The organism is Mesorhizobium sp. Ca11 (assembly GCF_020165275.1).
Lineage (GTDB): Bacteria > Pseudomonadota > Alphaproteobacteria > Rhizobiales > Rhizobiaceae > Mesorhizobium.
The window spans coordinates 1-55,891 of the sequence record NZ_JAIUHU010000006.1; the positions used below are offsets into that span (position 1 = coordinate 1).

General features: G+C 63.7%; 57 protein-coding genes and 1 tRNA gene (1 of these 58 cut by a window edge). 36 read left to right on the top strand and 22 right to left on the bottom strand.

Annotation, left to right across the window (positions count from 1 at the left end; translation table 11 throughout):
• From LB538_RS12155 to LB538_RS12165, 3 genes are all read right to left on the bottom strand, one after another.
• Positions 1-1,660 (bottom strand): hypothetical protein (locus LB538_RS12155; RefSeq protein ID WP_224551670.1); only part of this gene is annotated, 1,660 nt, incomplete at its 3' end.
• Between the two features lie 602 nt (positions 1,661-2,262).
• Positions 2,263-2,336 (bottom strand) — tRNA-Gln (locus LB538_RS12160).
• Between the two features lie 199 nt (positions 2,337-2,535).
• A complete protein-coding gene (locus LB538_RS12165; RefSeq protein WP_224530777.1) occupies positions 2,536-3,468 on the bottom strand; it encodes a YbhN family protein in 933 nt (310 codons plus the stop codon).
• 262 nt (positions 3,469-3,730) lie between these two features.
• On the opposite strand from LB538_RS12165, the gene LB538_RS12170 reads away from it, so the two are divergent.
• Together LB538_RS12170 and LB538_RS12175 are read left to right on the top strand one after the other, a co-directional pair.
• Positions 3,731-5,080 carry a Ppx/GppA phosphatase family protein gene (locus tag LB538_RS12170; protein WP_224530774.1) on the top strand — a complete coding sequence of 450 codons (1,350 nt, stop codon included), beginning with the start codon at positions 3,731-3,733 and terminating at the stop codon, positions 5,078-5,080.
• Positions 5,080-5,775: an RlmE family RNA methyltransferase gene (locus tag LB538_RS12175; protein WP_095767720.1), complete on the top strand. Its 696-nt coding sequence runs from the start codon at positions 5,080-5,082 to the stop codon at positions 5,773-5,775. Before LB538_RS12170 ends, LB538_RS12175 begins: the two co-directional genes overlap by 1 nt.
• 42 nt (positions 5,776-5,817) lie before the next feature.
• On the opposite strand, the gene LB538_RS12180 is transcribed toward LB538_RS12175, so the two are convergent.
• Positions 5,818-7,239, bottom strand: coding sequence for an MFS transporter (locus LB538_RS12180; RefSeq protein WP_224530771.1), 1,422 nt, complete (start codon positions 7,237-7,239; stop codon positions 5,818-5,820).
• A gap of 211 nt (positions 7,240-7,450) precedes the next feature.
• Here LB538_RS12180 and LB538_RS12185 point away from each other — a divergent pair, with 211 nt between their 5' ends.
• The 5 genes from LB538_RS12185 to LB538_RS12205 all read left to right on the top strand — a co-directional run bounded on the left by LB538_RS12185 (position 7,451) and on the right by LB538_RS12205 (position 10,800).
• Positions 7,451-7,696 (top strand): type II toxin-antitoxin system Phd/YefM family antitoxin, encoded by a 246-nt coding sequence (locus LB538_RS12185; protein ID WP_095767718.1) that lies wholly within the window; start codon positions 7,451-7,453, stop codon positions 7,694-7,696.
• The gene (locus LB538_RS12190) at positions 7,693-8,142 is read left to right on the top strand and encodes a PIN domain-containing protein (protein WP_224530769.1); all 450 of its coding nucleotides are present in this window, start codon (positions 7,693-7,695) and stop codon (positions 8,140-8,142) included. Before LB538_RS12185 ends, LB538_RS12190 begins: the two co-directional genes overlap by 4 nt.
• Before the next feature lie 133 nt (positions 8,143-8,275).
• Positions 8,276-9,778 carry an IMP dehydrogenase gene (gene guaB / locus LB538_RS12195; protein ID WP_224530766.1) on the top strand — a complete coding sequence of 501 codons (1,503 nt, stop codon included), beginning with the start codon at positions 8,276-8,278 and terminating at the stop codon, positions 9,776-9,778.
• Between the two features lie 46 nt (positions 9,779-9,824).
• Positions 9,825-10,370 carry a hypothetical protein gene (locus LB538_RS12200; RefSeq protein WP_224530762.1) on the top strand — a complete coding sequence of 182 codons (546 nt, stop codon included), beginning with the start codon at positions 9,825-9,827 and terminating at the stop codon, positions 10,368-10,370.
• A 10-nt stretch (positions 10,371-10,380) separates the two neighbouring features.
• Positions 10,381-10,800 (top strand): MAPEG family protein, encoded by a 420-nt coding sequence (locus LB538_RS12205; protein WP_095767715.1) that lies wholly within the window; start codon positions 10,381-10,383, stop codon positions 10,798-10,800.
• A gap of 195 nt (positions 10,801-10,995) precedes the next feature.
• Here the strand turns inward: LB538_RS12205 and rnd are convergent, their stop codons facing one another.
• Both rnd and LB538_RS12215 read right to left on the bottom strand, forming a co-directional pair.
• The gene (gene rnd / locus LB538_RS12210) at positions 10,996-12,147 is read right to left on the bottom strand and encodes a ribonuclease D (RefSeq protein ID WP_140842635.1); all 1,152 of its coding nucleotides are present in this window, start codon (positions 12,145-12,147) and stop codon (positions 10,996-10,998) included.
• Positions 12,148-12,276: 129 nt separating this feature from the next.
• Positions 12,277-13,485, bottom strand: coding sequence for an MFS transporter (locus tag LB538_RS12215; protein ID WP_224530759.1), 1,209 nt, complete (start codon positions 13,483-13,485; stop codon positions 12,277-12,279).
• A 113-nt stretch (positions 13,486-13,598) separates the two neighbouring features.
• Here LB538_RS12215 and LB538_RS12220 point away from each other — a divergent pair, with 113 nt between their 5' ends.
• Together LB538_RS12220 and aspS are read left to right on the top strand one after the other, a co-directional pair.
• A complete protein-coding gene (locus LB538_RS12220) occupies positions 13,599-14,357 on the top strand; it encodes a DeoR/GlpR family DNA-binding transcription regulator (protein ID WP_140541251.1) in 759 nt (252 codons plus the stop codon).
• Positions 14,358-14,478: 121 nt separating this feature from the next.
• Positions 14,479-16,269 carry an aspartate--tRNA ligase gene (gene aspS / locus LB538_RS12225; RefSeq protein WP_224530804.1) on the top strand — a complete coding sequence of 597 codons (1,791 nt, stop codon included), beginning with the start codon at positions 14,479-14,481 and terminating at the stop codon, positions 16,267-16,269.
• A 97-nt stretch (positions 16,270-16,366) separates the two neighbouring features.
• On the opposite strand, the gene LB538_RS12230 is transcribed toward aspS, so the two are convergent.
• Both LB538_RS12230 and LB538_RS12235 read right to left on the bottom strand, forming a co-directional pair.
• Positions 16,367-17,557 (bottom strand): hypothetical protein, encoded by a 1,191-nt coding sequence (locus LB538_RS12230; protein ID WP_224530757.1) that lies wholly within the window; start codon positions 17,555-17,557, stop codon positions 16,367-16,369.
• A 23-nt stretch (positions 17,558-17,580) separates the two neighbouring features.
• Positions 17,581-17,811, bottom strand: a complete 231-nt coding sequence (locus tag LB538_RS12235) for a hypothetical protein (RefSeq protein WP_224530754.1) — start codon at positions 17,809-17,811, stop codon at positions 17,581-17,583.
• Positions 17,812-17,974: 163 nt separating this feature from the next.
• Between LB538_RS12235 and parC the strand changes: the two genes are divergently transcribed.
• Together parC and LB538_RS12245 are read left to right on the top strand one after the other, a co-directional pair.
• Positions 17,975-20,230 carry a DNA topoisomerase IV subunit A gene (gene parC, locus LB538_RS12240; RefSeq protein ID WP_224530750.1) on the top strand — a complete coding sequence of 752 codons (2,256 nt, stop codon included), beginning with the start codon at positions 17,975-17,977 and terminating at the stop codon, positions 20,228-20,230.
• A 271-nt stretch (positions 20,231-20,501) separates the two neighbouring features.
• On the top strand, positions 20,502-21,701 hold the full coding sequence (locus tag LB538_RS12245) for an AI-2E family transporter (protein ID WP_224685827.1): 1,200 nt from the start codon (positions 20,502-20,504) through the stop codon (positions 21,699-21,701).
• On the opposite strand, the gene LB538_RS12250 is transcribed toward LB538_RS12245, so the two are convergent.
• From LB538_RS12250 to LB538_RS12265, 4 genes are all read right to left on the bottom strand, one after another.
• A complete protein-coding gene (locus tag LB538_RS12250) occupies positions 21,689-22,582 on the bottom strand; it encodes a DMT family transporter (protein WP_224530801.1) in 894 nt (297 codons plus the stop codon). The genes LB538_RS12245 and LB538_RS12250 overlap by 13 nt on opposite strands.
• A 124-nt stretch (positions 22,583-22,706) precedes the next feature.
• Positions 22,707-23,471: an arginyltransferase gene (locus tag LB538_RS12255; RefSeq protein WP_095767708.1), complete on the bottom strand. Its 765-nt coding sequence runs from the start codon at positions 23,469-23,471 to the stop codon at positions 22,707-22,709.
• Between the two features lie 147 nt (positions 23,472-23,618).
• The gene (locus LB538_RS12260) at positions 23,619-24,089 is read right to left on the bottom strand and encodes an RDD family protein (protein WP_073989170.1); all 471 of its coding nucleotides are present in this window, start codon (positions 24,087-24,089) and stop codon (positions 23,619-23,621) included.
• 106 nt (positions 24,090-24,195) lie between these two features.
• Positions 24,196-24,879, bottom strand: coding sequence for a methyltransferase family protein (locus tag LB538_RS12265; RefSeq protein ID WP_224530746.1), 684 nt, complete (start codon positions 24,877-24,879; stop codon positions 24,196-24,198).
• A gap of 179 nt (positions 24,880-25,058) precedes the next feature.
• On the opposite strand from LB538_RS12265, the gene sthA reads away from it, so the two are divergent.
• Complete coding sequence (gene sthA, locus LB538_RS12270; RefSeq protein ID WP_224530739.1) at positions 25,059-26,447, top strand: Si-specific NAD(P)(+) transhydrogenase; 1,389 nt, start codon at positions 25,059-25,061, stop codon at positions 26,445-26,447.
• Between the two features lie 115 nt (positions 26,448-26,562).
• On the opposite strand, the gene LB538_RS12275 is transcribed toward sthA, so the two are convergent.
• Positions 26,563-27,228 (bottom strand): alpha/beta hydrolase, encoded by a 666-nt coding sequence (locus LB538_RS12275; protein ID WP_224530738.1) that lies wholly within the window; start codon positions 27,226-27,228, stop codon positions 26,563-26,565.
• A 200-nt stretch (positions 27,229-27,428) separates the two neighbouring features.
• On the opposite strand from LB538_RS12275, the gene LB538_RS12280 reads away from it, so the two are divergent.
• Entirely contained in the window at positions 27,429-28,664 is a 1,236-nt protein-coding gene (locus LB538_RS12280) for an OpgC family protein (protein WP_224530736.1), read from the top strand.
• A 49-nt stretch (positions 28,665-28,713) separates the two neighbouring features.
• Here LB538_RS12280 and LB538_RS12285 read toward each other — a convergent pair whose 3' ends face one another.
• Positions 28,714-29,793, bottom strand: coding sequence for a LacI family DNA-binding transcriptional regulator (locus LB538_RS12285; protein ID WP_224530735.1), 1,080 nt, complete (start codon positions 29,791-29,793; stop codon positions 28,714-28,716).
• Positions 29,794-29,969: 176 nt separating this feature from the next.
• Here LB538_RS12285 and LB538_RS12290 point away from each other — a divergent pair, with 176 nt between their 5' ends.
• Both LB538_RS12290 and LB538_RS29160 read left to right on the top strand, forming a co-directional pair.
• Entirely contained in the window at positions 29,970-30,113 is a 144-nt protein-coding gene (locus tag LB538_RS12290) for a hypothetical protein (RefSeq protein ID WP_181164970.1), read from the top strand.
• A 58-nt stretch (positions 30,114-30,171) separates the two neighbouring features.
• Positions 30,172-30,303, top strand: a complete 132-nt coding sequence (locus LB538_RS29160) for a hypothetical protein (protein WP_095767702.1) — start codon at positions 30,172-30,174, stop codon at positions 30,301-30,303.
• A gap of 19 nt (positions 30,304-30,322) precedes the next feature.
• Here LB538_RS29160 and LB538_RS12295 read toward each other — a convergent pair whose 3' ends face one another.
• Complete coding sequence (locus tag LB538_RS12295) at positions 30,323-30,697, bottom strand: DUF423 domain-containing protein (RefSeq protein WP_224530734.1); 375 nt, start codon at positions 30,695-30,697, stop codon at positions 30,323-30,325.
• Between the two features lie 39 nt (positions 30,698-30,736).
• Entirely contained in the window at positions 30,737-31,984 is a 1,248-nt protein-coding gene (locus tag LB538_RS12300) for an MFS transporter (RefSeq protein ID WP_224530798.1), read from the bottom strand.
• 108 nt (positions 31,985-32,092) lie between these two features.
• Between LB538_RS12300 and LB538_RS12305 the strand changes: the two genes are divergently transcribed.
• Together LB538_RS12305 and LB538_RS12310 are read left to right on the top strand one after the other, a co-directional pair.
• Complete coding sequence (locus LB538_RS12305) at positions 32,093-32,758, top strand: GntR family transcriptional regulator (protein WP_140842662.1); 666 nt, start codon at positions 32,093-32,095, stop codon at positions 32,756-32,758.
• 99 nt (positions 32,759-32,857) lie between these two features.
• Positions 32,858-33,829, top strand: coding sequence for a glycosyl transferase family 90 (locus LB538_RS12310; protein ID WP_140842664.1), 972 nt, complete (start codon positions 32,858-32,860; stop codon positions 33,827-33,829).
• Positions 33,830-33,834: 5 nt separating this feature from the next.
• Here LB538_RS12310 and LB538_RS12315 read toward each other — a convergent pair whose 3' ends face one another.
• A complete protein-coding gene (locus tag LB538_RS12315; RefSeq protein WP_224530732.1) occupies positions 33,835-34,878 on the bottom strand; it encodes an aldo/keto reductase in 1,044 nt (347 codons plus the stop codon).
• A gap of 251 nt (positions 34,879-35,129) precedes the next feature.
• On the opposite strand from LB538_RS12315, the gene ppk2 reads away from it, so the two are divergent.
• Positions 35,130-36,050 (top strand): polyphosphate kinase 2, encoded by a 921-nt coding sequence (gene ppk2 / locus LB538_RS12320; RefSeq protein WP_095767696.1) that lies wholly within the window; start codon positions 35,130-35,132, stop codon positions 36,048-36,050.
• Between the two features lie 181 nt (positions 36,051-36,231).
• Here ppk2 and LB538_RS12325 read toward each other — a convergent pair whose 3' ends face one another.
• Positions 36,232-36,876, bottom strand: a complete 645-nt coding sequence (locus LB538_RS12325; RefSeq protein WP_224530717.1) for a dihydrofolate reductase family protein — start codon at positions 36,874-36,876, stop codon at positions 36,232-36,234.
• Positions 36,877-37,060: 184 nt separating this feature from the next.
• Between LB538_RS12325 and LB538_RS12330 the strand changes: the two genes are divergently transcribed.
• Positions 37,061-37,696 (top strand): GNAT family N-acetyltransferase, encoded by a 636-nt coding sequence (locus tag LB538_RS12330; protein ID WP_224530715.1) that lies wholly within the window; start codon positions 37,061-37,063, stop codon positions 37,694-37,696.
• Here LB538_RS12330 and hemB read toward each other — a convergent pair.
• Positions 37,653-38,684 (bottom strand): porphobilinogen synthase, encoded by a 1,032-nt coding sequence (gene hemB / locus LB538_RS12335; RefSeq protein ID WP_224530712.1) that lies wholly within the window; start codon positions 38,682-38,684, stop codon positions 37,653-37,655. The two genes, LB538_RS12330 and hemB, sit on opposite strands and share 44 nt — an antisense overlap.
• A gap of 220 nt (positions 38,685-38,904) precedes the next feature.
• Positions 38,905-39,717 carry a DUF2066 domain-containing protein gene (locus LB538_RS12340; protein ID WP_224530709.1) on the bottom strand — a complete coding sequence of 271 codons (813 nt, stop codon included), beginning with the start codon at positions 39,715-39,717 and terminating at the stop codon, positions 38,905-38,907.
• Between the two features lie 176 nt (positions 39,718-39,893).
• Between LB538_RS12340 and LB538_RS12345 the strand changes: the two genes are divergently transcribed.
• The 4 genes from LB538_RS12345 to LB538_RS12360 all read left to right on the top strand — a co-directional run bounded on the left by LB538_RS12345 (position 39,894) and on the right by LB538_RS12360 (position 43,906).
• Positions 39,894-40,937: an enoyl-CoA hydratase/isomerase family protein gene (locus tag LB538_RS12345; protein ID WP_224530708.1), complete on the top strand. Its 1,044-nt coding sequence runs from the start codon at positions 39,894-39,896 to the stop codon at positions 40,935-40,937.
• Positions 40,934-41,356, top strand: a complete 423-nt coding sequence (locus tag LB538_RS12350) for a DUF6163 family protein (protein ID WP_224530706.1) — start codon at positions 40,934-40,936, stop codon at positions 41,354-41,356. The genes LB538_RS12345 and LB538_RS12350 overlap by 4 nt, the downstream gene beginning before the upstream one ends.
• A 301-nt stretch (positions 41,357-41,657) precedes the next feature.
• Positions 41,658-42,173 carry a transcriptional regulator LdtR gene (ldtR, locus tag LB538_RS12355; RefSeq protein WP_040983294.1) on the top strand — a complete coding sequence of 172 codons (516 nt, stop codon included), beginning with the start codon at positions 41,658-41,660 and terminating at the stop codon, positions 42,171-42,173.
• A gap of 479 nt (positions 42,174-42,652) precedes the next feature.
• Positions 42,653-43,906 carry a murein L,D-transpeptidase gene (locus LB538_RS12360; protein ID WP_224530705.1) on the top strand — a complete coding sequence of 418 codons (1,254 nt, stop codon included), beginning with the start codon at positions 42,653-42,655 and terminating at the stop codon, positions 43,904-43,906.
• A gap of 49 nt (positions 43,907-43,955) precedes the next feature.
• On the opposite strand, the gene LB538_RS12365 is transcribed toward LB538_RS12360, so the two are convergent.
• A complete protein-coding gene (locus LB538_RS12365) occupies positions 43,956-44,192 on the bottom strand; it encodes a hypothetical protein (RefSeq protein WP_224530703.1) in 237 nt (78 codons plus the stop codon).
• Between the two features lie 74 nt (positions 44,193-44,266).
• Here LB538_RS12365 and glyA point away from each other — a divergent pair, with 74 nt between their 5' ends.
• From glyA to LB538_RS12410, 9 genes are all read left to right on the top strand, one after another.
• Complete coding sequence (glyA, locus tag LB538_RS12370) at positions 44,267-45,580, top strand: serine hydroxymethyltransferase (protein WP_224530700.1); 1,314 nt, start codon at positions 44,267-44,269, stop codon at positions 45,578-45,580.
• Positions 45,581-45,656: 76 nt separating this feature from the next.
• Entirely contained in the window at positions 45,657-46,244 is a 588-nt protein-coding gene (locus LB538_RS12375) for a hypothetical protein (protein ID WP_224530786.1), read from the top strand.
• A gap of 145 nt (positions 46,245-46,389) precedes the next feature.
• The gene (gene nrdR / locus LB538_RS12380; protein ID WP_112099748.1) at positions 46,390-46,869 is read left to right on the top strand and encodes a transcriptional regulator NrdR; all 480 of its coding nucleotides are present in this window, start codon (positions 46,390-46,392) and stop codon (positions 46,867-46,869) included.
• Between the two features lie 2 nt (positions 46,870-46,871).
• On the top strand, positions 46,872-47,999 hold the full coding sequence (ribD, locus tag LB538_RS12385) for a bifunctional diaminohydroxyphosphoribosylaminopyrimidine deaminase/5-amino-6-(5-phosphoribosylamino)uracil reductase RibD (RefSeq protein ID WP_224530698.1): 1,128 nt from the start codon (positions 46,872-46,874) through the stop codon (positions 47,997-47,999).
• A 60-nt stretch (positions 48,000-48,059) separates the two neighbouring features.
• Positions 48,060-48,677: a riboflavin synthase gene (locus tag LB538_RS12390; protein ID WP_224530695.1), complete on the top strand. Its 618-nt coding sequence runs from the start codon at positions 48,060-48,062 to the stop codon at positions 48,675-48,677.
• The gene (locus tag LB538_RS12395) at positions 48,677-48,838 is read left to right on the top strand and encodes a hypothetical protein (protein ID WP_224530692.1); all 162 of its coding nucleotides are present in this window, start codon (positions 48,677-48,679) and stop codon (positions 48,836-48,838) included. Before LB538_RS12390 ends, LB538_RS12395 begins: the two co-directional genes overlap by 1 nt.
• A gap of 85 nt (positions 48,839-48,923) precedes the next feature.
• The gene (gene ribH, locus LB538_RS12400) at positions 48,924-49,418 is read left to right on the top strand and encodes a 6,7-dimethyl-8-ribityllumazine synthase (RefSeq protein ID WP_140641425.1); all 495 of its coding nucleotides are present in this window, start codon (positions 48,924-48,926) and stop codon (positions 49,416-49,418) included.
• On the top strand, positions 49,415-49,909 hold the full coding sequence (nusB, locus tag LB538_RS12405) for a transcription antitermination factor NusB (protein WP_095767684.1): 495 nt from the start codon (positions 49,415-49,417) through the stop codon (positions 49,907-49,909). The genes ribH and nusB overlap by 4 nt, the downstream gene beginning before the upstream one ends.
• On the top strand, positions 49,906-51,126 hold the full coding sequence (locus LB538_RS12410; RefSeq protein WP_224530689.1) for an MFS transporter: 1,221 nt from the start codon (positions 49,906-49,908) through the stop codon (positions 51,124-51,126). Before nusB ends, LB538_RS12410 begins: the two co-directional genes overlap by 4 nt.
• Before the next feature lie 57 nt (positions 51,127-51,183).
• On the opposite strand, the gene LB538_RS12415 is transcribed toward LB538_RS12410, so the two are convergent.
• Positions 51,184-51,756, bottom strand: coding sequence for an NADPH-dependent FMN reductase (locus tag LB538_RS12415; RefSeq protein WP_224530686.1), 573 nt, complete (start codon positions 51,754-51,756; stop codon positions 51,184-51,186).
• A 237-nt stretch (positions 51,757-51,993) separates the two neighbouring features.
• On the opposite strand from LB538_RS12415, the gene LB538_RS12420 reads away from it, so the two are divergent.
• From LB538_RS12420 to LB538_RS12435, 4 genes are all read left to right on the top strand, one after another.
• On the top strand, positions 51,994-52,905 hold the full coding sequence (locus LB538_RS12420; RefSeq protein WP_224530683.1) for an ABC transporter substrate-binding protein: 912 nt from the start codon (positions 51,994-51,996) through the stop codon (positions 52,903-52,905).
• 215 nt (positions 52,906-53,120) lie between these two features.
• Positions 53,121-54,284: an ABC transporter permease gene (locus LB538_RS12425; RefSeq protein ID WP_224530680.1), complete on the top strand. Its 1,164-nt coding sequence runs from the start codon at positions 53,121-53,123 to the stop codon at positions 54,282-54,284.
• Entirely contained in the window at positions 54,281-55,219 is a 939-nt protein-coding gene (locus tag LB538_RS12430; protein WP_224530677.1) for an ABC transporter ATP-binding protein, read from the top strand. Before LB538_RS12425 ends, LB538_RS12430 begins: the two co-directional genes overlap by 4 nt.
• On the top strand, positions 55,216-55,891 hold the 5' portion of the coding sequence (locus LB538_RS12435) for an ABC transporter permease (protein WP_224530674.1). It continues 74 nt past the right edge of the window; the window shows 676 of its 750 coding nt (coding positions 1-676); the start codon lies at positions 55,216-55,218; its stop codon lies off the right edge, out of view. The genes LB538_RS12430 and LB538_RS12435 overlap by 4 nt, the downstream gene beginning before the upstream one ends.

Below are 55,891 nucleotides of genomic sequence, written 5' to 3' on the forward strand. Positions count from 1 at the left end.
CTCGTTCCTGTTCAGCCGCGTCACGCTCGCGGCGGGCTTTATCGAGGTCCTCACGGGTCGATGCTGCGGAAGCGCGTACTCGTGTCAGAGCCTGCGCCGTCGCGGCTGCGGTCTGCTCGGCACGCTCTTTTGCTGAGACAGCCTTGGCTCGTTCCTGTTCAGCCGCGTCACGCTCGCGGCGGGCTTTATCGAGGTCCTCACGGGTCGATGCTGCGGAAGCGCGTTCTCGTGTCAGAGCCTGCGCCGTCTCGGCTGCGGTCTGCTCCGCACGCTCTTTTGCTTTGACAGCCTTGGCTCGTTCCTGTTCAGCCGCGTCGCGCTCGAGGCGGGCTTTATCGAGGTCCTCACGGGTCGATGCTGCGGAAGCGCGTTCTCGTGTCAGAGCCTGCGCCGTCTCGGATGCGGTCTGCTCCACCCGTTCTCTCGCTGTGGCTGCACCGGTTCGTTCCCGCTCGGCCTTATCCGCGATCGCGGCCTTGGACAGTTCCATTGCGGCGAGGTCGCCGCGAAGGTCCTTCGACTTCCGGCGCTCGTCGTCAAGCACTGCGTTCACTTGCGCAAGCGAGGCCTTGGCACTGGCGCGGTCCTCGGCGGCCCTGGCCTCAAGCTGCGAAATTTGCGCCCGCGCTTGGGATAGGTCGCGTGCCATCAATTCAGTTCGCTGACGCTCCAGATGAGCAGCCGGCATCTGCGTAACGACATAGTTGATGCTCTCGCCCAGCAGCCTGCGAGCATCTCCCGCAATGCGCTGCAATGCGTCGTACGTGCGGGCTGCCGTGAGTTCGTTGCGCAAACGCTCCCCGTATGCGTCGTCGGCTGCTGCCATGCTTGTCCTCAGCGCATCGACCTGCTTGCGCGATTCCAAGAGCGCACTCTGCAGAGAGGCGCTTCTGGCGCGCTCTTCTTCCACAGCTCGGTGCTCCTGGCCGGCCAGATTCCTCGCGGCGGATACCTGAGCACGAGCAGCCTCGACTTCAGCCTTGGCAGCCGCGAGATCCGGGCCAGGCGATGCGGCATTCGTACGCCCGTCGCCCTGGGCTGGTCCCTCCATATCCAATGCAGCACTCGCCGGAACCGCGAAGGATCGCGAAAGATCGGGCTGGGAGGGATTCTGGGCCTGCGAAATGGCGGGGGCGCTTTCGACCCAATTCTGTCTCGTCATCGTATAGCCAAGCGACACGGCCAGGCAGATCGTGGCGATGCCCAGGCCTGATACAAGACCAATAGGCCAGCGAACACGGGGAGGTGAGTCCGTAGCGCTGTTTGTCGGGGAAGCGAAGGGATTGGGCAGGTCGCCTGGCGAACTCTCATAAGCTTCGGAGATCATCTCGAAATGCTCGATTCGCACCCCGAACTGACGGTAGTTTGCATCCTGAGGCCGGGCATCCGCATCCGAGGATACGACAGCCTGAGAAGAACCAGGTCCGGTTGCAAGGTCGACCGGGCGTTCCCAGACCCAAGGAACCTCCTCGAGAGGAACAGGCTTGCATTCTTTCAGGTAGGCATTTGGTTTCGGGCGACTCCGCAGCACTGCGACAAGGGCATGCCGGAGCACAAGAAAGACGCCCGCCAGTACGAGTATCGCAATCCCGGCCAGGATGGCGAGATCTGTGTTATTCGTGTAAATTTCGGCAAGATGATTTGGCATCGTCGTGCCCATGTGGTCTTGGGTGCAATTTAAGTTCGCGAAGCGGTGTTTGGGTCTTCTCCCCGATGCTGGCTAAAGCTGCTGCTGCTCTCGAAGCTGTCACTGCTTCGGGCCTTCCAGTGCGGTGCGAATGTATTTGTTGCGTTGCGGAGCGCGGTCATGCGCCGGCAGAAGATGCCGGCGCAGAAGATGTGCGCTCGAACCGAAGCTCAAAGACACCGTGGCCGCCGGTTGTCGCCCGCCGCAAATGTCCCGAAAAGCCGACTCGCACCTCTCCATCGTCAATATCCCAAAAGTTCTCCCACGATGCTTTCCAATCCGCATTTTTGGGAGTCCGGACAGTCCATTCTGAACTCTAAGCTAGGTCATAGACCCTCACGGTCAACCACCTCGGCAGGACTTCCGGCCGTGCAGAACGGCCATGCTGATGCCCGCTCTTCGCGCGCGTCTGAGTCTCCGTTCAAACTCGATAGGCGCGTCGACAACGCCTTCTATGATCGAATCTGCGCATTGGTCGAACAGACGCGTCTCCTGCGTGAAATCGCGGCGGAGAATCGTACATGGGGACGGCGAAAGAAGCTTGTGGAACCAAGTCGTCCACAGGACATCCAGTTTGGCTGGGGAACCTGGATTCGAACCAGGACTAACGGAGTCAGAGTCCGTGGGTCTACCGTTAACCTATTCCCCAGCAGGCGCGTCTGGTATCGCGCGATGCGGACGGCTCATGTGCCGCGAGCGCTGCCTTGTAGCCGCCATCCGAAAATAGTCAAGCCCGCAGCTGAGATCAACGCAGGCTTTTTGAACCTTTGTCCGATGCATGTCGTTCTCCCAAAGCCGTTCCGCACTTTGGGCGACATGCATTGGCTCTGCCGCCAGGCGCCGAAGGCTCAGCTCTCGCCTTTGCTGTATTGGGAATGCTCGAAATAGAGCACCACGCCAAGGCCGATCAGCAGCGGAATAATGAGATAGAACAGGCGGAACACCAGAAGCGCGGCGAGCACGCCGACCGGATCCATGTCCGAAAGCCCGGTGAGGAAGACGAACTCGAACACGCCGAGCGCGCCAGGCGCGTGCGACAGGAGCCCGATCGAGAACGACACCATGAACACGCCGAGCACCACGAAATAGCCGGGATTGCCGATCTCGGGCAGGGCAAAATAGATGATCGCGGCGGCCCCGAGCAGTTCGACCGGCCCAATCAGCAATTGCCGCGCCACGATCGGCAGCGCCGGATAGTGCAGCTGGAAGCTGCCTATCTTCAGCGGTCTCAGCCGCAGCCAACTGCCGAAGGCGTAGGCGCAGGCAAGGATGAGCATGGCGAGCCCTGCGGCGAATGCGGCGCCGTGATGCGGCGCGCCCGTGAAACGATCGATGATCTGCGGTTCCAGCAACAGCACGAGGCCGCCGAGAAAAACGCTGGACAGGATGAAGGTGAACCAGCAGATCGCCACCAGCACGCCGACCTCCTGGCCGGTCAGTCCTCGCGTGCCGTAGGCGCGGTAACGGATGACCGCGCCGGAAAACACCGAGCCGCCGATATTGTGCGACACCGCGTAAGTGGTGAAGGAGCACAGCGTGACGAACAGCCACGATACTTTCTTGCCGATATGCAGCAGCGCGATGTGGTCGTAGCCGGCGAGCGAGGCATAGGCGACGACCGCGCTCAGTGCCGCGAGCACCCAGCCGCGCGGCGGGATGGCGGCAATGCCGGCCCAGACGTCGTCGAGCGAAACGCCGCGCAGTTCGTGGATGAGCAGCCAAAGCGAGAACGCCACGGCCGCGATGCCTATGACCGGCCAGAAATAGCGCCTCCAATTCATGGCGTCGTCATCATGCGTTGCAACTCATTGATTTTGATGTTGCCCAACCTTCGAACCTTCATTTCAGACATGCCTGATTGAAGCCGGCTATTCAACCGGCAAGACATTGCCCCAACGTGATCTGGCAAAATGCGACGTTTGCGAAATTCGGCCTCGCGCTCTTGGTGATTGTGAACTGCGCTGCTACTCTGTTGGCAACTTGAACAAATCGAGGTGCCTGCTGCGTCCGCTACCGGTTCGCGCGGCGCCGGAAGGAACTGAAGTGGAAGACCACGATACCGGCGCGGGCGCGTCGGCAGTGGGCATGTCCGGGGCATCGCCGACGCAATCGGCGGGCCCGCACACGGCGCGATTCAGCCGCCACGCGGGTGCGCACCAAAGACATGCCGGCCAGCGACAGATTGGCCTAAGCCAGGCCGACCAGCATGGCGATCAACCGAAAGGCAAGACGCGCAAGCGACGCAAGCGCAAGCGCGGCCGCAAGGTGTTCGCGCGTGACGAGAACGTCGCCGTGCCGCATGCCGCGCCTGCCGCCACGGCGACAAAACAGCCTCCGAGCGGGCTTTCGCCGGTTGAGCCAAGGCTGGCGGCCCCGCAGCGTCCGCCGCAACAGGAATTGCCTGTCTTCGCCGCGCTCGACCTCGGCACCAACAATTGCCGGCTGCTGGTCGCGGTGCCTGGCCGTCACGGCCAGTTCCGCGTCATTGACGCTTTCTCGCGCATCGTCAGGCTGGGCGAGGGGCTGACCGCCAGCGGCCGGCTCAGCCAAGCCGCGATGGATCGCGCGGTCGAGGCGCTGAAGGTCTGTGGCGAGAAGCTGCGCAACCGCAAGATCAGGAAAGCCAGGCTGATCGCCACCGAAGCCTGCCGTTCGGCCGCAAACGGTGTCGAGTTCCTGGATCGGGTCGAGCGCGAGGCCGGACTCAAGCTCGAGATCATCGACCGCCAGACCGAGGCCCGCCTTGCCGTTTCCGGTTGCGGCTCGCTGGTCGAGCGCGACACGCAAGGCGTGGTGCTGTTCGACATCGGCGGCGGCTCGTCGGAAATCGCGCTGATCGACCTGACCGGACGGCGCTCTCCGCGGCTCGCCAACCATATTGTCTCCTGGACCTCGCTGCCCGTCGGCGTGGTGTCGCTCGCCGAGCGCTTCGGCGGCCGCACGGTCACGCGCGAGACCTTTGCCGCCATGGTCGACGACGTGGCCGCGCGGTTGAAGGTCTTCGACGGCCGCGACCGGCTGGCACATGTGCTGGCAAGTCCCAATTTCCACCTGCTCGGCACCTCCGGCACGGTGACGACGCTGGCCGGCGTGCATCTCGATCTCGATCGCTACGACCGCCGCCGCGTCGATGGCCTCTGGATGGACCGCGACAGCGTCGACCGCATGATCGAGCGCCTGATCGGCTGGGATTTCCAGCAGCGCTGCGCCAACCCCTGCATCGGCGCCGACCGCGCCGACCTCGTGCTCGCCGGCTGCGCCATCCTGGAAGCGATCCGCGGTGTCTGGCCGTCCGAGCGCTTGCGCGTCGCCGACCGCGGCCTGCGCGAGGGGATACTGAGCGAATTGATGGCGGACGACGGTGTCTGGCGCGATGGCGGGCGAGGCCGTTGATGGCTAGGAAACCGGATAAGCCGGGTTCCGCCGGCATTCGCGTCCTCAAGACCAGGATCAAGAAGAAGAGCGGCTTGAAGGAATCCTCGCGCCGCTGGCTCGAGCGCCACATGAACGATCCCTATGTGCAGCGCTCCAAGGCCGACGGCTACCGCTCGCGCGCCGCCTACAAGCTGATCGAGATCGACGACAAGCATCATCTGCTGAAGCCCGGCATGAAGGTCATCGACCTCGGCGCTGCGCCCGGCGGCTGGTGCCAGGTAGCGGCCGCGCGGACGAAGTCGACGGCGGAAAACCCACATGTCGTCGGCATCGACTATCTCGAGATGGCCGCGGTTCCGGGCGCCGTCATCCTGCAGATGGATTTCCTCGATCCCGACGCGCCGCAAAAACTTGCCGAGGCGCTCGGCGGCCGGCCGGATGTGGTGCTGTCCGATATGGCGGCACCCACGACCGGGCATCGCCGCACCGACCATCTGCGCACCATGCATCTGTGCGAAGTCGCGGCCGATTTCGCGTTGCACGTCCTGGAGCCCGGCGGACATTTCCTCGCCAAGACTTTTCAGGGCGGCGCCGAGAACGAGCTTTTGTCATTGCTGAAGCAGAATTTCCGATCCGTCCATCATGTGAAACCGCCGGCCTCGCGCGATGAATCGGTGGAGCTGTATTTGCTGGCGAAGGAGTTCAAAGGCTAGCGCCTTCTCCTTCTCCCACAAGGGGAGAAGGAGAAGCGGCGCTCACTTCCCCGCGGTCCCCACCGTTTCCAGCGTCTTCGGCTTAGTCAGCCGGCCGTGGCCCGAGACCGCGTTGCCGGCCTCCGGCGCAAGCCGCATGAAGGTGATCGATGCCGCCGCCGAGACGGCTGCCACGATGAAGAAGGCGATGTGGAAATCCCGCAGGGTCAGCGGTCCGCCATGGATCGAGGTCGACACTTCGAGGACGCCGCCGGCCAGCGCCACGCCGAGCGCGATCGACAATTGCTGGAAAACCGCCGTGATCGGTGTCGCCTTGCTGGTGTCGGCGGGCGTGATCTCGGCATAGGAAAGCGCATTGACGCCGGTGAAGAACATCGAGCGGATGAAGCCGCCGACCAAAAGGATCGCCAGCATCAGGGCGTAAGGCGTCTGCGGCGTGAACAGGCCGTAGATGGCGATCGATGCGGCCGCGACAAGCGAGCCCCAGATCAGCACGCGGCGGAAGCCGGCGAGCCTGAAGATCAGCGCGGTCACGAACTTCATGCCGATGGCGCCGATCGCCGAGACGAAGGTGATCATGCCGGACTGGAAGGGCGTCAACCCGAAGCCGATCTGGAACATCAGCGGCAAAAGGAACGGCACCGCGCCGATGCCGATGCGAAACAGCGAGCCGCCGAGCACCGAGGACCGGAAAACCTGGTTGCGGAACAGCTCCAGCGCCAGCAGCGGATTCCTGGCGTGCCGCGCATGAAGGAGATAGAGCGCGCCCGAGACCACGCCGACTACAATGGTGATGAAGCCGGCCATCGGCGGCAGCGCCGGCAGGCTGACGACGGAAAGGCCGAAGACGATGCCGGAAGCGGCAAGGCCGGAGAGCACGAAGCCCGGGAAATCGAGCGGCGGCGTCTCGGCGGGCTCCGTCCTGGGCAGATAGCGGGTGGCGAGCCACATGCCGATAAAGCCGATTGGCACGTTGATCAAAAAAATCCAGTGCCAGGTGAAGTATGTGGTGATGAAGCCGCCGATCGGCGGGCCGACGAGCGGGCCGACCAGCGCCGGCACGGTCAGCCAGGACATCGCCGCGACCAGCTCGCTCTTGGGCGTGGCGCGCACCAGCACCAGGCGGCCGACCGGCGTCATCATCGCCCCGCCCATGCCTTGCAGGAAGCGCGACACAACGAAAGCCGGCAGTGAATTGGAAAACGCGCAGGCAACCGAGCCGGCGATGAAGACACCGATCGCAGCCCGAAAGACGTTCTTGGCGCCGAACCGGTCGGCCATCCAGCCGCTGATCGGAATGAAGATCGCCAGCGACACCAGATAAGCCGTCAGCGCCAGCTTCAGCGCGATCGGGCTCGTGTGGATGTCGACAGCGATCGCCGGCAGCGACGTCGCGATCACGGTCGAATCCATGTTCTCCATGAACAATGCGACCGCCAGTATGAGCGGGATGATGCGGTTCAAGGGAAACGCCCTGATCTGTCTTCGCGAATCTAGGCCCGGCTTGGGGGCGAACCGGTGCGACCGGGCGGTTATCACGCCTCGCCCCGGATGTCGCATTAAATTGCTGTCACTTTTGCGGGAGCGCAGTCCTGGTTGGCGTCACGGTACGCGGACTTGTCAAATGCAAGGCCGGCCGCTATGTAGTAATAATAACTACATTATAGGTGCAACCATGGACGAAACTGTTTCTGCAGCCGACGCCAATCGCAGATTCTCTCATATCCTGCGTGAAGTACGCGAGGGGCAGAGCTACGTCGTGACCAGCCATGGGCGGCCAGTGGCGCGGATCGTGCCTGCGGACAAGCACGAGGGCGTGGCCTCCCGGTCGCGCGCAGCTCTGCTGTCGCGACTCGAAAGGCAGCCGATCGTCAATGCAGGACGCTGGACTCGCGAGGATCTTTATGAGGATAACCCGTGAAGATCGCGCTGGATACCAACGTCCTTGCCTACGCGGAGGGCGTCAATGATCCTGAGAAGCGCGACCTCGCCCTCGAATTGCTACGGAACGTTCCGCAAGGCGCTGTGGTTGTTCCGGTCCAGGTGCTGGGTGAACTGTTCAATGTTCTGCTTCGCAAAGCTAGAAGATCGCCCCAGGAGGCTCGCGATACACTGCTTAGCTGGCGCGACGCCTTCCCGGTTATTGAAACAACGCCGGAAGTGATGATGACGGCTGTCGATCTTGCTGCGGACCATCGTTTCGGCGTCTGGGATGCCGTCATTCTTTCCGCCGCTTCGCAAGCGGGTTGCCGGCTCCTTTTGTCAGAAGATCTTCAAGACGGTTTTACCTGGGGCGGCGTAACTGTCGTCAATCCTTTTGAGTTGCCGCGCCACGCTTTGCTCGATGCTCTTCTCGGCATCGAATAGGCCGTCTCGCAACGATCGGCTTTTCAACCGCGACAGGACGTGGTACCAGCCAGCGCCAATCCTGAAAGGGAAGAAGAAGAGTCGGCGCTGGCCAATCGGCCCGGCGCCTTTTCCGCATTCAAAAGGACTGGCCATGGCAAAAATCATCGAAACGTCCACCGGCGCGCTGGCGCTGACTTTCGACGACGTGCTCTTGCAGCCCGGCCATTCCGAAGTCATGCCTGGCGAGACCGACATCCGCACCCGAATTGCAGGCGACATCGATCTCAACGTGCCGATCCTGTCGGCAGCCATGGACACCGTCACCGAAGCGCGGCTGGCGATCGCTATGGCGCAGGCCGGCGGCATCGGCGTCATCCACCGCAATTTCTCGCCGTCCGAACAGGCCGAGCAGGTCAGGCAGGTGAAGAAATTCGAATCCGGCATGGTGGTGAACCCAGTCACCATCGGCCCCGACGCCACGCTGGCCGATGCGCTGGCGCTGATGCGCACCTATTCGATTTCCGGCATCCCGGTGGTCGAAAATGGCGGCACCGGCGGCCACACGGTCGGCCGCCTCGTCGGCATCCTCACCAACCGCGACGTGCGCTTCGCCTCCGATCCGGCGCAGAAGGTCTACGAGCTGATGACGCGTGAGAACCTGATCACGGTCAAGGAGAATGTCGACCAGGACGAAGCCAAGCGTCTCCTTCACAAGCATCGCATCGAGAAGCTGGTAGTGGTCGACAGGAACGGCAATTGCGTCGGCCTGATCACCGTCAAGGACATCGAGAAGTCGCAGCTCAACCCGCACGCCACCAAGGACGCGCAGGGGCGCCTGCGCGCGGCGGCCGCCACCAGCGTCGGCGATGACGGGTTCGAGCGCGCCGAGCGCCTGATTGACGCCGGCGTGGACTTGCTCGTCATCGACACCGCGCATGGCCACTCGCAGCGCGTGCTGGATGCGGTGACGCGGGCGAAGAAGCTGTCGAACTCCGTGCGCATCCTGGCCGGCAATGTCGCCACGGCCGAGGGCACGCAGGCGCTGATCGATGCCGGCGCTGACGCCGTCAAGGTCGGCATCGGCCCGGGTTCGATCTGCACCACCCGAATCGTCGCCGGTGTCGGTGTTCCGCAGCTGTCGGCAATCATGTCGGCGGTCGAGACGGCCAGCAGGGCCGGCGTCAGCGTCATCGCCGATGGCGGCATCAAATATTCAGGCGATCTCGCCAAGGCGCTCGCCGCCGGCGCAAGCGCGGCCATGATCGGTTCGCTGCTTGCCGGCACCGACGAGAGCCCCGGCGAGGTCTATCTCCACCAGGGCCGCTCCTTCAAAGCGTATCGGGGCATGGGTTCGGTCGGCGCCATGGCGCGCGGCTCGGCCGACCGCTACTTCCAGGCTGAAGTTCGCGACACGCTGAAGCTGGTTCCGGAGGGCATTGAAGGGCAGGTTCCCTATAAAGGACCTGTGGCTGGCGTGCTGCACCAGCTTGCAGGCGGCCTGAAAGCCGCTATGGGTTATGTGGGTGGACGTGATCTTGCAGATTTCCGCGAGCGCGCCACTTTTGTGCGCATATCCAACGCCGGACTTCGTGAAAGCCATGCCCATGACGTCACGATCACCCGCGAAAGCCCCAATTACCCGGGCGGAATTTGATCGGCAGACCGATCGGCCTGACTGCCGGCGGGGACTGTGGCGTGACTTGAGCGTGGCGGTGCTGCGGCTGTCGCGTCACGCGGCAGCGCTCTCCATCGCCTCGATTGCGCTGTTCCTCCTCATGACGGCGCTGGAGTTTCTCTATTTCCAGCGCTTGAGCGGCGGCCTGGCCTCGCTCGACATGCGCGTCGCCGGCTTCACGCCCGACGAAGGCATGGCGTGGCTCACCGCGCTCGGCCGGCGCGGCGGCGAGATCATCATCGTCTGGCACTATTTGACCTTCGATCTTTTGTTCCCGGCGCTGCTGTCGCTGACGCTGGTCAGCCTTATCCTCGTCTTCGGGCGGCGACTCAGCACCTTCCGCGCCTTGCCGACGCAGCTGCAGGCCTTGTTCTCGCTGGTGCTAGTGGCTCCTTATGCGGTCGCCGACTACACCCAGAATTTTGCCATGGCGCGGCTGCTCTCCGATTTCCAGCTGGCAAATCCCGATTCGCTGGCCTTCGCCTCTTTGCTGACCGTCAGCAAATTCGCGCTGCTGGCGATTCCGGTCTTCGTCATCGCGGTCTTCGCGCTGGCCGGGCGGCGACGCTGAGGACAAGCAGATGCGCCAGACAGCCATCTTCTGGCCGATGCTGGCGCATGTTCTTCTCGTCTATGTCGTCTATCTGGTGATGTTCAAGCGGCGCTATCTCGCTGTTAAGTCCGGCGAAGCCAGGATCGGCCAGTACAAGGTCCGCTCAACCGAGCCGGCCTCGAGCGTCACCGTCGCCAACAACCTGATCAACCAGTTCGAGCTGCCGGTTCTCTTTCACGTGCTGTGCCTGGCGCTGTTCGTCACCAATGGCGTGAACTACTTGACGCTAGCGTTAATGTGGCTGTTCATAGTCACGCGCTATGTCCACGCCTGGGTGCATCTCGACAGAAACCATGTGCTGCACCGCAGCCGCGCCTTCTTCCTTGGCGCCGGCATACTTCTCATCGCCTGGATCTGGTTCGCGCTCCACCTGCTCGAGGTAGTGTGAGGCTCGCCTTTCCCTTCTCCCCTTGTGGACGAAGGTGGCCGCGCAGCGGCCGGATTCCAGTTTGACAGGGACTTAAGCCAGCGTTGGATGCCGCGATAGGAGATCGCCAGCGTTTCACTCCGCCGGAACACCCCTCATCCGTCTCGGCGCTGCGCGCCGATCCACCTTCTCCCGCAAGGGGAGAAGGAAGAGGCGCTACAGCTCGAACAACGCGATCCGGCGCTTGTCGAATTTGATGCCGATCTCGCCGCGTACCAGCCTTAGCGCCTGCTCGCCGAAAACGGCGCGCCGCCAGCCCTGCAATGCCGCCACGTCGGCTTCGTCGCCCTCGGCGGCGATGCGGTCGATATCGTCGCTGGAGGCAAGCACCTTGGTGGCCACGCCTTCCTTCTCTGCGACGATCCTGAGCAGCACCTTGAGCAGTTCCGCCGCCGCACTCGACCCCTCCGGCGGCTGCACGCTTTTCGGCAGTTTCGGCATCGCGTCCTTGGGCAGCGCCAGTGCCGCGTTGACCGCGCCGAGCAGCGCGGTTGCCGTGGCGGAGCGTTCCCAGCCTTTCGGCGTGGTGCGCAGCTTGCCGAGCGCGGCCGCATCGCGCGGCGCCTGCTGGGCGATCTCATAGATCGCGTCGTCCTTGAGCACGCGGCCGCGCGGCACGTCGCGCTCGCGCGCCTCGCGTTCGCGCCAGGCCGCCACCGCCTGCACGATCGCCAGCTCCTGCGGTTTGCGCAGCCGCATCTTCAGCCTTTTCCAGGCATCTTCGGGATGCGGATCGTAGGTCTCGCGCGAGGTGAGGACATCCATCTCCTCGTTCAGCCAGTGGCCGCGATTCTCGCGCTTCAGCTCGGCGCTGAGATGCTGGTAGACCTCGATCAGGTGGGTGACGTCGGCAAGCGCGTATTCGAGCTGCTTGTCGGAGAGCGGCCGGTGCCGCCAGTCGGTGAAGCGCGAGGACTTGTCCAGCCGGGCTCCGGTGACCTTCTGCACGAGCTGGTCGTAGGAAACGCTGTCGCCGAAGCCGCAGACCATCGCCGCCACCTGGGTGTCGAACACCGGATGCGGCACCAGATCGCCGAGATGGACGATGATTTCGATGTCCTGGCGCGCCGCGTGAAAAACCTTCAGCACCGCTTCGTTGGCCATGAGCCGGAAAAACGGTTTCAGGTCGATGCCGGGCGATAACGGATCGATAAGCGCCTCAATCCCAGGCGCGGCCATCTGGATCAGGCAAAGGATCGGCCAGAAGGTCGTCTCGCGAATGAATTCGGTATCGACGGTAACGAATTCCGACTTTTCGAACGCCGTGACAACGCTCTCGAGTTCTTCTTGTGTGGTGATGACCTGCATCAAATCGCTTTTGGCACAATATTAGGCCTCTTTCAATTTCAGCCGCGCGGGCATTCGTCAAGCGCCGCGACGTCGTCACGCACCGCTAGTTTCGCGCGATGGCGATATGCGCTGGCCCGGCGGGGCGGTTCAGGCCTCGCCGGCCTGCGCCTCCACGCTTTGCCTTGCGGTATCCGCGGCTTCGGCCGATGGCCGTCGGCCAAGCACGCCGGCTGTGGCCAGGCTGAGCAGGATGAAGGGTATACTGATGCCATAGGCCGAGCGGATGCCCCAGTGGTCCGACACGAAGCCGAGCAGCGGCGGGCCAAGCAGAAAGGCGACGAAGGAGATCTGCGACAGGGCCGCGACATTGATCGCCGCCGGACGGTCGGTACGCTGCGCCGCAGCCGAGATCGCCAGCGGAAAGATGGCGCTGCTGCCGATGCCCAGAAGCGCAAAGCCCAGCATCGAGATGAAGGGTAGGGGTGAGAAGAAGACGATGAACACGCCGACCGCCATTGTTGCCAGCAGCACGCGCGCTACGCCGCTCGGCGAGTGGCGGTCGACAAAGCTGTCGGCGAAGAAGCGTGTCGTCGCCTGCGAGAAGGCGAACAGCGCCACGGTGAAGCCGGCAACGAAGGGGCCCGAGTCGAACACCGTGCGCATATAGATGGCGGACCAGTCCATGCTGGCGCCTTCCATCAGCATTGCCGACAATGTCACCGCGACGAGGATCAGGATCGGCAGCGTCGGACGGGCGAATATCGGCGGCTTGTCGCCGGTCGCGGCGAAACGGGCAGGCGCGGGTTCGAAGCCGCCCAGGAACAGCGCCATCGCAACCGCCACCGTCGGCACCACCAGCGCCAGATGCAGTTGCGGCGACAGGCCGAGATGCGCCAGCGCGCCGCCGAACAGGCCTGCGCCGAAGAAGCCGATGCTCCAGAACGAATGCGCCCGGTTCATGATCCGGCGCTTGAGCAGGAACTCGGTCCTGTCCGCCTCGACATTCAAAATGATCTCGATGCTGCCGATCATCAATCCGACCGGGAGCAGCATCAGGAACAGGGCCGCGGGGCCCGACGCATGCACCGCGACGGCGTAGGCGAAGCCAAGCAGCGGCACCAGCCACAGCAGCGCCCGGCGGAAGCCGACGCGCTCCAGGATCGGCGTCGCCAGCGTCAGCGCGATCAGAGTGCCGATCGGCGTTCCGATCAGGGCGAGACCGAGCGTGCCGTCCTCGATCTGCATGGCCCGCTTGATATCGGGCAGCCGCGGAAAGATGTTGCCCATGGCAAAGGAATAGATCGCGAAGCCGGCATAGACGCGGTGCTGCGGGGCGAGTTTCAGGCCAAGGGTCATCAGGCAAATCCGCTAAGGAGATTTCGGCGGCGGCTCTCAGGCTGCCGGCGACTCTGTTTCTTGCATGAACAGGCAAAACATGCAACAACGTGCACAAATAAACAGGATCGCGCATGCTCACCGAAGAACGCCACCAACTCATTCGCGACCGGCTTGCGGCGGACGGAAAGGTGCTGGCCGGCGAGCTCGCCAGCCGTTTCGGCGTATCGGAGGACACTGTGCGCCGCGACCTGAGGGAACTGGCGAAGGCCGGGCAGCTGCGTCGCGTTTATGGCGGCGCTGTCCCATCGGGGCCCTTTGCAGCCGCGCCGCTCAGCCAGCGCAGCCGTCATGCGGTCGAGGAAAAAACCCGGCTCGCCAAGGCGGCTGTTGCGCTGCTCGGCGCGGGGCAGTCGCTGTTCATCGACGGCGGCACGACCAACGAGGCGATCGCCCGGGCGATCCCGCGCGATATGGAACTGACCGTCGCCACCAATTCGCTGGGCGTCGCCTCGGCTCTGACGGACCTTCCCCTGGTCGAGCTGATCGTGCTCGGCGGCCGCTATGTGCCCGATCTCGGCACCTGCGTCGGGACAGACACGCTGGCCGCTGTGGCGCAGCTCGGCGCCGATCTGTTCTTTCTGGGCTCCTGCGGGCTGGATGTCGCGCGCGGCGTCACCGCCTTCGATTCCGCCGAAGCCGAAGTGAAACGCGCCATGGCGAAAAACAGCGCCGGCATCGTCATTGCCGTCACCAACGACAAGCTCGCCACCGCCGCGCCCTATCGCGTGGCGGAAGCGGATGCGATCCGCCATCTCGTGGTGGAAAGGACCGCGCCTGCTGCCACGCTCGCCGATTTCCAAAGCCGGGGTGTGCAAGTCCACTTTGCCTGAACAGTCGCAGCGGCGCGCCTGTGTGACCGCTTGCCTTGACAAAGCCCGCCTCTCATGCGCTTTTCGCGCCAATTTTCGAGCCGGGCCGACGCCCGCAATTTCCGGACTTTACCCCATGACTATGCATCGTTACCGCAGCCACACCTGTGCCCAGTTGAGAAAGAACGACGTCGGCAATTCCGTCCGCCTGTCGGGCTGGGTGCATCGCGTGCGCGACCATGGCGGACTGCTCTTCATCGATCTTCGCGACCATTACGGCCTGACCCAGATCGTCGCCGATCCGGATTCGCCGGCCTTCAAGGTCGCTGAGACCTTGCGCGGCGAATGGGTGATCCGCGTCGACGGCGAGGTCAAGGCGCGGCTGCCGGAAACCGTCAATCCGAACCTGCCGACCGGCGAGATCGAGATTTTCGCGCGCGAGATCGAAGTGCTGTCGGCCGCCAAGGAGCTGCCGCTGCCTGTGTTCGGCGAGCCGGATTACCCCGAAGACATCCGCCTGAAATACCGCTTCCTCGATCTGCGCCGCGAGACGCTGCACAAGAACATCGTCGCGCGCACCAAGATCATCGCCGAGATGCGCAAGCGCATGGGGGAGGTCGGCTTCACCGAGTTTTCGACGCCGATCCTCACCGCGTCGTCGCCCGAAGGGGCGCGCGACTTCCTGGTGCCGTCGCGCATCCATCCCGGCACCTTCTACGCGTTGCCGCAGGCGCCGCAGCAGTACAAGCAGCTGATCATGGTCTCCGGCTTCGACCGCTATTTCCAAATCGCGCCCTGCTTCCGCGACGAGGACCCGCGCGCCGACCGCCTGCCTGGCGAATTCTATCAGCTCGACCTCGAGATGAGCTTCGTCGAGCAGGACGACGTGCTCTCCACCATGGAGCCGGTGCTGCGCGGCGTCTTCGAGACCTTTGCCGCCGGCAAGCCGGTGACCCAGGAATTCCGCCGCATTCCCTATGACGAGGCGATGCGCACCTACGGCACCGATAAGCCTGACCTGCGCAACCCGATCGAGATGCAGGCGGTCTCGGATCATTTCCGCGACTCCGGCTTCAAGGTCTTCGCCAACATCCTTGCCAACGATCCGAAAGCCGAGGTGTGGGCCATTCCGGCAAAGACCGGCGGCAGCCGCGCCTTTTGCGACCGCATGAATTCCTGGGCGCAGGGCGAGGGGCAGCCTGGCCTCGGCTACATCTTCTGGCGCAAGGAAGGCGAAAAACTCGAAGGCGCGGGTCCGATCGCCAAGAACATCGGCGAGGAGCGCACCGAGGCGATCCGCCAGCAGCTCGGCCTTGCCGATGGCGACGCCGCCTTCTTCGTCGCCGGCGACCCGAAGAAGTTCGTCACCTTCGCAGGCGCCGCGCGCACCCGCGCCGGCGAGGAGCTGAACCTCGTCGATCGCGAGCGTTTCGAGCTCTGCTGGATCGTCGATTTCCCGTTCTTCGAATGGAACGAGGACGAGAAGAAGATCGACTTCGCCCACAACCCGTTCTCGATGCCGCAGGGCGGCATCGATGCGCTGAACGGCCAGGAGCCCCTCAGCATCAAGGCGTTCCAGTACGACATGGTCTGCAACGGCTTCGAAATAGCGTCGGGCGGCATCCGCAACCATCTGCCGGAAACCATGGTCAAGGCTTTCGAGATGGTCGGTCTCGACCGCGCAACCGTGGAGGAGCGCTTCGGCGGCCTTTATCGCGCCTTCCAATATGGCGCGCCGCCGCATGGCGGCATGGCGGCCGGCGTTGACCGCATCGTCATGCTGCTCGTGGGGGCCAAGAACCTGCGCGAGATCACCATGTTCCCGATGAATCAGCAGGCCTACGACCTTTTGATGAACGCGCCTTCGGAAGCGACTCCGCAGCAGCTGCGCGAGCTGTCGCTGCGCGTCGCTGCGGCGAAGAAGGAAGGCTAAAAGCCGTAGCCAGGATCTTCTTTTTCCTACAAGAATCGCCTTCAACAAGAAAAGCCCGGCATCGCTGCCGGGCTTTTCTTTGCAGCTGACTGTCCGATCAGTCTTGGTTCGCCTTGACCTTGACGCCAAGCGTCTTCGGCAGGTCGAGAGGGTTGGACATGGCGCCGGCCATAATCAGCGCGAACGGCACCGACGACGGCGGCTCGGCCGAGATTTCCAGGCTCTTTGGATTGTCGAGGAAGGTATTGACTGCCGCCGAGACTTCCGCCGTCAGCTCGGGATTGTTGAGCTGCGCCATGCCGAACGGCACGATCGCCTTGGCCTGGTTGGCGACGTCCTTGGCCGACATGCCCTGCTGCTTGCCGACATAGTCGAGCACCTTGCCGGTGAGCGAATCGTCCTCGAAGCGCACCGATGCGCCGTTGAAGGAAAGCTGCTGCATCAGGCCGAGCATGGCCATGCCTTGCGCGGAATTGTCGGCGCCTTCCGGCTGGGCGGCGAGCTTCTTCTGCATTTCCTGCATCGACTTGATGAAGTCGAGCGTGTAGCCGCCGAGATTGAAGGTCATGCCGAGCGTGCCGGCATTCTCGACCGAGATGTCATATTTCGACAGCTCCATCTTGCCGTCGCTCGGCTGCCAGGTGCCGGCCATCGCGATGTTGCCCGAGATGTTCTGGTAGCCGAGCGCGTCGATCGCTTCCTTGGACTTCGGATCGTCGACCAGCGAGAGATCTGCGGTGAATTTTTCGGTGTTGGCGGTAAAGTCCATCGCCTTGCCGTCGGCCGGCGGGGTGATCTGGACGGCAAGCCCGTCCATCGCGAAAGCCGTCTTGTCGCCGACCTTGACCGTCATGTTGGAGAGTTCCGCCGACTTGTACATCATCAGCGAGCCGAGCGGATCGGTGCCGCCTTCGGCCGGGACCTTCATGCCGTGGACGACCACCGGGCTGAGATTGAGCGTCACGCCGTCCTTGCTGTGCTCGAAAGGCGAGGTCGAGAGGGTTGCGATCTCATAGCTGCCATTGGCCTCGCTGACCCCCTCCAGCTTCACGTCGCCGATCGGCAGCGCTTCCTTCTCGGCCGCCGGCTTGATGGAAACACCTTGCAGGACGGCGTTCGAATCGTCGCCGGAGACACCTGTCCAGGAAATCTCGACGCCCTGGGCGGCAAGGGCCGCCTTGATGCGCTCGGCCACCGCCGGATCGGCGGCGAAGGCCGAATTGAGCGGCAGCGTCAGCAGAAAGGTCGAAAAGGCCAGTTTCTTGAGTGTTGAGCGTTGGATTGTCATGGCGAGTTCCCTGTCCTGATTGGCTATTGTGAAATTATTTTTGACATCTGCTCCATCACCATTCCGTGACGAACGGGACGGGAAAAAGGCATTTCCGGGCCCATTTGTCGAAAACGGCGATGAAAAGCAAACGCCGGTCGGCAGCTATTGCCCGATGCGGTGAATTTGTCATGAAGACCGCGGCTTTCCTCCGCCAGCGCGTTGCATTGCCAGATAGCGGCCGCATGTAACGGATTGATGTTGGTCGGCGTCATGTTGCCGACCAAGCCTGTTGCAGATCGGCGGCAAATTGCAGCCGCCGTGGCGCCGCTTCCGTGAAATCCTTCACACCGCCGGCTGCGTGTCTGTAGCCGCGGCGAATGCGCCGACGTACACGCGGCGCTTGCCGCGAATCACCCGCTCGGCTAGTCCAAATCCATGGGAAAAAGGCTTTTGCCGCCTGATGACAATGGCGGCGGCGATAAAATCGAACCGGTCGATCTGAAGGAAGCGCTCGAGCGGCGCTATCTCGCTTACGCGCTGTCGACCATCATGCACCGGGCGCTGCCGGATGTGCGCGACGGACTGAAGCCGGTCCATCGCCGCATCATGCATGCCATGCGGCTGCTCAGGCTCAACCCCGATCAGGGTTTCGCCAAATGCGCCCGCATCGTCGGCGACGTGATGGGCAAGTTCCATCCGCATGGCGACCAATCGATCTACGATGCGCTGGTACGGCTGGCGCAGGATTTCTCGATGCGCTACCCGCTGGTCGACGGGCAGGGCAATTTCGGCAACATCGACGGCGATAACGCCGCGGCGATGCGCTACACCGAAGCGCGCATGACCGAGGTGGCGAGCGAGCTGCTTGCCGGCATCACCGAGGACGCGGTCGATTTTCGGCCGACCTACAATGAAGAGGACGAGGAGCCGTCCGTCCTGCCGGGCGCTTTCCCCAACCTGCTCGCCAACGGCTCGTCGGGCATTGCCGTCGGCATGGCTACCTCGATCCCGCCGCACAACGCCGCCGAGCTTTGCGACGCAGCGCTCCATCTGATCGAGCATCCCGAAGCGCCGGTGGCGAAGCTGATGGATTTCGTCCAGGGGCCGGATTTCCCGACGGGCGGCATCATCGTCGACAGCCGCGCCTCGATCCTCGAAGCCTATGAGACGGGCCGCGGCGGTTTCCGCGTGCGCTCCAAATGGGGCCAGGAGGACCAGGGCAGGGGCACCTGGAGCATCGTCGTCACCGAGATCCCCTACGGCGTGCAGAAGGCCAGGCTGATCGAGAAGATCGCCGAGCTGTTGATGGCACGCAAGCTGCCGCTGCTCGAGGACATCCGCGACGAGAGTGCGGAGGACATCCGCATCGTCCTGGTGCCGAAGAGCCGCACCGTCGATCCCGGCATCCTGATGGAATCGCTGTTCAAGCTTACCGAGCTCGAAAGCCGCTTCCCGCTCAACATGAACGTGCTGTCGCGCGGCAAGGTGCCGAACGTCCTGTCGTTGAAGGGCGTGCTCAAGGAGTGGCTCGACCACCGCCGCGAGGTTTTGATCCGTCGTTCGAAATACCGGCTCGGCGAGATCGAGAAGCGGCTGGAAATCCTCGCCGGTTATCTGATCGCCTATCTCAACATCGACGAGGTCATCAGGATCATCCGCGAGGAGGATGAGCCCAAGCAGGTGATGATGGCCCGCTGGTCGCTCACCGACAACCAGGCCGAAGCCATCCTCAACATGCGCCTGCGCGCTTTGCGCAAGCTAGAAGAGATCGAGATCCGCAAGGAATTCGACGGCCTCACCGCCGAGAAGAAGCAGATCGAGGCCCTGCTGGCTTCCGACGCCAAGCAATGGTCGACGATCAAGTGGGAAGTCGCCAAGGTCCGTGACACGTTCGGTCCGCAGACCGAGCTCGGCAAGCGTCGCACCCAGTTTGCCGATGCGCCCGAGCACGACTTGACCGACATCGCGCATGCGATGATCGAGCGCGAGCCGGTCACCGTCGTTGTGTCGGAAAAGGGCTGGCTGCGTGCCATGAAGGGCCACCTGACCGACCATTCGCAGCTCACCTTCAAGGAAGGCGACAGCCTGAAGCTCGCCTTCCATGCCCAGACCACGGACAAGATCCTGGTCTTCACCACCGGCGGCAAGTTCTACACCATCGGCGCCGATCGGCTGCCGGGCGGGCGCGGCCATGGCGAGCCGATCCGCATCATCGTCGACATGGAGAACGACCAGGACATCGTCACTGCCTTCGTCCATGATCCGAAGCGCAAGCTGCTGCTCGTCTCATACGACGCCAACGGTTTCGTCGTTTCGGAGGAAGAGGTCGTCGCCAACACCCGCAAGGGCAAGCAGGTGATGAACGTCAAGGCGCCGGACGAGGCCAAGCGCTGCATCCCGGTTTCGGGCGACCATCTCGCTATTGTCGGCGAGAACCGCAAGATGCTGGTCTTCCCGCTGGCCGAAATTCCGGAAATGGCGCGCGGCAAGGGTGTGCGCCTGCAGAAATACAAGGACGGCGGCGTGCTGGACCTGAAGACCTTCACCCTGGCGACGGGGCTCTCCTGGCAGGATTCGGCCGATCGCACCTTCACCAAGTCGCGCGAGGAGCTGTCCGAGTGGATCGGAGCCCGCGCCGCCGCCGGCCGCATGGTGCCGAAGGGTTTTCCCAGGACGGGGAAATTTGGGTGAAGCAGCACCTTTCCTTCTCCCCTTGCGGGAGAAGGTGTCGCCGAAGGCGACGGATGAGGGGTGTTCCAGCTTGACACGGACTTGAGCTGCGTTGGATGCCGCCAACGCCTCACCCCGCTGAAACACCCCTCATCCGTCTCGGCGCTGCGCGCCGATCCACCTTCTCCTACAAGGGGAGAAGGAAAGGCACTATTTGGACTATCGTCACGATTGCTGCACTATGATGGTGCATAAGCATCCATCGAACCATCAGGCAGGGAGCAACGCCGGGTTGAAGCGCGCCGAGATCCAGAAGCCGGGGCAGCGCCTGTTCGGCCTGTCGACGCCGCTGAGGGCGGCCGTCATCCCACCGCTGTCGGCGGCGCGCTGGCTCCTGGCGCTGATCGTCGCTGCCGGCGTCTATTTCTTCCACGGCTTCCTGTTCCCGGTGCTGGCGGCGCTCGTCATCGCCTTTGCCAGCTGGCCGCTGTACCGCCGGCTGCTCGTTGGTGTCGGCGGCAACCGCACGGTCGGCGCGACCTTGGCGATCCTTTTCATCCTCACCTTCCTGGTGGTGCCGATCGCGCTTGCCGGCACCTATGCCATCAACGAGCTGCGCGAGTGGGTCACCTGGGCGATCGAGACCAATCGCCACGGCGCGGCGACACCGGGTTGGATCGCCGCCATACCGGTCGTCGGCCAGTGGCTGAACGAGCAGTGGACGGCCTATCTCGGCCATCCCGGCGGCATCGGCGAGTTGATCCAGCTGATCAGCGGCTCCAACATCGGCAGCATCTATCGCGGCGCCTTGGCCGCCGGTGGCAGCGCCTTCAGCCTGATTCTGACGCTTCTGTTCATGATGATCGCGCTGTTCTTCGCCTATCGCGACGGCGAGTCTTTCGCGGCCCAGGTCGATCGCCTCGGCGAACGCATCCTGCCGACGCGCTGGGAACGTATCTCGCGCGTCGTGCCGGCAACCATTTCCTCGACCGTGACGGGCATGACCATCATCGCCATCGGCGAGGGCCTTGTGCTCGGCATCGCCTATTGGCTGGCCGGCGTGCCATCCCCGGTGACGCTTGGCGCGCTTACCGGCATCATGGCGCTGATCCCGGGCGGCGCGCCGCTCTCCTTCACCCTGGTGTCGATCTACCTCGCCGCCAGCGGCAAGCTTTTCGCCGGCGCGGCCCTGTTCATCTGGGGCGCGGTCGAGCTCTTCATCGTCGACAAGACGCTGCGGCCCAAGCTGGTCGGCGGCCCGATCAAGCTCCCCTTCCTGCCGACCTTTTTCGGCTTGATCGGCGGCGTCAAGACGATGGGTTTTCTTGGCCTGTTCATCGGCCCGGTGTTGATGGCGCTGCTCGTCGCCATCTGGCGCGAATGGCTGCGCGAGGTCGAGATCATGGACGAGCTTGCGCCTGTCGCCGACGAGGCCGGCGCGCCGCCACAGATCGAAGCTGCGGCCGAGCCGAGGAAAGTTCAGGCCGGGTGAACCACGGCAAGCGCGGCACGGCGCTTGCGGCCCTGCAACTGCCACAGCGAATGCGCGACCAGCGTCACGATCAGGATCGAGCCGCCGATCAGGCTGTTGCGTGTGGGCTCCTCGGCGAAGATCAGCCAGACCCAGACTGGCGCCAGCACCGTCTCCAGCAGATAGAACATCGCCACTTCCGGGCCTGAAATGTATTTCGGTCCGTTGGCAAGGCAGAAGAACGAGATCGGCATGATCACGGCGCCGTTGAAGACGATCCACCACGGTGCGTTCACGTGAACGCCTTCGCCTGAAACCATGAAGACGGCGAGCGCCAGCGGCAGGATGACGCCGACCAGCGCGGTGAAGCCCATGTCCTCGCCGCTGGCGCGCGAAATGGTGATGGCGAGGGCGACGAAGAAGGTCGAGCACAGCGCCATGAAATCGCCGAACAGATGCCCGGTGCCGACGGAGCCGCCGACGATGATCAGCACGCCGAAAATCATCGCCAGCATGGCGATGACGGTTGCAGGCCGCGGTCTTTCCTTGAGGAAGAGCCATGACAGCAGCGCCGCGAACACGGTGTTGAAGGCCAGGATGAAGACAAGGTCGGCCGTCGAGGTGTGATAGACCGCCGTGACGAAGCATATCCCGGTCATGCCGTAGCAAAAGGCCACGGCAAGTCCCGACCAACCCGGGATGAGCCGGGGCGCGTTCCGGTCGAACGACCGCCAGACGGCCCACACCACCAGCCCGGCCAGCAAGGTGGTGGCGGTGCGCAACATCATGATCGTCCAGGGTGTGCCGTCGGCGAGCCGGATCAGCGGTATGTCGACGGTCAGTGTGAGGCCGCCTATGGCGGTGATCAGGAGACCTTTTTGGTGGTCGGTGTGGGTGGACACTTGGGCATTCTCGCAAACTATCTTGAGCAGGCGCACAGCGGCCACGCCGCGCTCGTTCCAGCCTGAGGGCCGAAAGGCCGGTGTCCTCCTCCTTGAAACAGTTAAGGATGAAGCGTGGGGAGGTTCAGCGACTGACCGCTTCGTGGTCGTAGCGTTCCCAGCCTTTCGGGCCGAGATGCTCCTGCGGCATGAAGCGCATCTTATAATTCATCTTGCGCGAGCCGTTGACCCAGTAGCCGAGATAGACGTGGGGCAGTCCCATCGCCTTGGCGCGGGCGATGTGATCGAGGATCATGAAGGTGCCGAGCGAGCGGTCCTCGAAGTCGGGATTGAAATAGGAATAGACCATCGACAGGCCATCGGCCATCTTGTCGGTGAGCGCGACGGCTATCAGCTCGCCATGGCCCTTGCCGGTGATGAACGTGTCGGGGCCGCGACGCCGGTATTCAATGATCTTGGTGTCGACATGGGTGTCTTCCACCATCATCGCATAGTCGAGCACGGTCATGTCCGACATACCGCCGCGGCGATGCCGGGCGTCGAGATAGCTGCGGAAGAGCGAGTATTGCTCGGTCGAAGGCTGCGCGTCATGCATGGCGCCGACAAGGTCGGCATTGTGCTGGATGACGCGGCGCATGTTGCGGCTGGGACTGAATTCCTGTGCCAGGATGCGGACCGACACACAGGCGCGGCACGACTCGCAGGCCGGACGGTAGGCGATGTTCTGCGAGCGCCGGAAGCCGCCTTGCGTCAGCAGGTCATTCATCTCCGGCGCCTTGTCGCCGACAAGGTGCGTGAACACCTTGCGCTCGAACTGTCCCTCCAGGTAAGGGCACGGCGACGGCGCGGTCAGGAAGAACTGCGGCGACTGGGTCGGATGCTGCGTCATCTAATCTTGGAAACGCTCCTGCGAATCGCCCTACCTTTGGCCCGGTCGCCGAAAAATTCAACAGGATTATGCTGCCGCGATGGCCTTGGCCTGTTCATATTTAAGCACGGGCGACGCGGCGGCTTGATGCGCGCGGCCGTGAATCCGTCAGATATCGGTGCGGGTTACGACGGTGCCGAGCAGCAGGTCGTGCAGCGTGCGCTTGCGGTCGGAGAACAGCGTGACCAGGAGCACTAGCGGCGTCAGGATGACGTTGCCGGCCCAGAACAGCACCGAGTGAACCACAGCCGTCATGCCGTCGATGCGGCTGCCGTCAAGCTTCTCCAGGCGGATGCCCATGATCTTCATGCCGGTCGTCGCCTGGTCGCGGCTGCCCAGCGTGTTCCAGATGTAGAGGATGGCGACCATCGGCACCAGCACGGAAAACAGCGCCCAGCCGAGGCCAAAGGTCAACAGGCCGAGAATGGCGACCAGGATGGCGAAGGGAATGGTCAGCAGCGCGACGAAGAAATAGTCGAGCAGGAAGGCGAAAATGCGCCTTGTCCGCACCCCACGATATGCGCGGGTGTCCTCAAACCTCGTCGTGATGATCTCGCCGTCCAATACGCGTGCGTTCATATCCGTTCCTCGATCGCAGCACCCCCGTGGGAATGCCTGCCGCCTTTTCAAATGGTGAGGGCGGCCTGGAATTCAAGGAACGTGCCCGCCACCGCCGGGCGCGACGTCAGAAGATGCCGGGACAGAGCCTGTAGCGAACCCGCCCGAGATAGTCGCGATACTCCTCTGTCAGCGCCAGGATGCGCTCCTCGCGCAGGATGCGATGGACCTGGAACAGGGTAATGATCGCGTAGACGGCGAAATTGTAGAGCGAGAAGCTCGACAGCAGGAACAGGATGTGCCCTGCCAGATAGCCGGCATAGATTGGGTGCCGCACGAACCGATAGGCGCCGCCGGTGACGACGCCGCGGTTGGCCGGCAGGATGGCGAAGGAGCGGCCAAGCGACATCTTACCCCAGATCACCAGCCACAGCGCCAGGAATTGCAGCGGCGCCGCGATATAGAGCGGGATGACGGCGATTCCATCCTGGAACGATACGAAACCCGAACCGAAAGCGGCCGTCACCGAGATGAATACCGTGAAAGGGCTCCAGTCGCGGACAATCGGCCGACGCGCCAGCAGCAGCCAGGTAAAGGTCAGAACGTCGGAGATCATGAGCAGCAGGATGTTCAGCCGGCCCGGATCGATGACGAGGTGACGAGCACCGCGATAGACGAAGACCGCGGCGACCACCAGCGCGATGAAACGGAACAGGCCCTCGCGCAGGTCGGTGAGAACCACGCTGCTCTGAAGGCCGGACCAGAAACCGGTCTCTGCGCCAGGCAGCGCATCGCTTTTGGAAATCGCCAACTCTGTTACCCCGGTGGTCCCCTCGATATGGACCATTGCACGCAAGCCTTGCCGTCCGGTTAAGGTTTCTCGTGCTTTTGGTTGCATCGGCGGATTCGCCTGCCGAGGGAATGGTGTTGCCTGTTGAACATGACATTCTTCCCGGTCTAGCTTGCTGCGGCGCACAAAGGGGACGGGACATGGACTACGACATGCTGGTCATCGGCAGCGGCCCTTCGGGGCGCCGCGCCGCGGTGCAATCGGCCAAGCTTGGCAAGTCGGTGCTGGTGGTCGACAGGGGCCGGCGCCTTGGCGGCGTCTCGGTGCATACCGGAACCATCCCGTCGAAGACGCTGCGCGAGACGGTGCTCAACCTCTCGGGCTGGCGCGAACGTGGCTTCTACGGACGCGGCTACCGGGTCAAGCAGGACATTTCGATCTCGGATCTGGTCGACCGGCTGCACAAGACGCTCGACCATGAGGTCGAGGTGCTGCAGCACCAGTTCATGCGCAACACGGTGAAGAGCGTGCGCGCCGCGGTGAAGTTCCTCACGCCGAACAAGGTCAGCCTGACCGCCGACAATGGCGACTATAGCGAAGTCGGATTCGCCAACGCGCTGATCGCCGTCGGCACCAGGCCGCACCGCCCGGCCGACGTGCCCTTCGACAAGAAGCGCGTCTTCGACAGCGACGAGATGCTGGAGCTCCATCATCTGCCGCGCACGCTGACCGTGATCGGCGCCGGCGTCATCGGCGTCGAATACGCCACCATCTTTTCCGCCCTCGACGTGCCGGTGACACTGGTCGAGCCGCGCAACACCATCCTCGATTTCATCGATCGCGAGATCGTCGACGACTTCATCCACCAGATGCGCGACCGCGGCATGACCATCCGCCTCGGCAGCACGGTGAAGGAGATCGCCTCGAAACCCGACCACGCCGAAGTGACGCTGGCCGACGGCCGCACCATCCGCTCCGAGATGGTGCTCTACGCCGCCGGCCGCACCGGCAATGTCGCCAGCCTCGGCCTCGACACGGTCGGCATCGAGGCCGACGCCCGCGGCCGCATCAAGGTCGATCCGCAGACTTTCCAGACCAGCGTGCCGAACATCTACGCGTCCGGCGACGTTATCGGCTTCCCGAGCCTGGCTTCGACGTCGATGGAGCAGGGGCGGGTGGCGGCTTGCCACGCCTTCGGGGTTCACCTGCCGCCGCCGCCGGAGAGCTTTCCTTATGGCATCTACGCCGTGCCGGAGATTTCGACGGTCGGCCTGTCGGAAGAGCAGGTGCGCGACAGCGGCGCATCCTACGAGGTCGGCCTGGCGCGCTTCCGCGAGACCTCGCGCGGCCACATCATGGGGGTGAGCAGCGGTTTCCTGAAGCTGTTGTTCTCGGTCGAGACGCGCCGCCTGCTCGGCGCCCACATCGTCGGCGAGGGCGCCACCGAGCTCATCCATATCGGCCAAGCCGTGATCAATCTCGGTGGCACGGTCGACTTCTTCGTCAACAACACCTTCAACTACCCGACCCTGGCCGAGGCCTACAAGATCGCCGGCCTGGACGCCTGGAACCGGATGGGACATGGGTGAGGGGATCGGGCGAGGCCGGTCGAGCAGCCCCTCAACGCGTGTCTGGACGATGTTCCTATAACATGCCGGGATGGTCTCGATCGTTGATGGCCGCACCGGGCCCCGCCTGGCCCAGTCAGGCGACCGCGACAGGCGCTACCAGCCACTGCCGCAGGATCGCGGCGTCCGCATCGCCAAACTCGTGGCCCGAGGCGACGATGCGCGCGTCGACCTCGGCTTGGCGTTCGCTGAACAGTGTCACCATGGCAGGGGCGAAAGGGCCATAGGTCTGGTCGGCCGCCCCGGCAATGATCAACACGCGGCTGCCGCCGAGGTTGGCCATTGGCGAGATGTCGAGCACCGGCATCGCCCTCAACAGCGCTGCCTGTCTGACAATGCCGGGATGGAGCAGCATCAGGCTGGAGACGACATTGGCGCCGTTCGAATGGCCAAGGAAGGTCGCGCGTTGCAGGTCGAGCCGCTGCACCTCCGCGACCTCCGTCACGAACTGGGCATAGGCGGCCGTCTCGGCATGGATGGAGACCTGCTCGAAACTGGTCGGCGTGATTCGCTCGAACCAGCGAAATCCGTCCTCCTGTGGAATGCGGCCGCGCGCCGCGACGATCACCGAACGCGGCGCGATCTGCCTTGCCAGCGGCAGCATCGTCGTCTCGTCGACACCTGACCCGTGCAGCACGAACAGGCACTCGCCGCTTGCGTTCGCCGGCCTCAGCAGACGGTAAGGAAAGGCGAGGTCCCGGCGCAGGATACTGTTTTTATCGCTATATTCGGAAGCGCTCATATCCATTTGATTCCATAAGAGATTTATTGATTTGCCGGCTTCAAAACGGAATATTTTCGCGCTCCGCGAAAGTTGATTGAACCAGGCGCAATTCGGGCCGTTTTTCCGCCGATACACTCCCCCGTGGGAGGAATCGAAGCGGTGCGCCCCGGGGGTCGCATTTGCTGGCTATGAACAACCAGCTTTGAGGCCTTTTGTCGATGACCACCCCTGTTCCCAACGACCGCGATAAGCGTGTCGGAGAGCGCGATACGCGCATCAACGATCGTGACACACGTATCGATCGTGACACGCGTATCGACGTGCTGCGCGCGCTCGCGCTGCTCACCATTTTCGTCGACCATGTGCCTGGCACCGTTTTCGAGAACTGTACCTACAAAAATTTCGGCTTTTCCGACGCGGCGGAAGCCTTCGTGCTGATTTCCGGCATCTCGGTGGCGCTGGCTTATGGCACGAAGTTCAAGCCGGGCGGCCGGTTGCTCGCGACCTTGAAGATGTGGCGGCGCGCCGGGGTGCTCTACATCTCCCACATCGTCATCACGATGGTGGTGATCGCGCTGTTTAGCGCCGCCGCGCTGTTCGCGCACCGGCCGGAAATGCTGGCGATGATCAACATAGAACCCTTGATGCGCAACACGCCGCAGGCCCTGCTCGGCATCGTCACGCTCGGCCACCAGCTCGGCTACAACAACATCTTGCCGGTCTATGCGGCGCTGCTTCTGGCGGCGCCTGCTTTCGTGCTGTTCGTCAGCTATCGGCCCGTGCCGGCGCTGATCGCGTCCGGCCTGCTGTGGCTCGTCGCCGGCATCTGGCAGATCGCGCCGCCGAACTATCCGGAGCCCGGCCTCTGGTTCCTCAATCCGCTGTCCTGGCAGTTCCTGTTCAACATAGGCCTTGCCGCCATGCTGCATGTGAAGCGCGGCGGGCGCATCCCGGTCAATCCGTGGCTGCTTGGCGCCGCCGGCATCTATGTGGGCGGCGCGGCGATCTGGGTGCACACTCCGCTCTGGGGTCAGATCACCTGGTTCAACCTGCCGGTGGTGATCGGCGGCTTCGACAAGACCTTCCTGTCGCTGCCGCGGCTCTTGCACATTCTTGCGGTCAGCTACCTGATCGTCGCGCTGCCGGCGGTCTCCAACCTCTTCCGCGTCCGGCCCGACAATCCGCTCGCGATCCTGGGCAAGCGCTCGCTGCCGGTGTTCATCGCCGGCACGCTGCTCGCCATGGCGGCGCAGGTGCTGAAGCTGATCAACCCGGGCGGCCCGGCCTACGACACGCTGCTGATCGCGGCAGGCATCGCTATGCAGCTCGCGCTTGCGCTCTACCTCGAATGGCTTGCCAGCCTCGGCCCATCCCGCGCCAAGCCGGTGCGCGAGGAGCCTGCGCGTGCGACATTCGGCGTGCAGCCGCTGCCGGCGCGGGCGGGCGGCTACTGACCGCAGGGCAAAGAAATGCCTACGATCTATCCGAATTGCCTCAGCCCGCTCAGGCTTTCGGTGCCGGCCCGGTCGAACCTCTGACGACGAACTCGACGCCCATCGTCTCGCGCCGCACCGCGCCATCATGGTCGAGAATCATGCGCGCGGCGCGGCGGCCGATCTCGGTGATCGGCTGGGCGATGGTGGTCAGTGGCGGCGTGGACAGCGCGCCGTCCGGCACACCGTCGAAGCCGACAATGGAGACATCGCCGGGAACGTCGAGGCCGCGTGCTCTCAACCAGTCGATGGCGATCAGGGCCATGCGGTCCGACATCGCCAGGATGGCGGTCGGCGGTTCGCCGCTGGCGAAGATCGCCTCGAGGCCGGCCCTGGTGCTTTTTTCCTCGTTCTCGGTCTCATAGACCGGGATCTTCGCCGTATCGATGCCGAAGCGGGACAGCTCCTCGAAATAGCCCGCAAGGCGATCGCGCGTTCCGGTGTAGACCGCGGTGCGCACCGCTTCCGGCGTTACGAAGCCGGTTCGGTTGTCGGCAAAGCCCAGCGACAGGACGGCGAAACGGCGATGGCCAAGCTCGGCGAGATGGCGCGCGGCGAGCCTGGCGCCGGCGACATTGTCGACGCCGATGGCCGATACGGTCTCGTCCTGGAAGCCGAGCTCCAGCGCAACGAAGGGCAACCTGCGCTCGCGCGTCAGGTCGACAAGACGCGAGCCGCCTTCGATGCAGAACAGTACAAAACCATCGACAAGCGCGCTCTGAATGTTCCAGGCCAGCTTTTCCTGATTGGCGGCCGAGACCAGCGCGATGCCCGCGCCGGTGGCATCGCAGGCTTCGGAAATGCCGGCCATCATCACGCGGGCGAACGGATCGTCGAAGAAGTAGGAGAGCGGCTCGGTCGTGGCGACGCCGATGGCGTTGACCTTGCCGGCGCGTAGCAGGCGGCCTTTCGGGTCCGGACCGGCATAACCCATCTGCTCCGCCACCGCCTTGACCCGCTCGCGCACTTCGGCGCGCACGATCTCGGGGCGGCTGAAAACATTCGAGGCCGTGCCATGCGAGACGCCGGCGGCCTTGGCGATGTCGGCCAGCCTGATCGGTCTTGCCTGGCCTTCGAGGACTGATGCCATGTCGTTCCTCCGAATCCGGTCACGGGAAGAACATGACCGCTGAATTGCTGCTGGTCATCTAACATTTTTGTTGGATCGATTCAAAGCCTGCTTGACTTCGCGTGATTGAGGCCTATGATTTGAATCGATCCAAGTCCGCTCGCTTTTTGACGGAGCGGTTTCAACAGGAGGGTGCCATGCATCCGGTGAGTTACTTGTTCGAGGACATCTACGGCAACGACTGGGGCATCGCCTCGGCGGCCATTAGCCAGAAGCGGCGCGGCAGAGCGGGTCCCTGGCGCCGCGAACTGCGCTTCCTCGTGGAGCGCAAGCGCGGCTGAACCGTGGCCATTTTTCGTGTCCACGCATTGGATCGATTCAACTTGAGGAGAAGCAGTCATGCATCCGATTGGTCATCTGTTTCAGGACATCTACCGCAACTATTGGGGCATCACGCGCGGAACCGAGCAGCCCGAGCGGCGCCGCGCCAACGACCTGCCTGCGCGCAAGCGCAAGCGGCGCGCGAGTTAAAAACGCTCGCCGGAAATACCTACGGCCGAGGACGCCACAGCGCCGAGACGGCGATCGCTACCCAGCCGGCAATCAAAAGTGTACCGCCGATCGGCGCAGACATCGGGAACAGCCGCGAGCCGAGAAAGTCGCGGGCGAGCAGATCGCCGCAGAACAGAAGCAGGCCCGCGAGCAGGACGAGGCTGGCGATTCTGAGGCAGCGATTGCCGCCGGCAAGGCCGATGGCAAGGAATGCCGACGCATGCATCAGCAGGAAATTGGCCGCCGTGCCGGTGAAGGCGCCACCGCGATGCGCCGCCGTCGCCGACAGCACTACGCCGGCCGCGCCGACGAGGCCGGCTGCCAGCACGAGGATGCGGCTCCCGCCATCTGATGCCTGCCCGGCAATGCTCATCCTGGATCTCCATGCTGCGGTTGAGGTGGAGGCGCCGGTTTAGGATTCGCCAGCTTCGAGCAGCATATGCCGCGCCCGGCGCGACTGGACAATCCAGTTATAGGCAGCACCGAGCGCCATCAGCACCGCTGTGCCCAGAAACACCGAGCGCATACCGAAATGCCCGCCGACGAAGCCGCCGGACAGCGGTCCCGCGACCTGGCCGACATATTGCGCCGAGATCGCCAGGCCAAGCACATTGCCGCCGACCCCATCAGGGATATTGTGGCGGATGACGCTGGTGATGCAGGGCAACAGTCCGCCCAGCGCCAGGCCCATCAGGAAGCGCAGGCCGATCAATTGCCAGCCATTGGTGACGTAGGCTTGCGGAATGAGCAGCAATGCCGAGACCGCCAGCGCACCGACCACGACGTTCCAGTGGCCGACGCGGTCGGCGAGTTTTCCCAACCAGGACGAGGACAGGATGGTACCCAGCGCCGCCGCGGACATGACGACGCCTGCGACCATGGTCACCTTGCTCTGGTCCTCGACGAGCTGCTGCACATAGACGGTGATGATCGGCTCGATCGACATGGTGGCGAAGGCGAGCAGCATGCCGGTGGCCAGCATGGCGACGATCGGCCGCTTGTCGGGGATCTGCGACCAGCCGCTTTTCGGCTTCGTCGTCGAGGCGGGCTTGGGCGCCGGCGGGTTCTCCTTGATCAGGAAAGTCGTCGCCAGGAAGGCCAGGAAAATGACGGCGCCGGACAGCAGGAAGGTCGCGCGGATGCCGATCAGCGGCGGCAGCAGGCCGCCCAGCAGCGGTCCGACCAGCGAGCCCGCCGTGATGCCCGCCGCCAGCACGCCCAGCGCCCAGCCGGAGCGCTCCTTGGGCGTCTGCATCGCCACCAGGATCGTTGAACCCGATGAATAACCGCCGGCAAAACCGATCAGCAATCGAAGCAGCACCAGCTGCCAGACGCTCTCAACCATGCCGGTCAACGACATGCAGATCGCCATGCCGAACGAAGCGCGTACCAGCATCAGCTTGCGGCCGTAGCGGTCGCCCAGCCGTCCCCACAAAGGCGCGACCAGCGCGGCCGCGAAGAAGGTCGCGCCATAGGCGATGCCCGACCACTGCACGATCGCCGCGTGGCCCTCGGCGCCGAGCTGCTCGACGTACAGCGGCAGGAACGGAAGAAGCAGCGTCATGGCGACAAGCGTGCTGAACGAGCCGGCGAAGCAGACGGCGAGATTGCGTCGCCAATGGATGTTGAAGCCGCTCTGTTCGGGTTCCTTGGGCGTCATGTCATGCGTGCCAATGCTGGGGTTGTTGCGGATACCAATTTGGGATACCAAGCTGGTATCCGTCAAAATGCGAGCGCCGTCAACGCGGCTTGGAAAACGGGACGACAAATGTCGCAGATGCAAAATGTCGAAAGACAGCTTCGCGAGATGATCCTCGGTTTGGAGATCGGCCCGGGCGAGCGGCTGACCGAGCGCTGGATCGAGAGCCGCTTCGGCGCGTCGCGCACGCCGGTGCGGGCCGCATTGCTGCGCCTGGAGACGGAAGGGCTGATCGGCCGCGACGGCCGCGGCTGGACGGTGGCGCCAATCAACCTTGCCGAACTCGGGCAGATCGCCGTCTACCGCGAGGCGGTCGAAGTCGCGGCGGTTCGCCTCACGGCGGCGCTCGAAGACCGTGGCGGCATCGACGTGATCGCGGCGATGCTCGATTCCTGCGATGCTGAGACGCCGCGCGAGGAGTGGCATCGCGTCGGCCTGGATTTCCACATCGAACTGGCAAGGCTTTCCGGCAACGAGTTTCTGCTCAGGGCGGTGCGCGACGCGATGACCAGGCTGTCGCGTGCGCGCTGGCTGGAGGTGCGCGATGAGAAGGCGCTCGGCCGTGCCTGGGCCGAACATCATGCCATCCTCGCCGCCGTCAGGAGCGCCGATGCCGATGAAGCGGCGCGACTGCTTTCCGCTCACATCGCCGGCAGCCGAGATCGGCTGGTCACCTCATTGCATGACGACCGGCGCGGTTTGCGCGCACGCGGGTTTGCCGTGGTCGCGGCTTGAGGGAAAGCGTCGACACAACGCCGGTTGCATTAGCGGGCTTGCAACATGGCCGGGAGAATGCTGTAGGAGACGAGGGGAACTTGCTGAACTCGCGGACGTATGGCCACACTCTCTCGAACCGCCGCAAAGCTGTTCTATTACGCGCGCAATTTCGCGCGCGACCGCGCACCGCAGTCCCTGTTTCGCGACCGCCTCGCCAGCCGGCTTGAACAGGCCATGCTTTCGGGCAAGACGGTTCGCGAGCGGCTGAACTACTACAACAAGCTGGAACACCCGTTCGTGCCCAGTCCGGACGCCGTAGCCGTCGGCAAGCTGCCGTCCTCTTCCAGCATGTATTATTACGACCTCAAGGAATTCGCGCGCTATTTCGATCCCGGCCTGCTGATCGATTTCGAATTCGGCGACGTTGTCGGGGTTCCGGAGTTCCCGAGGATCGTCAAGGACCGGCCCATCGGCGACGACAATGCGAACGGCGTGCTGATGAAGCTGAACAAGTTCCGTCACTTCTACATGCCGCCCGACAACCTGTCTTTCGCCGCCAAGCGTCCGATGGTGGTCTGGCGCGGTCATCTCAACAATCCGATTCGCACCCGCTTCGTCGAAAAAGCCGCCGACCTGCCGATTTGCGATGCGGGTTCCCACAGGGCCGATGCGCCGGACGGATACCGCAAGCCGTTCCTGAACATCGAGCAGCAGCGACAGTATCGCTACATCGTCTCGCTCGAAGGCAATGATGTCGCGACGAACCTGAAATGGATCATGAGCTCCAATTCACTCTGCCTCATGCCGGAACCGACCTACGAAACCTGGTTCGCCGAAGCCCAGGTCGAGCCCAACGTCCACTATGTGCCCCTGCAGCCGGATTTCTCCGACCTGCTCGACAAGGTGGCCTATTTCGAAAAACATCCCGACGAGGCGGGACGGATAACCGCCGCCGCCAATGCCTATTGCCGCAGATTCGGCAATGAGCAGGACGAGCAGGCGATCTCGCTGCTCGTCCTCTACAAATATTTCGTGCTGAGCGGGCAGATTAAGCCCGACGCGGAAGTCTGGCGCTTTATCGCCGGCTGAGCGTTTTAAGCGTGAGAGCGGTCGAGCACCTCGTCGGCCGGCCCGAAACGATCCCTGGCCGTGAACTGCTGGTGCCAATAGGGATAAAGCACCGGCGGCCGGCTGACGATGTCGAGACGCTGCCGTTCGTCCTCGGTGAGCGACAGGCTTGCCGCGGCGAGGTTGTCCTTGAGCTGCGCCTCGTTGCGCGCGCCGATCACCAGCGAGCTTACTGCCGGTCGGCCGAGCAGCCAGGCAAGCGCCACCTGCGCGCCCGAAACGCCGCGTGCCTTGCCGATGAAGTTGAGCACGTCGACAATGCGCCACAGGCGATCCTCATCGCGGATCGGCGGTTCCGTCCAGCCGCCGATCTGGCGCGCGGTCGGGCTGTCGCGATGGTATTTGCCGGAGAGCAGTCCGCCGGCCAGCGGGCTCCAGACGAGCACGCCGAGGCCCTGGTCGACCGAGATCGGCAGCAATTCGTATTCGGCCTCCCGCGCTTCCAGCGTGTAGTGGATCTGCTGAGTGATGAAACGGGCCTGATGGCGGCTGTCGCTGACGGCAAGAGCCTTCATTACCTGCCAGCCCGACCAGTTGGAGCAGCCGATATAGCGGATCTTGCCCTGATTGACCAAGGTGTCGAGCGCCGCGATCGTTTCCTCGACCGGGGTGAGCCCATCCCATTGGTGGACGAAATAGACGTCGATGACGTCGGTCCTGAGCCGCTTCAGGCTCTTTTCGCACTCGCGGATCAGGTGATGGCGCGACAGGCCTTCGTCATTGGGGCCGGTGCCGATACGCATGCGCGCCTTCGAGGCGATCAGCACATCGTTCTTGCGCTTGCCGCCAAGCGCCTCGCCGATGATCTCTTCCGACAGCCCATTGGAATAGACGTTTGCGGTGTCGATGAGGTTGATGCCGGCATCGATGCAGGTGTCGATGATGCGTTGGGCTTCCGAAAGATCCGAATTGCCGACGGCGGCGAACGGACCGGTGCCGCCGAAGGTCATGGTGCCAAGCGTCAATGTCGAGACTTTCAAGCCGGATCGGCCGAGCGTGCGGTATTCCATGTCGGTCCTCGCAATTTGTTTTGAAGAAGCGCCGTGGCGAGCGCCGGAAAGAGCGAGGGATTTGTAGGACAATTCCCGCCGCTTGTCGCCCCGCTATCGATACGGGGTCGATCACATATCTTCCATGTCGATGCAGCTGCCGGGCGATTGCAATAAAACCGTCATTGCGCCTCTGTATCTCAGTCGGCTTACGGAGTGTCCGGCCGGGGCTTCCGAAGCGGTGATGGCTGACAGGCAGACGGAGCAGCGCGATGAATGAACTGAAACCGAATTCCGGAGCCAAGGACTGGCTGGAGGCCGAGCTCGAGGATACGCTCGACGAGGACTATGAGCTGGAGCTGTCCGAGCCGGCGCTCTCGCTCGAGATCGCCAAGATCTACAAGAAGTCGCATCCGCCCTCCATCGAGCGCATGACCTATTTTCGCGAGCTGCTCAGGCTGCAGTCGGAGCTGATCAAGCTGCAGTCCTGGGTCGCCTACCACAAGAAGAAGCTGGTGGTGGTCTTCGAAGGCCGCGATTCCGCCGGCAAGGGTGGCGTCATCAAGCGCATCACGCAGCGGCTCAATCCGCGCATCGCCCGTGTCGTGGCATTGCCGGCGCCGACCGAGCGCGAGAAGTCGCAATGGTATTTCCAGCGCTACGTGCCGCATCTGCCCGCGGGCGGCGAGATCGTGCTGTTCGACCGCTCCTGGTACAACCGCTCCGGCGTCGAGCGGGTGATGGGCTTTGCCAATGGGGACCAAGTCGAGGAGTTCTTCCGCGACGTGCCCGAATTCGAGCGCATGCTGGTCCGTTCCGGAATCACCCTGGTGAAATACTGGTTCTCGATCACCGACGAGGAGCAGCAGATGCGCTTCCTGATGCGCATCCACGATCCGATGAAGCAGTGGAAGCTCTCGCCCATGGACCTGCAGTCGCGTGTGCGCTGGGAGCAATACACCAAGGCCAAGGAAGAGACCTTCGCCCGCACCAACATTCCGGAAGCGCCCTGGTTCATCGTCGAGGGCAACGACAAGAAGCGGGCACGGCTGAACTGCATCGACCATCTGTTGCAGCAGATGCCCTATGAGGAGGTTCCACACGAGGAAATCACGCTGCCGGAGCGCGTCTTCAATCCAGAATATGAGCGCCAGGTCCTGCCGCGCGAACTCTACGTGCCGGAGAAGTATTGAGGCGCCCTCCTTCTCCCCTTGTGGGAGAAGGTGGATCGGCGCGCAGCGCCGAGACGGATGAGGGGTGTTGGAAGAAATGAGGCGGTGACGATTTCCAGCTCGTCGCCAAGCTGGAGCACCCCTCATCCGACCTCGCTTCGCGAGGCCACCTTCTCCCACAAGAGAGAAGGAGAAGCCTGGCCTACGCCCGCCCGATCATCACATGCGTGGCATCCGCCGTGGCAACCTGTTCCGTGCACTGATACCCCAGCTTCAGCATGTCGAGCCCGGCGAACAGATGCTCGCCCGAGCCGAGCAGGATAGGCGAGATGGCCAGATGCATCTCGTCGATCAGCCTCTCCTCGAGATACTGCCGTACGGTCGAAACGCCGCCGCCGACCCGCACATCCTTGCCGCCGGCCGCTGCCTTCGCCTGTTCGAGCGCCGAATGGATGCCGTCAGTAACGAAGTAAAAAGTCGTACCACCTTCCATCTCGATCGGTGCGCGTTTGTAGTGCGTCAGCACGAAAGTCGGTACATGATAGGGCGGGTTGTCGCCCCACCAGCCTTTCCATTTGTCGTCCGGCCATTCGCCGCGGCTCGGCGCGAACATGTTGCGACCGAGGATCCACGCGCCGACATTCTCGAAGCTGCGGACCGCAAAATCGTTGTCGGTATCCGTGGTCCCGCTATCTTTGCCGATCATCTGGTGGAAAGAGCGGGTCTTGATCATCCATTTGTGCAGCTTTTCGCCACCGACGCCCAGCGGCGTGTCGAGGCTTTGGTCGGGACCGGCGCCGTAACCGTCGAGCGACAAGGTGAAAGCGTTGACACGCAACTTGGACATGGCTGCCTCCTAAACCAGTTGTAATTCGAAATCAGTCTTTGGGATAGCTTAACTGATTGCGTATTGCAAGCAGTTTATTCCAGCGGGCTGACGACTTTCAGATGGGCCATCCTGCCGACCCGGTTGTTCCTCGAGGCGATCTGTGACAGCGTTTCTCCGGTCAGGGTAACGTTATGCCTGCGCGATGACCGCTCGACCCCAGGATCAGAAGTTTGCCATACGGGTGCTCACACCGCAGTTGTGGCCCGCGCTCGAGGACCTGTTCGGCGAAAAGGGCGCGGCGGCGGGATGCTGGTGCATGTACTGGCGCATCGGCGCCGGCTACCGCAAGCAACCGGCTGATCGCAACCGGTCGGCGTTCAAGACGGTGGTGGAAAGAGGACCGCCCCCAGGTTTGCTTGCATTCGAAAGGGAAAAGGCCGTCGGCTGGTGTCAGATAACGCCGCGCAGTGCCTTGCCGCATCTGGGCAGGGTCTGGCGGCTGAGGGCTGGCGACGATGTGCCGGTATGGTCGCTGTCTTGTCTCTATATTCGCATCGGCTATCGCAGGCGAGGGATCGCCACCGCATTGATCGAAGGCGCGGTGGCGCTTGCGTTCAAGAGCGGCGCGCCAGCCGTGGAGGCCTATCCGATAGACGCGGAGCTGTCGCCCAGTGCGTCAAGCAGCGGCTATGTCTCGACCTTCGAGCGCATGGGTTTCGTCCGCGTGCCGTCTCCAACGAGGGAACGGCCAATCATGCGGCTTACCCGCACGAAAACGGAGCGGGCGTTCGAGGCTAGCCCCTCAGCATCTCCGCCACCACCGGCGCGAAATAGGTGAGCACGCCGTCACAGCCCGCCCGCTTCAGCGCAAGCAGCGATTCCAGCATCGCCTTTTCGCCGTCGATCCAGCCATTGGCGGCCGCTGCCTTGATCATCGAATATTCGCCCGACACCTGATAGGCGAAGGTCGGCATCCGCAGCTCGTCCTTCAGCCGGCGGATGATGTCGAGATAGGGCAGGCCGGGCTTGACCATCAGCATGTCGGCGCCCTCGGCGAGGTCCTGCTCGGCCTCGCGCACGGCCTCGTCGGAATTGGCGTGGTCGATATAGTAGGTCTTCTTGTCGCCCTTGAGCAGGCCGGCCGTGCCGACCGCCTCGCGATAGGGTCCGTAGAAGGCCGAGGCGAACTTCGTCGCATAGGACATGATCGCCACGTCCTGGAAGCCGTTGGCGTCGAGCGCGTCTCGGATGGCGCCGATGCGGCCGTCCATCATGTCGGACGGAGCGATGATATCGGCGCCCGAGGCGGCCTGAATGACGGCAGCCGCGGCGACCTGCTCCACCGTCTCGTCATTGACGATGATGCCGTCGCGCAGGATGCCGTCATGGCCGTGGCTGGTGAACGGGTCGAGCGCGGCATCGGTGATGATGCCGATCTCCGGCACCGCGTCCTTGATGGCGCGCGTGGCGCGGTTGATGACATTGTCGGGGTCGAGGATGTGCGATCCGGTCTGGTCGCGCAGCGCAAGCTCGACATTGGGGAAGGTGGCGATGGCCGGGATGCCCAGCTTGGCCGCGCGCTCGGCTTCCTTCACCGCGAGGTCGAGGGACAGGCGATAGACGTCCGGCATCGCGGCGATCGGCTCGCGCGTGTTCTTGCCGTCGATGACGAAGATCGGCCAGATCAGGTCGTTCACCGAAAGCTGGTTCTCCTGCACCAGCCGTCGCGACCAGTCGGCCTTGCGCATGCGCCGCAGCCGCCGGCTGCCGGTGATCTCGTCGACGCTGCGCGCGCCGGCGGGCTTTGCGGGAGTGAATTTGTTCATCGCCGAAACTCTCTTTTGCGCCGGCTTTTACCACGCGTCTCCGCTGCTGACCAATGCGACACGATTGTGCCAGCGTCGAAGCGCGAGTTCCTCGCCCCTGCCAAAGGCGGGGGAGAGGTGGCCGCGAAGCGGACGGAGAGGGGGCCTTCGTAGGGCGCTCCCCTCTCCGTCTCGGCTTCGCCGAGCCACCTCTCTCCCCACTGCGTGGGGCGAGGAACCCTCACGGCTGCCCGTGCCCCGACAAAATCTGCGCCGCGCCCCTGATCGCCACACGGAACGCCTCGTCGAAGCTGACGCCGCGCGCCTGCCAGCGGTAGGTCCTGCCGCGATCGGCCAGCCGCCAGTCGGCGATCCAGCCAAGCTCTTTGTCGCTCCACACGATGCTGCCGGCGAGCGCCCGGGCCGCTCCCGCTTTCTTCGCGAGCTTGTCGAGCTTTGCCATATCGGCGGCCGCGAGCGCCTTTTCGTCAAGGCCGCCGAGCTGGCTGGCCTTTGGAAAGACAATGCGCATCAGCAGTGGACTCATGGCGTTGGCGAAGGATTCCCTCATGGTCTTGCCCAGGTCCTCATCCGCCGTCAGCACGAAATGCCGCGAGCCCTGCTCGGCAGTCATGAAGACGGCGATAGGCGGCCGCTCGCCGAGCCAGGGCCTGCTGCCGAGTTGCGCCAGCAGCTTGTCGATGACAGCTGGCTTGTAGAGGCAGGTGAGATCATGCGGCCTGTCATGCGTGCCTTGCTCGTCATGGATCGGGATGCCTTCGAGCCGGTCGTGATAGCGGAAGGACTGCACGAAGTCGGCCGCCTTGTCGCGCAGAGCCAGCATCTCCGTCTTCTGCGTCAGGCGCTGGTCGCCCGAGACCTTGACCAGCACCTTGTCGAGGCAATTCTTGAAGCCGATCTCGCGATTTGCCTCGCCGGTGCCGGTGACGATCGCCTGCGCCTGGTAGAGCTCGGCGATTGTCGCGGCGCGGACCGGCAGTCCCAGACATAGGAGACCGACCAATCCAACCGCAAAGCGGAAAATTTCAGGCATGTCGATCTGCTCGAAACCTGTCGGGCGCGGGCACAGTGCTTTGCCGGTTACCTAACATCTGGCGCTGCCGCCCGCCAGCGCAAGGAGCGCTGCCAGTAACCGCCGCCATTGACGCGTCTCCATGCCGCCTTTAGCACTTCTCTCCCCCGGCGGGCGGAGAGAGGGATTCTCTGGTGATGGATTTTGGCGGAGGCGACGAGATCCGCTTCGAGCGGCTGGGCAGAGCGGGTGTGGTCACTTTGACCCGCCCCAAGGCTCTCAACGCCGTCACGCACAACATGGTCAAGGCGCTCGGCAGGGCGCTCGACGCCTGGGAGCAGGACACGGGCGTCGGTGTCGTCGTCGTCAAGGCCGAGGGCAGGGCGTTTTCCGCCGGCGGCGACATCCTGCATATCTACGAGGCCGGCCGCGCCGGCGAACCTCCGGTCGATTTCTTCGCCGACGAGTACCGGCTCAACGCCCGCATCGCGCGCTTCAAAAAACCTTATATCGCTTTGATCGACGGCATCGTCATGGGCGGCGGGGTCGGCATTTCCTTCCATGGCTCGCATCGCGTGCTGACCGAAAACGCGCAGTTCGCCATGCCGGAGGTCGGCATCGGCTTCTTCCCCGATGTCGGCGCTAGTCATTTGCTGCCGGATCTCGACGGCTCCTTCGGCATGTATCTCGGGCTGACCGGAAATCGCATCCGCTACGGCGATGCGCTTTGGTCGGGGCTTGCCACGCACACCATCAAGGCGCAGGACCAGGCGGGGTTGCTCGACGCGCTGGCGACCAGCAACGATCCGGATGCCGAGCTGCGCAATTTCTCCGTCCCGGCAAAACGCGAGACGGAGCAGCAGGACCTGGATTCGATCGCACGCCATTTTTCGCAAAGCTCGCTTGCCGATATCATCGCCAGCCTCGAGGAGGCCGCCGCTGGCGATGCTTTCGCCGCCAGGACGCTTGCCACGATCAAGACCCGTTCGCCGACCAGCCTAAACGTCGCCTGGCGCGAGATCAGCGCCGGCTCGACACTGTCGATGGACGAATGCATGAAGATGGAGTTCCGCATCCTCAACCGCATGCTTGCCGGCCATGATTTCTATGAAGGCATCCGTGCCGCCATCATCGAAAAAGGCTCGAAGCCCGAGTGGCGGCCCGCACGCCTGGATGAGGTCCGGACGGCCGACATCGACGCCTATTTCGCGCCGCTCGGGGACAAGGAGCTTGTCCTGTGAGCGAGGTCACCTCCAGGCGCGTGGTGCTGCAGCCCTCGACCACCGAGGTCATCTTCGCCTGGTTCCAGCGCGTCATCGCCGGCTACTGCCTGTTGTTCGGCATCCTCTATTGGATCCGCCTCATCGGCATTTATCCGGGCGAGATGTGGCGCTTCGACCTGATGCCGGTGCATTGGCAGGTGGCGGCGGCCATGCTCGCGGTGTTCTTTCCCTTCGCCGCCGCCGGCCTCTGGATGCTGGCATCGTGGGGGCCGGTGATCTGGTTCATCTGCGCCGCGACCGAGACGGTGATGTATGCCGGTTTCCCCGATCTCTTCGGCCACCGGCTGCTGATCGTCGTATCGCACGCCTGCGTGGCCTTGCTCTACATCGTCTTTCGCGTCACCATCTGGCTGCACAAGCGCCGGCTCCGCCAATGAGCATGATGCCGAAAAGTGTGAAGCGGTTTTCGGACGACATCATGCTCCACCCATAAAGCCGGCCGAGGGCCGGCCTTCGGGGCCGATTTCGCGGCCCCGTTTCACTGGAAAATCAATTGGCTAAATCTTTAGGTTAATTGTTCTTGCTCGGGTGACCGATCGTTAAGCGTCTTCCGAAACCTCTTACCGGTAAGCTCTTGTTAGCCCTGGCGTTTAAGTCGAATTTTATGAGTATTCGATAGTGTCGCGATCAAGGTGAAAAACAAAAAATCACCAAGGCGACAAACGAGAGGCAAAGACAATGATCAATTCGCGTCCGGCGGCGAAGACCGCAAACGTATCCGACGATCGCCGCGAGGCTATCCGCTCGCTTTACATGGAATCGCTGCAGCTGGTGGAGCGTCTGCACCGCCGCCTGCTTGACGTGATCAAGGACGAGTTCGACCGCAACGGCCGTTCCGACATCAACGCCATACAGGCGTTGCTGCTCTTCAACATCGGCAATTCGGAACTGACCGCCGGCGAGCTGCGCTCGCGTGGCTATTATCTCGGCTCGAACGTCTCCTACAATCTGAAGAAGCTGGTCGACCTCGGCTTCATCAACCACCAGCGCTCGCGCATCGACCGCCGTTCGGTCCGCGTCTCGCTGACGCCGAAGGGCAACGAGGTGGCCGACGTCGTCGCCGGCCTATACGAGCGCCATGTCGGCTCGATCGAGGCGGTCGGCGGCATCAACACCGACGAGTTCAAGCAGATGAACCGCGCGCTGCAGCGGCTCGACCGCTTCTGGAACGATACGATCGCTTACCGGATGTGAGCGCTTCGCAATTGGGGACGGGAAAGCCGCGCCGAAGAAGCGCGACCGGGAGAAGAGTACGGGATCGGTGCTTGAAGCGCACCGGTCCTATCCTTTTGGCGAAGGCGGGCATCTGCGGGAGTTTGACCGTCGCTCTGCGCATTGAAGCTCCGCGCCTGAAGGGCAGGGTGCTTACTTCGCAAGGACGCGCCAGCTCGCGCGATGCAAAAAAGCATCGCCGCCCTTCCTTTCACCTTGCCGCCGCATGCAAATCGCGGGCCAAGGCCACGTTGCCGCCATAATCGCGGTCAATGCGGTTTGTGAGTGACGCTGCGGGCCTGTGCCTTGCGCTCCTTGGAATCTGCGTTGCGGCAGCGCGTTTCTGGCGGCCGACCGATGCGGGTCATGGTTGGCGAATTGTTAAGTTTGCCACCCCTAGAGTGCGGACAAGCCGCCCGGCAAGCGATTGAGCGAGAGCGATTAAGCAAAGAATGTCTGCCATGAGAACCAGCCGCCGTTTCTTCCTTACCGGAGCCTCCGCGCTCGCCGCCGCATTGGTCGCCGGCCAGGCGAGCGCCCAGGACGTGATCGGGGACATCCTGAAATCCTCGACACGCGGCAATTGGGACGATCAGTTTGACGCGCGCGGCACCGACACCAACAAGGTCGCTTCGACGCTGCCGATCTTCAGCCTGCAGACGGTGGCCTTCACCGAGCAGGCGGTGGCGCAGTACCAGAACATCGTCTCCCAGGGCGGCTGGGAGCAGGTTCCGGCCACCAAGAAATTGCAGCTTGGCGACGACGATCCGGATGTCGTGCCGTTGCGCAAGCGCCTGATGGTCTCGGGCGACCTGCCGCAGAGCGCCGGCATTTCGACGGCCTTCGATTCCTATGTCGACTCGGCGGTAAAGCGCTTCCAGCTCCGTCATGGCCTGCCGGCCGACGGCGCCATGGGCAAATACACCTACGCCGCCATGAACGTGTCGGCGCAGGTCCGGCTCGGCCAGTTGCAGACCAACCTGCAGCGCCTGAAGGAAAAGGCCGGCACGCTGGGCGACCGTTACGTGCTGGTCGACATTCCGGGCGCCCAGGTCGAAGCGGTCGAGAACGACCGCGTCGTGCTGCGCCACACCGCGATCGTCGGCAAGATCGACCGCCAGACGCCGATCGTGAACTCGAAGATCAACGAGATCATCGTCAACCCATACTGGAATGCGCCGGTCTCGATCGTGCGCAAGGACATCATTCCGCTGATGCGGAAGGACCCGAACTACCTCAAGGACAGCCACATCCGCCTGTTCGCGCCGGATGGCAGCGAGGTCGATCCGATGACCATCGACTGGTCGACGGACGACGCCGCGAAATACCGTTTCCGCCAGGATCCCGGCGCCGGCAACGCCATGGCCTCGGTCAAGATCAACTTCCCGAGCCCGGACGGCGTCTACATGCACGACACGCCGCAGCAGAGCCTGTTCGGCAAGCTGATGCGCTTCGATTCCTCCGGCTGTGTGCGTGTCCAGAACGTGCGCGACCTCGTCACCTGGATCCTGCGCGACACGCCCGGCTGGGACCGCCAGCATTTCGAGGCAGCGATCAAGACCGGCGAGAACACCCCGATAAATGTGGTCAACCCGGTGCCGGTTCACTTCCTCTATCTGTCGGCGTGGTCGACCGCCCCGGGCGTCGTGCAATTCCGCGACGACATCTACGGCCTCGACGGCGCCAGCGAGCTGCAGATCAGCTCCGCGCTTTAAGCATTCGATCTAAGAAGAAAAAGGCCGCTCTCGTAGCGGTCTTTTTTGTTCAGGCCAGCCGCAGGGTTTGATCAGCGATCGAACCGGCTTCAGGCTTGCCGGCATCGAGGCCGAGCGCGCCGAACTGCGGGACGACGCTTCGCCGTGGCGACATCAACGACCATGCGGCGCGCAAGCTGTTCACCGAAATCACCTTCTCAGAGGCGATGCTGAAGCCGCGAACCGCGCGATTAGCATCCGCCAGGCTTGGCTTGACGCAAACCGGCCAGCAAATTTCGCGCCGCAAACGTGGCAGGCCGAAAACAACTGTGTTAATGCGCGGCGACCTCGCAGACCTCCGGCCCCAAGGGAAAGCAAGCCATGTCAAATGCCGCGGCAGCCTCCACCAAATTCGAATCCTTCTTCGAGACCACGCTTGCCGATGCCGATCCGGAAATCTCCGGCGCCATCCGCAACGAACTCGGTCGCCAGCGCCATGAGATCGAGTTGATCGCTTCCGAAAACATCGTGTCGCGCGCCGTGCTCGAGGCGCAGGGCTCGATCATGACCAACAAATATGCCGAGGGCTACCCGGGCAAGCGCTACTATGGCGGCTGCCAGTTCGTCGACGTGGCCGAGGAACTGGCCATCGAGCGCGCCAAAAAGCTGTTCGGCTGCAACTTCGCTAACGTCCAGCCGAACTCGGGCAGCCAGATGAACCAGGCGGTGTTTCTGGCGCTGCTGCAGCCCGGCGACACGTTCATGGGTCTCGACCTGAATTCGGGCGGCCATCTCACTCACGGCTCGCCGGTCAATATGAGCGGCAAGTGGTTCAAGGTCGTCTCCTACGGCGTGCGCAAGGACGATCACCTGCTCGACATGGACGCGATCGAGAAGACCGCGCATGAGACGAAACCGAAGCTGATCCTGGCCGGCGGCACCGCCTATTCGCGCATCTGGGACTGGAAGCGTTTCCGCGAGATCGCCGATTCGATCGGCGCTTACCTCATGGTCGACATGGCGCATATCGCCGGTCTCGTCGCCGGCGGCATGCATCCGTCGCCGCTGCCCCACGCCCATGTCGTGACCACGACGACCCACAAGTCGCTGCGCGGCCCGCGCGGCGGCATGATCCTGTGCAATGACGAGGAAATCGCCAAGAAGATGAACTCGGCGGTGTTCCCGGGCCTGCAGGGCGGGCCGCTGATGCATGTCATCGCCGCCAAGGCGGTGGCGCTCGGCGAAGCGCTGAAGCCGAGCTTCAAGGCCTATGCCGAAAGCATCGTCGCCAATGCCAAGGCGCTGGCCTCCAGCCTGCAGGAGACTGGCCTCGACATCGTCTCGGGCGGCACCGACAATCACCTGATGCTGGTCGACCTTCGTCCGAAGAACGCCACCGGCAAGCGCGCGGAAGCAGCCCTTGGCCGCGCCAACATTACCTGCAACAAGAACGGCATCCCATTCGATCCGGAAAAGCCGTTCGTCACCTCTGGCGTGCGCCTCGGCACGCCGGCCGGCACCACGCGCGGCTTCGGCCAGGCCGAGTTCCGCGAGATCGGCAAGCTGATCGCCGAGGTGCTGGACGGGCTGAAGGCGGCGAATTCCGATGAAGGCAACGCGGCGGTCGAGGCCGCTGTGAAGGCCAAGGTCACGGCGCTGACCGACCGCTTTCCGCTCTATCCCTATCTCGGTTGACCGGGCGCCGCGCGTCATCTTTTATCCTGCGCTTGCGCCGCTCCTCTGGGCGGCGCGGCTTACTGGAGATCCGATGATGCGTACTTCCCGTCTCGCCGCGGCTTTGCTTGGCCCGCTTGCCGCCTTCGCCGCCTCCGCCGCGATGGCTCAGGACGAAACCAAGCCGAATACTGATCTGCCCGCCACCAATACTTTCGGCAGGTGGACCACCATCATCGATACGCTCGATACCGGGCAGGACGCGCACAAGACCTGCGCCGCCTCGACGGCTTTCCTCGACGGCAACGGCAATGCCGGATCCCTGACGCTGTCGATCTCGACCGGCGACGCGCTGCCGCCGGATGCCTATCCGGCCATCATGTTCATCATCGACAATAAGACCTTGCCGACCGGCGACAAGATCGCCGCCACTTTCGGCGACCCCGGCGTGAAGGTCGCCGCGACGGTCACCTCCAACGCCGCCGCCGGCGGTCGCCCCAGCTGGATGGTCGACAACCAGGCCAAGACCAGCCTTGCCTTGCTGCGCGCCATGCGCAAGGTCACCTCGCTCGATGTGGTCTTCGGCAAGCAGGCCGTCGCCAGCATCCCGATGGATGGCTTCACCAAGGCCTATCGCAATCTCGGCACGTCCTGTGGGTTTTCGACCAAAGACGTCGCGCCCTGACGCTTGTTGGCCTACCGGGCAGGGGCGCTGGCAATCTTGCTCGCGCCTCGCTATCTCTGAAGGGGAGAAAAGGTCTTTCCTTTGCCAAGACGGCAAAAGGCACTAAGCCTTCCGCCATCTGAGAATCGCGAACCCAAGGCTTTCCATGCGCTGCCCTTATTGCCAGTCCGAAGATACGCAGGTGAAGGATTCGCGTCCCGCGGAGGATGGCGCGGCCATCCGCAGGCGCCGCGTCTGCCCTGATTGCGGTGGTCGTTTTACCACCTTCGAGCGCGTGCAATTGCGCGACCTCGTGGTTGTGAAGAAGTCCGGGCGCAAGGTGCCGTTCGACCGCGACAAGCTGCTGCGCTCGGTCGAGATCGCGGTGCGCAAGCGCAATGTCGATCCCGAGCGCATCGACCGCGCCGTCACCGGCATCGTGCGCCAGCTCGAAAGCTCCGGCGAAACCGAGATTGCCTCGGGCGAGGTCGGCCGGCTGGTCATGGAGGCGCTGAAATCGCTCGATGACGTTGCCTATGTCCGCTTCGCCTCGGTCTACCGCAATTTCCGCGAGGCCAAGGATTTTCACGAGCTGCTGGGCGAATTGAAGGGCGACGAGGAGAAGACCGAAGAGGACGCCGGCTGATCATGGCGGGACAGCGACTGGACGAGGCCGCGCGGGCGGCCCTTGATCGCCGTTTCATGGCCGCGGCCATCAGGCTGTCGCGGCGGAATGCCGGCCGCACCTCGACCAACCCTTCTGTCGGTACCATCATCGTGCGCGACGACGGCGCCGGTCCGATGATCGTCGGCACCGGGGTGACGGCCGTGGGTGGCCGGCCGCATGCCGAGACCGAGGCGCTGGCCGAAGCCGGCGAACTCGCGCGTGGCGCCACGGCTTACGTTACTCTGGAGCCTTGCGCCCATCACGGCCGCACGCCGCCTTGCGCCAACGCGCTGGTCAATGCCGGCATAGCGCGCGTCGTCGGTGCGGCGAGCGATCCCGATCCGCGCGTCTCCGGCAAGGGCTACGCCATCCTGCGCGCCGCCGGCGTCGAGGTGACGGAGAAGGTGCTGGCCACCGAGGCCGCCGATCAGATGGCCGGCTATCTGACTCGTTCTCTGAAAAAACGCCCGGAAGTGACTCTGAAGCTTGCGGTTTCGAGCGACGGCAAGATCGGCCGCAAAGGCGCCGGACAGGTCGCCATCACCGGCGAGATCGCCCGGCGCGACGTCTATCTGATGCGCGCCGAGGCCGACGCCATCCTGATCGGCATCGGCACCGCGCTGGAGGACGATCCGGCGCTGACCGTGCGCCTGCCCGGACTGGAGAACCGTTCGCCGGCGCGCATCGTCCTCGATCGCCAGATCCGGCTGCCGGAGACGTCGAAGCTGGTCTCGGGCGTCGACCGCGTGCCGCTCTATGTCGCTGCTTGCCCAGAGGCCGATGCGCACCGGCGGGCGTCGCTCGAACGCGCAGGCGTGCACTTCATCGGCACGGAAACCTATGAAAGCGAGATAGCCTTGCCGGAGTTGCTGGAGGATCTGGCGGCACTCGGCATGGCGAGCGTTTTGGTCGAAGGCGGCGCCAGGGTGGCCAAGGCCTTCCTGGAGGAAGACCTGGTCGATCGCATCGTCCTGTTCCAGGGGCCGGAGGCGATCGGCGAGGACGGCATTGCATCGCCCATCGACGCCGACCATATCCCGGCAGGCTTTCGCAAATTGCGCGACATGCGGTTTGGCGAGGACAGCTATGCCGAATGGGTAAGGCTATGATCGCGAAAAGTGGAACCGCTCTTTGTGCGAGATCATGGTCAAAACGAAAGACACTCTCTGATGTTTACAGGAATTGTCACGGATGTGGGCGCTATCGCTTCGGTGAAGCCGCTGGCGGAAGGCGTCGGCTTGCGCATCGACACCGCCTATGATCCCGAGACCATCGCGATCGGCGCTTCGATTTCCTGCGGCGGCGTCTGCCTCACCGTCACGGCGCTGCCCGAGCATGGCTCCAACGCGCGCTGGTTCGAGGTCGAGGCCTGGGAAGAAGCGCTGAGACTGACCACCGCGTCGAGTTGGAAGCCCGGCACCAGGATAAATCTCGAACGCGCGCTGAAGATCGGCGACGAACTCGGCGGCCACATCGTCTCCGGCCATGTCGACGGCACCGCCCAAATTGTCGAGCGCAAGGAAGAGGGCGATGCCGTGCGCTTCACGCTGGAGGCGCCGCGCAATCTGGCGAAGTTCATCGCGCCCAAAGGGTCGGTCGCGCTCGACGGCACCTCGCTTACTGTCAACAAGGTCGAAGCGACCCGCTTCGACGTGCTCCTCATCCATCACTCGCTGAGCGTCACCACCTGGGGCGAGCGCCAGGCCGGCGACCGCGTCAACATCGAGATCGACACTATGGCCCGCTATGCCGCGCGCCTGGCGGAGGCCGCGAAAGAGGGGCTGTGATGGATCCCAAAGGAGCTGAAGAGACCGTCGAGCGCCGGCAGATGACTCTCGACGCGTCGGCGGATGTCGATGCCGGCAGAGTGATAAAACACCGGGAAGTCGAGGCTTGGGTCAAAAGCCTGGTGGATCGCGCGGATCTCGCAACGCGTCAGCCTGAATAGGTCACAGAACGTCGCGCCGCAGCATCTTCCGCTTGCGGTCAACCCGGCTTCGGCCTAAGTCACCGGCAACCCCCCGGAGACTTTTATGGCTGGCACATCCCAACACGGCAAAGCGTTCATTCGCCCGAAGGCGAAGGCGCATCTGCTCATTGTCGAAGCGCGCTTTCACGACGATCTCGCCGACGCCCTGCTCGAAGGCGCGACAGGCGCGCTCGACGAAGCCGGCGCCACTTATGACGTGGTGACGGTTCCCGGCTCACTCGAAATACCGGCCGTTATAACCTTCGCGCTCGATGGAGCGGCCGAAGGCGGCACGCATTACGACGGTTTTGTTGCGCTCGGCACCGTCGTCCGCGGCGACACCTATCATTTCGACATCGTCGCCAATGAATCGAGCCGCGCGCTGATGGATCTTTCGGTGCAGGAGGCGATCGCGATCGGCAACGGCATCCTGACGACCGAGAACGACGCGCAGGCATGGGCGCGCGCGCGCAAGACGGAAGGCGACAAGGGCGGCTTCGCGGCGCGCGCGGCGCTGACCATGATCGCGCTCAAAGAGAAATTCGGAGCCCAATCGTGACCGATCCCGCCTCGACCGGTGCGGTGCGCCACGCCAACAAGCGTGGTGCCGCTCGTCTTGCCGCCGTCCAGGCGCTCTATCAGATGGATGTGGCCGGCAGCGGCGTCTTCGAGATCACGGCCGAATACGAAGCCTTCCGCCTCGGCAAGGAAGTCGACGGCGCGCTCTATCGCGAGGCCGACGCGCAATGGTTCCGCGCCATCCTGACCGGCGTCGTCGAGAACCAGAAGACCATCGATCCCGTCATCCGCCAGGCGCTCACCGAGGACTGGCCGCTGTCGCGGCTGGATTCGACGTTGCGCGCCATCCTGCGCGCCGGCGTCTATGAATTGATGAAGCGCGAGGACGTGCCGGTGGCCGTGATCGTCTCCGAATATGTCGACATCGCCAAGGCATTTTACGAGGAAGACGAGCCGAAGCTGGTCAACGCCGTGCTGGATCGCGTTTCGCGCCGGGTTCGCGGCGAGGGACGCGGCAAGGACGCTTCGTGACAACTGCAACGGCCGCGTTCGCCGAGACCGGCAGGGAAGGGCGTCGCACGGCGGTGCTGCTTGCCGCAGCGCAGGCGATCGTCGGTTCGGCCGCGCCGATCGCCATTTCGCTAGGCGCGTTGGCCGGGCAATATCTGCTCGGTCCAGATAAGTCGCTCGCGACGGCGCCGGTCACCGGTTTCAATATCGGCGTGGCGCTGGGAGCGTTGCCGGCCGCCGCCATCATCCGCCGGCTCGGCCATCGCGGCGGCTTCATGACAGGCACTGTCGTCACCGCGCTCGGCGGCCTGGTCGCGACGCTCGCGCTCTTTCAGGCAAGTTTCTGGCTGTTCGCCTTCGGCCTCTGCGTCATTGGCGTCGGTGGCGCTTTCGTCCAGCAATTCCGCTTCGCGGCTGCCGACAATGCGCCGCCGGAATTCAAGGCGCGCGCCATCTCCTTCGTGCTGGCGGGCGGCATCATCACCGCCGTCCTCGGGCCGCAGATCGTGATCTACACGCGCGAATTGCTGGCCCCGGTGATGTTCGCAGGATCCTTCGCCTCGATCCTGCCGCTGGCGGCGGTCGGCGCGCTCATCCTGTCGTTCCTGCGGGTTTCCGCACATGCGAACGCCGTGACCGAAGCCGCCGCAAGCGATGCCCGACCGCTGATCGAGATCGTCACCCAGCCGCGCTTCGTCGCAGCACTTTTCTGCACCGTCGGCAGCTACGCGCTGATGAGCTTCGTCATGACCGGTGCGCCGCTCGCCATGGTCGGCTGCGGCCTGTCTGAAGACAATGCCACGCTTGGCATTTCCTGGCACGTCATGGCCATGTTCGCGCCGAGCTTCTTCACCGGTTCGCTGATCCATCGCTTCGGCGCCGAGCGCATCGTCGCCACTGGGCTTGTGCTATTGATCGGCTGCGGCGCCGTGGCGCTTTCCGGCTTGGCGCTGTGGCAGTTCTGGACGGCGCTGATCCTGCTCGGGCTTGGCTGGAATTTCGGCTTCATCGGCGCCACGTCGATGGTCGCGGCCAGCTACCGGCCCTCCGAGAAGAGCAAGGTCCAGGGTTTCCACGACTTTGCCCTGTTCGGCTCCGTCGCCTTTGCCTCGCTGATGTCGGGCGCGATCTACAACGCCTGGGGCTGGACCATGCTGAACTGGATCGTCTTCCCGGTCGTCGCGCTCTGCTTTGCCGCGCTCGGCACGTTGAAGTTGGTGGGCGCTCCCAAATCTTGAAGAAGGCGCCCGACCAGCTCTTCCGGCCTCTTGAACAACCTGCCTGAACGACCGGCGTCAGGCATCCGGGGGGAGCACCTGCAGGACCCGCGCGATGAACATGTGGAACTCCTGCATATAGTTGCGCAGGAATGTCTCTGTTGACGCCACCGTCACCTCGCCATCGTCGGTGATCAGCCCCGGGGCGAACTGAATGTAGGCTTCGGGCGAGTTCATCTGGGGCGCGTTGCAGAAGCTGAGCACGCTGCGCAGGCTCTGTTGGGCGACCGCGGTTGCGATCGCGCCCGGCGATGTTCCGATGACGGCAGTCGGTTTGCGGGCAAAGGAGTTCTTGCCGTAGGGCCGGCTGGCCCAGTCGATTGCATTCTTCAGGCCGCCGGGGATCGATCGGTTGTACTCCGGCGTGACGAAAAGCACCGCCTGGACGGATGCGATGGCTTTCTTGAACTCCAGGGCGACAGGCGGGAAGGCGGCGTCATAGTCGTAGCTGTAGAGCGGCAAGTCCTTGAAGGGGATTTCCGTCATCTCAAGTTCCGGCGGCGCCAGTTTGACGAGAGCCTTCGCAAGCTTGCGGTTGATGGAGCCCTTGGCGAGGCTGCCGATGAGGTAGCCGACTTTGTGCTTGGCCATGACACACTCCTGTTTTGGCCGCCGACCCGCCTTTCCCAATATTTCGCAAAACAGGGTAAGCCGCCAGCCGGCCTTAGGTCGGCATCGCGCTATGTCGGGTGGAACAGTGCTTTTGTCGGATCGAACAAAATTATTGCGCCTGTCCCCCAAGTTATGAAACCGTGTACCCCGACTGCCCGTCATAGCCGTGCTCATATACAGCCACCGATCAATCGGTTCACAGCAAGGGATTTCACAATGTTTTCAATCGGAAAGCTCGCCGTAGCAGCCATTGCGCTCGGCCTTGCCACTGCCTCGGCCAGCGCCCAGGTGGTCGTCTCCTCGAAGATCGATACCGAAGGCGGGGTGCTGGGCAATATCATCCAGCTCGTGCTCAACGCCAACAACATCAAGACGACCGACCGGATCCAACTCGGCGCGACGCCCGTGGTGCGCAAGGCGATCACCGCCGGCGAGATCGACATCTATCCCGAATATACCGGCAATGCCGCCTTCTTCTTCCAGAAGGCCGACGATCCGGTCTGGAAGGACGCCGCCAAGGCCTACGAAACCGCCAAGAAGCTCGACTATGACGCCAACAAGATCGTCTGGCTGTCGCCGTCGCCGGCCAACAACACCTGGGCGATCGCGCTGCGCAAGGAAGTGGCCGACGAGAACAAGCTCGTCACCTTGACCGACTTCGGCAAATACGTCGCGGGCGGCGGCAAGGTTGTGCTGGCGGCCTCCGCCGAGTTCGTCAATTCGGCGGCGGCGCTCCCGGCCTTCCAGACGACATACGGCTTCACGCTGAAGCCGGACCAGCTGATCACGCTCTCCGGTGGCGATACCGCGGCGACCATCGCAGCCGCCGCCAACCAGACCAACGGCGCCAACGCCGCCATGGTCTATGGTACCGATGGCGGCATCCAGCCTTCCGGCCTCGTCGTGCTCGAGGACGACAAGGCTGTGCAGCCCGTCTATCAGCCCGCACCGATCATCCGGGACGAGGTCCTGAAGCAGCATCCCGAGATCGAGACGCTGCTGAAGCCGGTCTTCGCCAAGCTCGATCTCGTCACGTTGCAGGGGCTCAACGGCCGCGTTCAGCTGGGCGGCGAGCCGGCGAAGGGGGTCGCGGAGGATTTTTTGAAGAAGAACGGGTTTTTGAAGTAAGATAAGCCCGCCTTGAAAAGCGAGAAGTCGTTGCGAGGCGCCCCCCTCTGTCCTGCCGGACATCTCCCCCTCAAGGGGGGAGATTGGCTGTTGCTGCGCCTCGCTCCCTTCTCCGGCCTTGGTGATTGGCGAAGGCTCTCGCGACATCTGATCTCCCCCCTAGAGGGGGAGATGGCCGGTAGGACAGAGGGGGGCGCCTCGCGCAAACGCGCGTCATGATCCTGCGCCTCGACAAGCTCGGCGTCGTCATTGCCGCGATCGTGGCCTATGCCGCGTTCCTCGCCCCATTCGCCACGTTCCGCGCCAACCGTATCGTGCCCGGGCAGGCGCGCTCGATCCTCGAAGCGCTGCCGTCCATGCTTGGCATGCTATTGCTGGCGATAGTGACAGGGGCCGCGATCGTCGCCCTGCTCAGGACGCCGCTTTTGCTCAGGCTCATCGCCGGCGTCGTGGCGCTGGTCGCGCTATCGGTCCTGATCGGTGTTGCCGGCGGTTTTCTGACGCCCGCCGGCAACACCTTCGCTCGCGTCTCGCCGGCTTCGGGTTTCTGGCTGCTGATCTTTGCCTTCACCTTGCTCCTCGCCGATGTGCTGACCAGGCTGAACCTGTCACCCAGGGCGCGCGTCGGCGTGCTCGTGCTTGCCGCTTTGGCCATTGCCGCGCTGCTCGTTTCGGGACGTTGGGACAGTCTTTCCATCCTCAAGGAATATGCCGGCCGAGCCGACAGTTTCTGGGCTGAAGCTTCCAAGCACGTCACGCTCGCGCTTGGTTCGCTGGCCGGCGCGGTCGTGGTCGGGATACCGCTCGGCATCTTGTGCCATCGCGTCGAGAAGCTGCGGGCAGGGGTGCTCAACGTGCTCAACATCATCCAGACCATTCCGTCGATCGCGCTCTTTGGCCTGCTGATCGCGCCGCTCGGCTGGGTCGCCGTGCACGTGCCGGGTGCCGCCGCGGTCGGCATCAGAGGCATCGGCACTGCGCCGGCCTTCGTCGCGCTCTTCCTCTATTCGCTGCTGCCGGTGGTAGCCAACACCGTGGTCGGCCTTGCCGGCGTCCCACGCGCGGCCAACGACGCCGCGCGCGGCATGGGCATGACCGACCGCCAGCGCCTGTTCGATGTCGAGTTTCCGCTCGCCTTTCCGGTGATCCTGACCGGCATCCGCATCGTGCTGGTGCAGAATATCGGCCTTGCCACCATTGCCGCGCTGATCGGCGGCGGCGGCTTCGGCGTGTTCGTTTTCCAAGGTGTCGGCCAGACGGCGATGGACCTCGTGCTGCTCGGCGCGTTGCCCACCGTGGCGATGGCCTTCGCTGCGGCGATCATCCTCGACGCGGTCGTCGAGATGACAGCCACCAAGCGCAGGGTCGAAACGGCATGATCGAGATCGAAGGCATCACCAAGCGCTATGACAGTACGATTGTGGTCGATGATGTTTCGATGGTCATCGAGCCCCGAACCATCGCGACCATCGTCGGCACGTCGGGATCCGGCAAGACGACGCTGCTCAGGATGATCAACCGGCTGGTCGAGCCGACCGCGGGCGTGATCAAGCTCGACGGCGCCGACAACCGCTCGCTGCCCGGCTATCAGCTGCGCCGCAGCATCGGCTACGCCATCCAGGGGCATGGCCTGTTTCCACACCGCACGGTAGCGCAGAACATCGCCACCGTGCCGTTGCTGCTCGGTTGGGACCGAGACCGCATCAAGGCGCGCGTCGACGAGTTGATGACGCTCTACCAGCTCGACCCGCAGGCTTACGGGCCGCGTTACCCGCACGAGCTTTCCGGCGGCCAGCAGCAGCGCGTCGGCGTTGCCCGCGCTTTAGCCGCCGAGCCCAACGTGCTTTTGATGGATGAACCCTTCGGCGCGCTCGACCCGATCATTCGCACCAAGGCGCAGGAGGATCTGCTGGCGATCCAGAAGCGCTTCGGCACCACCATCATCCTCGTCACCCACGACATGGAAGAAGCCGTGCATCTGGGCGACAAAATAGCCGTCATGGATTCCGGCAAGCTGGTGCAATACGCAAGACCGGCGGAGATTCTGGCCAGACCGGCAAACGGCTTTGTCGAGACACTGGTCGGCGCCAGCGAAAGGCCGTTCCGGCTGCTGTCGCTGGGGCCAGTGCGCGACGCCGTGGAGCCCGGCAGTGCCGAAGGCGAGGCGATCCCCGGCGAAGCCACGCAGCGCGACGCCCTGGCCGAGCTCTTGTGGTCGGGACGCCCGGCGCTGCCGGTGAAAGGCGCCGACGGCAAGCTGCTCGGCCGCGTCACCATCGAAGGCCTGGTCAAACGCGCGGCGAGGCCGCAATGAAAGCCCGGCTGCCTGCGATGCTGAGGCTGGCTGTTCTCTTGCTGCTGGCGGTCTTCATCACCAGCCCGAACTGGTTCGAGCCGCTGCTGAAACCGCTGACCGAGAATGGTGCGCCGGCGATCTACAACCAGGGCAGCCTGCTGACGCTGACATTGCAGCATCTGCGGATCGTGCTGATGGCGACAGTGGCGGCGACGATCGTGGCCGTGGCTTTAGCCATCCTGGTCACCAGGCCGGCCGGCGCCGAGTTCCTGCCCTTGTCGCGCAGCCTGGTCAATATCGGCCAGACCTTCCCGCCGGTTGCGGTGCTGGCGCTTGCTGTGCCGGCCGTCGGCTTCGGCGAGAAGCCGACGCTGATCGCGCTCTTCCTCTATGGCCTGCTGCCGATCTTCGAGAATGCGCTGACGGCGCTCACCACCCTGCCCGGCAACGTGATGGAAGCGGCGCGCGGCGCAGGCATGACTGGCTGGCAAAGGCTGATGAAGGTCGAGCTGCCGCTGAGCGCCCCGGTGATCCTCGGCGGCATCCGGCTCTCGGTGGTCATCAGCCTCGCCACCGCGACCATCGGCTCGACGGTTGCCGCCAAGACGCTGGGCGAGGTGATAATTGCCGGCCTGATCTCGAACAACCTTGCCTTCGTGCTGCAGGGCGGCCTGATCGTCGCGGCGCTTG

Bases quoted from the DNA above. Each gene is read 5' to 3' on its own strand.
- parC (WP_224530750.1), top strand. From the start codon at position 17,975: ATGGGAAAAAGGCTTTTGCCGCCTGATGACAATGGCGGCGGCGATAAA.
- nrdR (WP_112099748.1), top strand. From the start codon at position 46,390: ATGCGCTGCCCTTATTGCCAGTCCGAAGATACGCAGGTGAAGGATTCG.
- LB538_RS12345 (WP_224530708.1), top strand. From the start codon at position 39,894: ATGGATTTTGGCGGAGGCGACGAGATCCGCTTCGAGCGGCTGGGCAGA.
- ldtR (WP_040983294.1), top strand. From the start codon at position 41,658: ATGATCAATTCGCGTCCGGCGGCGAAGACCGCAAACGTATCCGACGAT.
- LB538_RS12415 (WP_224530686.1), bottom strand. From the start codon at position 51,756: ATGGCCAAGCACAAAGTCGGCTACCTCATCGGCAGCCTCGCCAAGGGC.
- LB538_RS12395 (WP_224530692.1), top strand. From the start codon at position 48,677: ATGGATCCCAAAGGAGCTGAAGAGACCGTCGAGCGCCGGCAGATGACT.
- LB538_RS12300 (WP_224530798.1), bottom strand. From the start codon at position 31,984: ATGACGCCCAAGGAACCCGAACAGAGCGGCTTCAACATCCATTGGCGA.
- guaB (WP_224530766.1), top strand. From the start codon at position 8,276: ATGGCAAAAATCATCGAAACGTCCACCGGCGCGCTGGCGCTGACTTTC.
- LB538_RS12315 (WP_224530732.1), bottom strand. From the start codon at position 34,878: ATGGAATACCGCACGCTCGGCCGATCCGGCTTGAAAGTCTCGACATTG.
- LB538_RS12220 (WP_140541251.1), top strand. From the start codon at position 13,599: ATGCTCACCGAAGAACGCCACCAACTCATTCGCGACCGGCTTGCGGCG.
- LB538_RS12310 (WP_140842664.1), top strand. From the start codon at position 32,858: ATGGCCACACTCTCTCGAACCGCCGCAAAGCTGTTCTATTACGCGCGC.
- LB538_RS12255 (WP_095767708.1), bottom strand. From the start codon at position 23,471: ATGACGCAGCATCCGACCCAGTCGCCGCAGTTCTTCCTGACCGCGCCG.
- LB538_RS12285 (WP_224530735.1), bottom strand. From the start codon at position 29,793: ATGGCATCAGTCCTCGAAGGCCAGGCAAGACCGATCAGGCTGGCCGAC.
- LB538_RS12390 (WP_224530695.1), top strand. From the start codon at position 48,060: ATGTTTACAGGAATTGTCACGGATGTGGGCGCTATCGCTTCGGTGAAG.
- LB538_RS12205 (WP_095767715.1), top strand. From the start codon at position 10,381: ATGCGCCAGACAGCCATCTTCTGGCCGATGCTGGCGCATGTTCTTCTC.
- LB538_RS12420 (WP_224530683.1), top strand. From the start codon at position 51,994: ATGTTTTCAATCGGAAAGCTCGCCGTAGCAGCCATTGCGCTCGGCCTT.
- hemB (WP_224530712.1), bottom strand. From the start codon at position 38,684: ATGAACAAATTCACTCCCGCAAAGCCCGCCGGCGCGCGCAGCGTCGAC.
- LB538_RS12295 (WP_224530734.1), bottom strand. From the start codon at position 30,697: ATGAGCATTGCCGGGCAGGCATCAGATGGCGGGAGCCGCATCCTCGTG.
- LB538_RS12425 (WP_224530680.1), top strand. From the start codon at position 53,121: ATGATCCTGCGCCTCGACAAGCTCGGCGTCGTCATTGCCGCGATCGTG.
- LB538_RS12230 (WP_224530757.1), bottom strand. From the start codon at position 17,557: ATGACAATCCAACGCTCAACACTCAAGAAACTGGCCTTTTCGACCTTT.
- ppk2 (WP_095767696.1), top strand. From the start codon at position 35,130: ATGAATGAACTGAAACCGAATTCCGGAGCCAAGGACTGGCTGGAGGCC.
- LB538_RS12330 (WP_224530715.1), top strand. From the start codon at position 37,061: ATGACCGCTCGACCCCAGGATCAGAAGTTTGCCATACGGGTGCTCACA.
- LB538_RS12175 (WP_095767720.1), top strand. From the start codon at position 5,080: ATGGCTAGGAAACCGGATAAGCCGGGTTCCGCCGGCATTCGCGTCCTC.
- LB538_RS12165 (WP_224530777.1), bottom strand. From the start codon at position 3,468: ATGAATTGGAGGCGCTATTTCTGGCCGGTCATAGGCATCGCGGCCGTG.
- LB538_RS12325 (WP_224530717.1), bottom strand. From the start codon at position 36,876: ATGTCCAAGTTGCGTGTCAACGCTTTCACCTTGTCGCTCGACGGTTAC.
- glyA (WP_224530700.1), top strand. From the start codon at position 44,267: ATGTCAAATGCCGCGGCAGCCTCCACCAAATTCGAATCCTTCTTCGAG.
- LB538_RS29160 (WP_095767702.1), top strand. From the start codon at position 30,172: ATGCATCCGATTGGTCATCTGTTTCAGGACATCTACCGCAACTATTGG.
- rnd (WP_140842635.1), bottom strand. From the start codon at position 12,147: ATGCAGGTCATCACCACACAAGAAGAACTCGAGAGCGTTGTCACGGCG.
- LB538_RS12215 (WP_224530759.1), bottom strand. From the start codon at position 13,485: ATGACCCTTGGCCTGAAACTCGCCCCGCAGCACCGCGTCTATGCCGGC.
- aspS (WP_224530804.1), top strand. From the start codon at position 14,479: ATGCATCGTTACCGCAGCCACACCTGTGCCCAGTTGAGAAAGAACGAC.
- ribH (WP_140641425.1), top strand. From the start codon at position 48,924: ATGGCTGGCACATCCCAACACGGCAAAGCGTTCATTCGCCCGAAGGCG.
- LB538_RS12280 (WP_224530736.1), top strand. From the start codon at position 27,429: ATGACCACCCCTGTTCCCAACGACCGCGATAAGCGTGTCGGAGAGCGC.
- sthA (WP_224530739.1), top strand. From the start codon at position 25,059: ATGGACTACGACATGCTGGTCATCGGCAGCGGCCCTTCGGGGCGCCGC.
- LB538_RS12430 (WP_224530677.1), top strand. From the start codon at position 54,281: ATGATCGAGATCGAAGGCATCACCAAGCGCTATGACAGTACGATTGTG.
- LB538_RS12305 (WP_140842662.1), top strand. From the start codon at position 32,093: ATGTCGCAGATGCAAAATGTCGAAAGACAGCTTCGCGAGATGATCCTC.
- LB538_RS12260 (WP_073989170.1), bottom strand. From the start codon at position 24,089: ATGAACGCACGCGTATTGGACGGCGAGATCATCACGACGAGGTTTGAG.
- LB538_RS12360 (WP_224530705.1), top strand. From the start codon at position 42,653: ATGAGAACCAGCCGCCGTTTCTTCCTTACCGGAGCCTCCGCGCTCGCC.
- LB538_RS12275 (WP_224530738.1), bottom strand. From the start codon at position 27,228: ATGAGCGCTTCCGAATATAGCGATAAAAACAGTATCCTGCGCCGGGAC.
- ribD (WP_224530698.1), top strand. From the start codon at position 46,872: ATGGCGGGACAGCGACTGGACGAGGCCGCGCGGGCGGCCCTTGATCGC.
- LB538_RS12235 (WP_224530754.1), bottom strand. From the start codon at position 17,811: ATGACGCCGACCAACATCAATCCGTTACATGCGGCCGCTATCTGGCAA.
- LB538_RS12375 (WP_224530786.1), top strand. From the start codon at position 45,657: ATGCGTACTTCCCGTCTCGCCGCGGCTTTGCTTGGCCCGCTTGCCGCC.
- LB538_RS12340 (WP_224530709.1), bottom strand. From the start codon at position 39,717: ATGCCTGAAATTTTCCGCTTTGCGGTTGGATTGGTCGGTCTCCTATGT.
- LB538_RS12185 (WP_095767718.1), top strand. From the start codon at position 7,451: ATGGACGAAACTGTTTCTGCAGCCGACGCCAATCGCAGATTCTCTCAT.
- LB538_RS12290 (WP_181164970.1), top strand. From the start codon at position 29,970: ATGCATCCGGTGAGTTACTTGTTCGAGGACATCTACGGCAACGACTGG.